Below are 55,985 nucleotides of genomic sequence, written 5' to 3' on the forward strand. Positions count from 1 at the left end.
GCGCTGGCGCAGAAAAACCTTGCCCTCGGGATGGCGGATAACGAAAGCATGGCCGTGCCGATGGGGCTTTTCGACTTTTGCCGGCGGCACCGGGAAAGCCAGAGGATCTCCGGTTTTTGTCCCAAGGCAGGCTGGTTCAAGTGGACACAAAAGGCAATTTGCGCGGCGCGGGGCGCAGATGGTGGCGCCCAGATCCATCATGGCCTGGGCAAAATCGCCCGCCCGCTTGGGCACCGCCTGCTGCACCGTGGCGCGCACCAGAGGTTTTTCCTCACGCACGGGGCTGGGAAGGGCGACATAGCGGGCGACCACGCGATCGACATTGCCATCCACCACCGCGACGACTTCGTCATGGCAGATGGCGGCGATGGCGGCGCTGGTGTAATCGCCGATGCCGGGCAGATCGCGCAGGGCGGCGGCGGTCGAGGGAAACACGCCGCCATGCTGGTCGACGACGGCAACGGCGCAGGCATGAAGATTGCGTGCGCGGGCATAATAGCCCAGCCCGGCCCATTGCACGAGCACATCATCGAGCGGAGCGGCGGCGAGGTTCTCGACTGTGGGCCAGAGGCTCGTGAAAGCCGCGAAATATTTGCGCACAGCGGCGATGGTTGTTTGCTGGAGCATGATTTCGCTCAGCCAGACGAAGTAAGGGTTGGGCCTTATTCCCCTAGCCCGATCGGCGGGCGAGACACGCCAGGGAAGATCGCGCGCATGCCGATCGTACCAGTCAAGTACGGCGCCTGCATCGATGGCGGCAATTTCGGAGTGTTGCGTGGAAGCGGTCTGGGCCATAATGGAACACCTACAGAGCCAAAGGACATTGGCGCAAGCATGGCCAGCAAATCTCCACCGCCAAAGCGCAGCAACCGCACGGTGCAACTGGGCGACATGATCGGCAAGACACTCGATCCGGCGCTGAAAAAGCGCGGATTTGCGGGGCGCGATCTGATCGCCCATTGGCAAACCATTGCGCCACCGCCCTGGGACAAGATTTCCATGCCCGACAAGCTGGTGTGGCCGCGCCGCGACCGTCCCGATCCCGAAGGGGCGATATTGCATTTGCGGTGTCTTGAAGGCCACGGATTGGCGCTGACCCATGAAGGGCAGGCCATCGCCGCTGCCATAAACCGCTATTTCGGCTATCTGATCGTTGGCTCGGTTCGCCTCTCGCCCATGCCGTTGGTGGCCGAAACCAAACGCTCCGAGCCTCCAAAGACGTTGCCCCGCGCTGCCATTGACAGCATAAAGGCGCAAACGGGCACCATCGAGGACGATGGACTGCGCGAAGCGCTGGAGAAACTGGGGCGCGGCGTTTTGGGGAAACGAAGCTGATAAAGCGGCTGGCCGGGCGATTTTAGGCCGATTTCACCGGCATGTGAACGTCTTGCCCCCTTGCCGCCGGATTCGCCCCGTGTAGTGTGCGCCGTAATTTGTTGAGACATTAAGGAGCAAACCATTGTCGCTCAATCGCAGAAGTCTGCTGATCGCCGGGTCCAGTGTCGGACTTGCCACCCTCATCTACGGATGCAGCGACTCCAGTGCCGAGGCTGAAGTCACGGCCAATGTCGTCAACGACGCCGAGCCCGAGGCCAGTGGCGATGTCGCACTTTACGACGGATCGGCAATCGAACCGATCAATGGCGACGCGATCAACAATCCCCCCCTGGCCGACCGCCCGATGGGCGGCGTCGATGCGAGCGTGACTGTGGTCGAATATATTTCTCCCACCTGCCCGCACTGCGCCGCCTTCCACGCCGGTGCTCTCCCCCAACTGGAAGAAGAATACATCGAGACCGGCAAGATCCGCTTCATCCAGCGCCCCTTCCGCCGCAACGTGCTCGATCTCGCCGTGTTCATGGTCGCCGAAGCGTCAGGTGAGCAGTACAACGAGGTCATCGCGGCCTATTTCGACACCCAGACGGTGTGGGCTGCGAGTGAAAACCCACGTCAGGCGATCTTCGAAGTCGCCGAACAATTCGGGTTTACACAGGAAAGGTTCGAGGAAGTCTTGACCGACCAGGAAATGTTGGCTGCTATCGAAGCGACCCGCGAGCAGGCGCTCAACGACTTCGGGCTGCAGGGCACGCCGACTTTCTACATCAATGGGGACAGGTTCGAGGGCACACCCGATTATGCAGGGCTTTCCGCCGAAATCGAGAATCGCCTCTAGCTCCGCCCTTTTTCGAGGCGCGGAATGAAATTTTCGCGCCTCAAGCTCCTAGGCTTCAAATCCTTCACCGACCCTGTCGAACTGGTTCTCGAACCCGGAATCACCGGGGTCGTGGGACCGAATGGATGCGGCAAATCCAACCTCGTCGAGGCCCTGCGCTGGGTGATGGGCGAAAGCTCATACAAGGCCATGCGTGCCTCGGGGATGGATGACGTCATTTTTTCGGGCTCGGGCAACCGTCCGGCCCGCAACTCGGCGGAAGTCACCGTCGTTCTCGACAATTCCGACCGCACGGCGCCGCAGGCCTTCAACACGGCCGACACCATAGAGATTTCCCGGCGCATCGAGCGCGAGCAGGGTTCGGTCTATCGCATAAACGGGCGCGACGTGCGGGCGCGCGATGTGCAGTTGATGTTTGCCGACGCTTCGACCGGGGCACATTCCCCTGCCCTTGTGCGGCAGGGCCAGATCGGCGAGCTTATTGCCGCCAAGCCAACCCAGCGCAGGGCGCTGCTGGAAGAGGCTGCGGGGATTTCGGGCCTGCATTCGCGCCGGCACGAAGCCGAGTTGCGTTTGCGGGCTGCCGAACAGAACCTTGAGCGGGTCGACGACATCATTGCCCAGGTCGAGGTGCAGCTTGAAACGCTCAAGCGTCAGGCACGGCAAGCGACACGCTACAGGGCTCTTTCAGGCGACATACGGCGGGCCGAGGCCACGCTCTATCATATTCGCTGGGTCAAGACCCGCTATGCCGAGAAAGAGAGCGAAGCCCAGCAGGGCCGGCTTGTCAGCCAGCTGGCCGACGCGTCGCACCTCGAACATCAGGCAAAAAAGCTTGTCGAGGCAATGGATGCCGAACTCCAGCCGTTGCGCGATGCCGATGCGGCGGCGGGGGCGGCGTTGCAGCGGCTGACCATCCTGCGCAGCCAGCTCGAGGACGAATTGCGACGCGCCAATTCGCGGCGGGCCGAACTCGATGACCGGCTCAAACAGATCGATACCGACATTGCACGCGAGACGGCGCTGATCGGGGACAGCGAGGGGTTGATCGAGACGCTCGAAGGCGAACGGCTCGAGTTGGCCGAAGCGGCGGAAGCGGAAAGTGAAGCGAGTGAAATGGCTCGTGCGCAGGCTGACGAGGCCCGCGCAGCGCTCGATGAGGCCGAAGCCGCGGCCCGCTCGGCGGCAGACGCGGTTGCCGCGATACGCGCTCAACGCGCGCAGGCCACCAGAGCCGCCGAAGAGGCCAGCCAGCGCGTTGGCAGGCTGCAAGCCCAGCAGTCCGACATTGCCCGCGATGTAGCGGCCCTCCAAGAGAGTCTTGCGGCAGATCACACGGTTGGCGAGCGCCAGGCGAGGCTCGACGAGATTCTGGAAGCATCCGCCATCGCAGAGGCGGAGGTGGAAACGGCCGAGATCGAAACCACCGAGGCGGTCGCGGCGTTTGAAGGGGCCCAGCCGCAACTGGCCGATATCGAAGGCAGACTCAACCGGCTCGAAAGCGAGGCGGAAACGCTGGCCCGCGTGCTCAACGTCGATGGCGGTTCGCTGTGGCCGGCCATTGTCGATGCGCTGCGGGTGGCGCCGGGGATGGAAACGGCGCTCGGGGCGGCGCTGGGCGACGATCTGGAGGCTTCCGACGACAATGCAGCCCCGCTCTACTGGACCGAAAGTGCGGGACCAGATGATCCGGCGCTGCCCGACGGCGTGGTCGCGTTGTCGAGCCAGGTTTCGGGCACGCCTTTGCTCAAGCGCCGTCTCGACCAGATCGGAATTGTCGATAGCGCAGAGGACGGCGAACGGCTGATGGCCCTGCTCAAGCCCGGGCAGCGGCTGGTCAGCGCCGATGGCGGGTTGTGGCGCTGGGATGGATTCGTCGCCAAGCCCGACGCCCCCAGCGCGGCGGCGCAAAGGCTCGCCCAACGCAACCGGCTTGCCGAACTCGACAGCGAAATCACCGGGCTGCGCGGTGCGCGGAACGAGGCGCAGAGCAAAATCTCCAATCTGCGGACACGGGTCGAGACCGCCCGCGAGGCTGAAACGGCACGGCGCAGCGCCTGGCGGGAGGCGCAGCGCGGCATTGCAACGGCACAGGCCGGCGTCGATTCGGCCCAGAAAAATCTGGCAGAATTGGCCGCACGGCGCAGCGCACTATCTGAATCGCAGGCGCGGATCGAGGACAATCTCGCCGAGGCGGTGGCCATCGCCGAGGAGGCCCAGGCGGCGCTGGAAGAACTGGGGGCCGAGGGCGATGCAGTGCGTGAGGCCGAGACGCGCCAACGGGCACTGGCCAATCTGCGCGAAGCCGCCGAGCAGGCGCGGGTGCGGCTGGCCGGGTTCGAAAGCGCCTCGCAGATGCGCACTTCGCGGCTATCGCGAATCGGGCAGGAGCTGGAAAGCTGGCAACGGCGACGGGCCGGCGCGCAAAGCCAGATCGAAACGCTCGAGCGCCGCAAGGGCGAAATCGAAGCACAGATCTCGGAGCTTAACGCGACACCTGACGCGTTCGATCTCAAGCGTGCCGAACTCGAAGACCAGATTGAAGACGCAGAATATGCCCGCAAGCGGGCTTCGGACAAGTTGAACGAAGCCCAAAGCGCATTTCGCGAGGCAGACAAGGCCGCGCGGCTGGCTGCCGAGGGGCTGGCCGACACCCGCGCTGAAATGGCGCGCGTGGAAGAGCGGCTCAAGGGCAACATCGCAACCCGCCAGCAGATCGAGCGCCAGATCGCAGAAACACTGGGAATTTCCGCAGACCGGACAGCAGAGGCCGCCGGGATCAGGCCCGAAGCTGCCCTGCCCGAAGAGGCAGCCACCGAGGCCCGGGTCGATCGGCTCAAGGCCGAGCGCGAACGGCTGGGTGGGGTTAACCTTATGGCCGAGCAGGAGGCCGAGGAGGTTCAGGACAAGCTCGACAAGATGGTGGCCGACCGCGAGGATCTGATCGCAGCGATCGCCAAGCTGCGCACCGGCATTTCCAACCTCAACCGCGAGGGTCGTGCCCGGCTCAACGAAGCATTCGAAAAGGTCAACACCCATTTCCGCGACCTGTTCACCACATTGTTCGGTGGTGGCACGGCGGAACTGACATTCGTTGAAAGCGACGATCCGCTGCAGGCGGGACTCGAGATCATCGCCAAGCCGCCGGGCAAGAAACCTCAGACCATGACGCTGCTTTCGGGCGGTGAGCAGGCGCTGACCGCAATGAGCCTGATCTTTGCGGTGTTCCTGACCAACCCAGCGCCCATCTGCGTGCTCGACGAGGTGGACGCGCCGCTCGACGATGCCAATGTGGAGCGGTTCTGTAACCTTCTGGAATCGATGCGCCAGCGCACCGATACACGTTTCGTAGTCATTACCCACAACCCCATCACAATGGCGCGCATGGATCGGCTGTTCGGGGTCACCATGCCCGAACGCGGGGTCAGCCAGCTCGTGTCCGTCGATCTGCGCACCGCCGAAACCTTTCTCGAGGCGAGTTGATGACCGACATCGCAATCGTTGGCGGCCTGTTGGGGTTCGCCGCCGCAGCCTGACCCATAGGAAGAATCCCCCGCCTCGTCATTGTCTTACCACAATGGAAGAGTTGACGGGATGCCGCACCCCCTCGCATATCGGTTAAGCATTTGATTTTCTGTGTTTTTTTGACAACTACCGCAGCTTGACACCTCGGGGAGCCGCAACTATGGTGCGCGCGACTTTGAAGGCACCCTCTTGCCGGGTGTCCGGCTGGGCTGGAGCGGTGGTTTTGAAGTGACCAATCCCGACGACAAACCGGCTGGAAACGGGACCTCCCCGCGTCAATCGGAGACATCCGAACTGGCGGCGCGGATCAGGAAGGCTCAGGAAGCGCGCGCGGCTGCCAATGGCAGTCAGCAAGCATCCCGGCAGGGCGACATGTCGACGCTGGCGCGTGGTTTGCGCATTGGCGCCGAGTTTGTTGCGGCTATCCTTGTGGGGTCGGGTATTGGATACCTGATCGATTTTTTCGCAGGGACCAGCCCTTGGGCGCTGCTCATCATGTTCATGGTGGGCTTTGCCGCTGGAATTGTGAATGTCACTCGTGTAGTGGCAGAGCTGAATGCAGATAAAACCGCATCTGATGATGCGGATAGTGTGGACTGAAGGGCGAGATAGGGGCTTTAGAACCTTGGCGAACGATCCGATTCACCAATTTGTCATCTATGACATCTTCACCTTCGGGACCATCGGCGGCGACGGCACCGAGGGGAGCGGCATCACGCTCTCGTTTACGAATTCCTCGCTGTTTATGGTGCTGACCACCATCACGATCTGCGCCTATCTGATCCTGTCGACGCGCGGACGTGGGCTTGTTCCCAACCGCTGGCAGCTGACCAGTGAGATGGCGTACGAATTCGTGGCTAATATGGTGCGAAGTGGCGCGGGTTCGGAAGGGATGAAATTCTTCCCCTTCGTGTTCTCGCTGTTCACGTTTATCTTTATCGGGAACATGTTCGGCATGATCCCATATTTCTATACATTCACGAGCCAGATCATCGTGACCTTCGCACTGGCGATGCTGGTAATGACCGTTGTGGTGGCCTACGGGTTCATCAAGAACGGTCCTAAATTCCTCAAACTTTTCGTGCCTTCGGGCGTGCCGGGCTATATCATTCCCATCGTGACGCCGATCGAGGTCATCTCGTTCCTCTCGCGTCCGATTTCGCTCTCGGTTCGTCTGTTCGGCAACATGCTGGCCGGCCACATCACGCTCAAGGTGTTCACCGGCTTTGTCGTTTCGCTTGCGTCCCTGGGGGCCGTAGGCATCGCAGGTGCCGTGCTGCCGCTCATCATGGGCGTGGCGCTCACAGCTCTCGAATTCATGGTGTCGGCGGTTCAGGCTTATGTCTTTGCCGTGCTGACCTCCATGTATCTCAACGATGCGATCCACCCTTCGCATTGATCTCCACTAGACTCTGTTAAGTTTCAAGGCTTTGAAAGGATCACAAAATGGAAGCTGAAGCCGCAAAGTACATCGGTGCAGGCATTGCATGTTTCGGTATGGCCGGCGCCGCCATTGGCGTGGCCAACATCTTCGGGAACTTCCTGTCGGGTGCACTGCGCAACCCGTCGGCTGCTCCCAGCCAGTCGGGTAACCTCATCTTCGGTTTCGCTGTGACCGAAGCTCTGGGCATCTTCTCGTTCCTGGTTGCCCTTCTGCTCCTGTTCGCGGTCTAATTTCCGCAACAGAATATTTGAAGGCGGCCGGAGCACGCTTCGGCTGCCTTGCCATGTGCCGGCATTGGCCGGCACACCAGACTTTTCAATTGGCGGATAGCGCATGATTAGCCAGGTCCAGGCACAGGAAACCGCACTCGAGGAGGCCGTCGAGCCGCTCGAAGACCACATCATTTCGCTCGAAGAATCTCCGGACGGCGAAACCCATGAAGTGGTCGGTGCGGATGGCGGAGAGCACGTCTCGGGCGTGTTTCCCCCGTTCGACGCGACGACATTCCCTTCCCAGCTATTGTGGCTGGCCATTACTTTTGCCGCGCTTTATTTCGTCATGAAAAAGCTGGCGCTGCCGCGGATCGGCGAAATCCTCGAGGAACGCCGCGACCGGATCGAAGGCGATCTGGCCGAAGCCGAGCGCCTACGCCAGAAAACCGATCAGGCGATCGCTTCCTATGAGGCAGCACTCGCCGAGGCGCGCTCGAATGCTCACGGCATTGCCGAAGCCGCCCGCGCCGAGAACAAGACCAAGCTCGACACGGCCCGGTCCAAGGTCGAAGCCAATCTCGCCAAGAAGGTCGCATCGGCCGAAGAGCGGATTGCTGCGACCAAGGCCGAAACGATGGGGCATGTCGACGAAATCGCCGCGGATACCGCACAGGCGGTCGTCGCTCAGCTCATCGGCAAAGTGCCCGTCAAGGCTGCCCGCGATGCGGTTGCCAAGGCCAGCAAGGAGTAGCCCGACATGGAACTCGATGCCACATTCTGGGCCTTTATCGCTCTCCTCATCTTTTTCGGGATCGTGATCTATTTCAAGGTCCCGGCCTTCGTTACCAAGGCGCTCGACAGCCGCATCGCCAAGATCGAATCCGATCTGGACGAAGCCAAGCGTCTGCGTGAGGAAGCACAGGCGTTGCTGGCCGAATATGAGCGCAAGCGCAAGGCCGCCGAAAGCGAAGCCGAAGAGATCGTTGCGGCCGCGCAGGACGAAGCAGAACGCATGACGGCCGAGGCCGAAACCGCGCTTGAAGACATGGTCGCCCGCCGCACCAAGGCTGTGGAAGACAAGATTGCCCAGGCAGAGGCGCAGGCGCTTGCCGATGTTCGCGCCCGCTCCGCCGATGTGGCCATCGAGGCCGCCCGCCTCATCCTTGCCGATCAGGTCAAGGACAACGGCGGCGCGCTTGTCGATCAGTCGATCAAGGACGTGGCCAGCCGGCTCAATTGAGCCAATGCATCAGACCGATTTTGCGGGCCCCACGGGGCCCGTTTTTGTATCAGGACCACAAGGAGAAACCCGATGACCATTGAACGCCTTCATTCCGGCCCGCGCATGAGCCAGGCCGTCAAACACGGCAATACGCTCTATCTCGCCGGTCAGGTGGCCAAGGATGAATTCGCCACCATCGAAACCCAGACCGCCCAGGTGCTCGAGAAGATGGATGCCCTGCTGGCCGAGGCAGGAACGAGCAAATCCAAGGTGCTGTCAGTACAGGTGCTGCTGACCAACATCGCCGATTTTGCAGCCATGAATTCGGTTTATGACAAATGGATCGATCCGGCCAATCCGCCGGCCCGTGCCTGCTATGAGGCCCGCCTGGCTTCGCCCAATCTGCGGGTGGAAATCATCGCTGTTGCCGCGCTCGATTAAGCCTGGTCCTGCCAATTGAAAGCGGTCGCGGAAATGCTCCGGGGCCGTTTTTTATGTCCAGTCGACCCAGCGACCGTGATAGTCGGACAGTCCGACGGTTTCTTTTTCCCCGCCCGGCCAGACCGTCTGCTTGAGCACCGCACCGGCGGCATGGCCCTCGGCTTCCATATACATCCAGACAAGCGGAGTGTCGGCGGTCGCGTTCGCGCCGGCCAATTCAAACGTCTCGGTGATCCGATCCTTGACGGGCTTGGGTAGATATTGCCAGACGATGGTGTGGAAAAATACCCGCGCCACTCCCGACTGGGGTGTTTCGGCCAGTTTTGAGGCGACCCAGTCGGCTGCGTCGGCCCGCTCGACGTCATAGGGCCGGGACGCGGCGGCCGACAAGGCGGCCGAAACACGACCGATGCGATTGTGCTGGTCGGCCCAGATATAGGCAAGCTGGCGCTCGACGCTTTCGGGCGAATGCGGGTCGAGCGGGTTGCGGTCGCAGCCCTGGCGGCTTGCGATCTCAAGCTCGGTTTCGAGCGAGGGAATATGGCCGCGCCATTCACTCTCGATATTGACGAGCGCATTGCTGTCGCCCCATTCGCGATCGTTGCCGAGGGCATAATGATAGGTATCGAAAGCAAGGTTCAGCCCGGCGCTGGCGCCGATCTCGTAGAGCGCCAAAGGCATTTTCAGCCTTTCTGCAAGCCGCAGGGCCATGCCGAGCAGAGCGGACGAACGCATGACCTCGTTGGTCTGGGGCGGGCTGTCGAGAAAATCGTGCAGGAAATCGTCGTGCTTTTCGATCGCCTTCTCAACGGCTTCCCAAAGCTGATCGGGCCTGGCTTCCAATGGCGGATAGAGCGAAGCGAGTTCGCGGGCATTGCCTGACCGGACCAGGGCGTGGAGCGCCCCAGTGGCGCGCAGGGCGATGGCATCGGCCCGGGCCGAATCGGGCCAGTTCAATATCCGCGCACCAAAACGCGACGAATCGGTCAGCCGTTCGGCAAGCAGGTCACACACAGTAGCGGTGAATGGGGAGCCCAGACTTCGGCAGGCCTCGGCCTGAAACCGGAAGGTTTCAAGCACGTGGGGGTTCATATTCGACATTGACGCCCTCCGACTAGTACCGTCGAAGTTTAAGGGGTTTGGCGTGCCGATCAAAGGTGTTTTTGCCTCCCCGCCAGCAGCGGAGAGGCGCGATTGCTATTGCGCAGCCTGGAGACTGTCGTCCGGCGGGCTCCATTTCAGGCGTGGCTGGCGGGCTGCGCGGGTCTCGTCCAGCCGGCGCAGCGGGGCCCGCATCGGTGCCGATGTGAACCGTTCCGCATTGCCGGCACGAGCGTCTTCCGCCAGTTCCCGCATTGTGGCAACGAACGCATCAAGGGTCTGAAGCGACTCGCTTTCGGTGGGCTCGATCAGCATGGCGCCATGCACGACAAGGGGGAAATACATGGTCATGGGGTGGAACCCCTCGTCGATCATCGCCTTGGCGAAATCGAGCGTGGAGACACCCGTTCCCTTGAGAAAGGAATCATCAAACAGCGCTTCGTGCATGACCGGCTGTCCGTTGAAGGGTGCTGAGAACAGATCTTCGAGACGCGCCTTGAGATAGTTGGCGTTGAGCACCGCGTCACGCGCCGCTTGCGCCAGTCCGTCGGCGCCATGGCTGAGCATATAGGTCAAGGCCCGCACATACATGCCCATCTGGCCGTGGAAAGCCGTCAGGCGCCCGAAGGCATCGCCCTCGACGTGCTCGACCAGCCCGATCTTTTCCCCATCCTTGCGCAGGAATGGAACCGGCGCGAATGGTGCAAGAGCTTCTGACAGCACGACGGGGCCGGCGCCCGGTCCGCCGCCGCCGTGAGGCGTCGAAAAGGTCTTGTGCAAATTGATGTGCATGGCGTCGATACCCAGATCGCCCGGCCGCACAACGCCCATGATGGCGTTGAAATTGGCGCCATCACAGTAGAAATAGGCACCAGCGTCATGAACGGCCGCCGCGATCTCAATGATCTGGGATTCGAACAGACCGCAAGTGTTGGGATTGGTCAGCATGATGGCTGCGACGTCATCGCCGAGCGCCGCCATGACGGCTTCGACATCGACCGTGCCGTGTTCATTGGCATCGATGGATTTAACCGAGTAGCCGAGGAAAGCGGCCGTTGCCGGGTTGGTGCCGTGGGCGCTTTCGGGCACGAGCACGATCTTGCGGTGCCCCTGCCCTTTTGCCTCATGGGCGGCCTTGATGGCCATCATGCCGCAGAGTTCGCCATGCGCGCCGGCCTTGGGCGAGAGCGCTACCGCGGCGGTGTTGGTCAACTCCATCAACCAATGGCTGAGTTGCTCCATGACGCCGAGGGCACCCTGCACTGTCGAGACAGGCTGGAGCGGATGGATATCGGCAAATCCCGGCAGCCGCGCCATTTTTTCGTTGAGCCGAGGATTGTGCTTCATGGTGCACGAGCCGAGCGGATACATGCCCGAATCGATGGAGTAATTGCGGCGCGAAAGGCGCACATAGTGGCGCATGGCTTCGGGTTCGGTGAGCCCGGGAAGATCAAGCTCACTCTTGCGGCGCAGGCCGCCGAGGCGGTCGTCGGAGACCTCGATATCGGGCAGGTCGACACCGGAATGGTCGCGGTCGCCGATCTCGAAGAGAAGCGGTTCGGCGGGGAGCAAAGCGGCTGGCCCTGAACCGGCGGAGCCCATTGCGGCAGTGGGAGTGGTTGGTCGGCCCTGGGTGTTCATGCTCATGCAATTTCTCCCTTCAGTGCTTCGACAAGCGCGGAGATATCGGCGTCGGTCGCTAGCTCTGTCGCGGCGAGGATCAGAAGATCCTCCACGTCAGGCTTGTCCGGCTCGAGCCGCGAAACCGGCAGGCCGGCGAGGATGCCCTTGGCCGCCAGAGCTTCGACCACAGGGGCCGCAGGCGATGGCAATCGCACGGTCATTTCGTTGAAAAAGGATGTGTTGAGAACAGAAATCCCCGCCGCTGCCAATGCATCGGCCAGCGCAACGGCGCGCGAATGATTGAGCTTTGCAAGCCGGGTCAGTCCTCTTTCGCCCAAGAGCGAGAGATGAATGGTGAAGGCCAGCGCGCACAGACCGGAATTGGTGCAGATGTTGGACGTCGCCTTTTCGCGGCGGATGTGCTGTTCGCGGGTCGAGAGCGTTAGGACGAACCCGCGCTCGCCATCGGCATCGATCGTTTCGCCGCACAACCGGCCCGGCATCTGGCGCACGAATTTCTCGCGGCAGGCCAGAAGTCCGACATAGGGACCACCAAAGGTCAGCGGGTTGCCCAGCGATTGACCCTCGGCAACCACAATGTCGGCGCCGAGGGCGCCCGGTGCTTCGAGAAGGCCCAGCGAGATGATTTCGGTGACGACGACGATCAGCAGAGCGCCCTTTGCATGGGCGGCTTCGGCCAACGCCGAGACATTGCGAAGGTGGCCGTAGAAATCGGGGGTCTGGATGACGATGGCGGCGGTATCGTCATCGATATGGTCGACAATATCGCCCTGCCCTTCGGGCGACGGCGCCAGGCATTCGAGCCCTTCTTCTCCCGAGAGGTAGGTGACGACGGTGTCGCGGTATTGCGGATGCAGGCCGCCAGAGAGGAAGACCTTGTTCTTTCTGGTGATGCGCCGCGCCATCAGAACGGCCTCGGCCGTGGCCGTCGAGCCGTCATACATCGAGGCGTTGGCCACATCCATGCCGGTCAGGTTTGCGACCTGGGTCTGGAACTCAAAGAGCATCTGGAGCGTGCCCTGAGAAATCTCAGGCTGGTAGGGCGTATAGGCGGTGAGCCATTCCGAACGCTGGATCAGATGATCGACAGTAGCTGGAACGTGATGGCGATAGGCGCCTGCGCCGACAAAAAACGGGCCATCGCCTGCGGCATGGTTGGCGTTCGCCAGCCCGCGCATATGCGCTTCCACGGCAAATTCTGGCTGGTGATCGGGCAGATCCGGGCTGAAGGTGCCAAGGACCGATTCAGGCACGGCGGCGAACAGATCATCGATGGAAGACGCACCGATCGTGGCCAGCATGTGCTGGCGGTCAGCGGCGGAATGGGGGAGATAGCGCATCGCGGCTCCGGTTCAGATCAAAAAGGGTCAGGCCGTGTGATCGGCGTAGGCGGCTTCGTCCATGAGGCCTTCGAGTTCGGCTTCGTCGGACAATTCGAGCTTGAAGATCCAGCCGCCGGCGGCAGGGTCGGTATTGATAAGACCGGGCTCATCGGAGAGGGCGTCGTTGATCTCGGTCACGGTTCCGGAAACCGGCGCATAGATTTCCGAAGCGGCCTTGACCGATTCAACGACGGCGACTTCTTCGCCCTTCTTGAAGCTGGCGCCAACTGCGGGCAATTCGACGAACACGATGTCGCCAAGCTGCTCCTGGGCGAAGCTGGAAATGCCGACCGTGCCGATCTTGCCTTCGGTGCGGACATATTCATGGTCGGTTGTATAGCGGGTGGTCATGGTGAGGTCCCCTCTGGATCAGGTCGGTTTGCGGTAATAGCGCTGTGGAACGAAAGGCATTTTAGCGATTGTGCCGACGATGGGCTTGCTGCGCACCATTGCGGTGACGGGCTCGCCTTCTTTGGCGATGTCGGCGGGCACATAGCCCATGGCTATCGACGCCTGGGCCGTAGGAGCGAAGGTGCCCGAGGTGATCTTGCCGATGACCGTGCCGCTCGCATCGACAAGCTCAGCGCCCTCTCGGACAGGCTGGCGACCCTCGAAGCGGATGCCCACACGTTTGTCATCGGCGCCCTTGGCAAGGCGCTCAAGGACGGCATCGGCCCCGGTAAAGCCGCCTTCGGTCCGGCGGCGCTTGCCGATGGCAAACAGCAGGCTGGCAGAAACCGGATCGATCGTATCGGTCATGTCGTGACCGTAAAGACAAAGCCCGGCTTCGAGCCGCAGGCTGTCGCGTGCGCCAAGTCCGGCCGGTTCAACCAGCGGATCGGCAACCAGCAGGTCGAACAGCGCTGGCGCGTCCTGGTTGGTCACCGAGAGCTCAAAACCGTCTTCGCCGGTGTAGCCCGAACGCGAGACGTTGACGGAAATACCGCCGACCACGGCGGGGCCGGCCTGCATGAAGCCGAGCTTTCCGGTGATGTCTGAATGCTCGGCAAGCACTTCGGCGGCACGGGGGCCCTGCAGCGCGATGAGCGCAATATCATCACGCAGGTCGAACGTTACGTCTGCGGGCGCCTTGGCGCGGATGAATTCGAGGTCGTGGTGCTTGCGGGCCGCATTGACCACCATATACATCACCCCATCTGGCTCCTGACCCTCGGCGGGGCGGGTGATGATAAGGTCGTCCTCAATTCCACCCTCGTCATTGAGCAGCACTGTATAGCGCATCTGACCGGGAGCGAGGGACGCCAGATCGGCGGGCGTGAGGGCTTCGAGGGCGGCGATTGTCGAATTGTGGTCGGGACCGGTTATGACGACCTGGCCCATGTGCGAGACATCAAACAGGCTCGCGGCTTGCCGTGTATGATTGTGCTCGGCAACGATCCCGGCATATTGGACGGGCAGCGCGTAGCCGCCAAATTCGACCATCCTGCCGCCGGCAGCGACATGGCGGTCATAAAGCGCCGTTTTGAGTAGGTCGGTCTGGGCCTCTGCGGCCATATCGGTCTCTCCGGGTTACACGATGGACGGCACCACACAACGACGCATTGGAAATGCATCGTAACGTAGTGCCCCCTCTGTCGGTCAACCTGAGAGATTTCCCGGGCGGCTTGCTTGCCACAAGACCCGGCTACACCCGTCGGTGGGAAGCCTGCGCTTCCGCTTTCCAGAGTTCTGGCCGATCCTCAACCTGCCTGGCGCAGGTTGGGTCCAACCTCTTTCGCCCAATCGCTTTGCCTTGAGGCAAGGTGCTTGGGCTCAGCGGTCCCTTGTACCTGAGAGTTTCCGGGGCGGTTGCTCCTTCGGCGTCCCGGCTCGATGGCCAGGATCTCTCCCGCTGATGGCCGGACCATGGAAGAAAGTCCCGGCCTCGTCAACGCTCTAGTTATCAAAGCCCACGAAAATGGTGATCTGCTCGCCGCCCACATAGGGAATGGCCACATTTTCCACTGTCTGGCTGAATTCGTTGGCGCTCGAGGGGCTGGCCGCGACAGCGACGTCATAGCGCTGGGAAAAGACCGCCAGTCCGTCACGCTGCACCGCAAAGCGCAGGGGCATCGTGATGTTGCCCTCGCCGCCCGACGGCCCGACGATGACACGGCCGACGGCACCCATCTGGACGGTTATGACGCCGTTCGACACAACGCAGTTGCGCGACACGCGATCGATCACACCCTGATAGCGCAGGGCCGTGGAGTCCGAAGTGCGATTACCGGCATAGGTCCGGTAAAATTCGGCACCCTCGCGTATGCGGATCGGTGGACATTCGGTGGCAATGGCCGGCAGGGCACCGCTGGCCGCCTGGGCGACCTGGGTCTGACTGGCGTTGATATTGGCATAGCTCGCATCATCGCTACCGCCGAACATCGAACCCATCGAACATCCGGCCAGAAGCGCGGCCAATGCCGTGCCCGCCGCCATACGCAATACCGAACCCATCATCGTCCCCGTCCTTCCCAATCCGTTAGCTCCTGAGCGCTTCGAGCATTGCCGGTGCACCCGAGCTTGTAACCTCACCGGGTGCGCCCTCGACATTTACAGTCTCGACCATTCCGTTGCGGATCAAGAGCGAGGCGCGATTAAAGCGCATGCCGAGACCACCGCCGGACAGGTCGCGTTCAAGTCCGAGCGCGCTGGCAAGCTTACCCAGACCATCGGCGATAAATTCGATCGTGCCAAGGGCCCCGGTTGATTCCGCCCATGCCTTGACCACGTGATGATCGTTGACCGTACCGCAAACGATCTTGTCCACGCCTGCCGCCTTGAGCTGATCGGCGGCGGCGAGATAGCCGGGCAGATGGTTGAGATGGCAGGTTGGCGTAAAGGCCCCCGGCACGGTGAAAAACACCACGGTGCCAGTGCCCAGAATATCGGCGCTGGTTGCATCTTCAACGCCGCTTTCGGTCACGTGTTTTACTGGCACCGAAGCAATGGGCTGGCCGGGCTGGATCGTCATGGAAGTCCTCAAGCTATAACTAAGACAGACACAAGACGAATACGGCCAGACTAAGGTTGGCCGGCCGCGCCTGCGTGCACTCGATTCATTTCTGTCATAGGAGAATTATCGACCCGCGTCGAGGCCGGCAAAGGCGCATTGCCCGCTATCGGGCGACTATCGTCAATTCCCGGCGAGCGGACGGATGATCTCGAAGGGACCGTCCTGGCTGTCGAAGGTGAAATGGGCAGAAGCATCGCGCAGAGTTTCCGGTCCGGCGCGTCCAAGAAGGGCGAAGGACAAACGGCCAGGCTCCACGATCTCAGGCTCGCCGAAAACAAGGTTCGAATCGGCGACATGGGCGATCATGGAGGTGTAGTCGAAGCCGGGATCGAGCAGGTCGACGATCATCGCCTCAGCCTTCATGTCAAACCGGGCGGCTCCCAGTATACCCTCGCCGTCGAGAGGTAGCGGGACGGCAGCCAGGGCCTGTCTGATGCGGAAGTCGTTAGGGCCGTCCGGTGCATCGAGCGGGGGCGCGATCTCAAGGCTTAAATTGGCCGGCACGCAGATATCGGAACAGACACCCATTGTGATATCGGCCACGAGAATGGGGGCATCACCGTCAACCGCGACAGCGAGCGGGAAAAGGACGTGGCCGTAAAATGCGTGGTCAAGATAGCCTTCGGCGACCTCGCGTTTGGGATAGGGCCATGCAATTTCGACACCCTGAATGTGGCGCGACCCTGCGGTTTCGATAACCAGGGGTAGCCCGGTTTCGCCCGGCACACGCCAATACGTCTTCGTATCGGCGGGCATATCGATTTCGAGGCCCATCCAGACGATGCCGTCGTCACCGAGCGTGTCGGATGAAACAAGCCGCACCGAAACGTCCTGGGCGACCTCGACCCATTCGGTTTCCGAGGCCAGGCACGGCACGGCGATGGACAAGGCAGCAAATATGGCAATCACACTCTTCATGGAAAAACCATTAGTGGAGCAATGGGGCATGGGAAAGGGATGTTCGATCATCGCTTCGTGATCATTGGGGATTTGAAACCCGGCCGGAAAGCTTTACGTTTATAAACGGGCGGCGGACAGAAAGTGAGTTGGTATGGACACGCTCAAAGGACAGTTCCTCGTCGCAACGCCCGATATTGGCGACGAGCGTTTTGCCGAGGCGGTAATCTATCTTGTCGCGCATGGCGAAGACGGCGCAATGGGGCTGGTCGTCAACCAGCCAATGGATGACATGCACCTTTCCGACGTTCTTGCCGAGATCGATCTCGAAGACGACGGCGACGATGCCATTCGCATCCCGGAACGGCTTCTGCATCAGAGCGTCTTCAAGGGCGGCCCTGTCGATTCAAGCCGCGGATTTGTACTGCACACTTCGGACTATTTCCGCGACGGCAATTCCTTTGCCGTGGATGGCGATGTGTGCCTGACGGCAACGCTCGATGTGCTTCGCGCCATGATGTCGGGCAAGGGACCCGATGCGAGCCTTCTGGCTCTGGGCTATTGCGAATGGAGCGCGGGCCAGCTCGAGAACGAATTGCGGACCAATGGCTGGCTGACCGCGGCTCCCTCCAAGGAATTGCTGTTTTCCCTGCCGGCGAGCAAGAAATACGAAGCGGCGCTGGCGGCACTGGGCGTCACCCGCGCCACACTCAGCCCCGTTGCCGGCAACGCATAGCGGATTTCCAAGTGTCGCCGTGCTATTTGGCGGCCAGTTGCGCCTGTAGCCGGCGCTGCAGTTCGGCGCCGGGCATGGCCGCGCCGAAGGCAAAGCCCTGTGCGTAGCGGCAATTGAGGCTTTTGAGCCGGGCAATCTCGTCCTCAGTCTCCACCCCTTCAGCGATCAGCGCCAGATCGAGTTCGCGCGCCAGGCCAACCACTGAATTGATAATCGGAATCTGGGTATGGGAAATACCGCTGTCATCGCGGATCTGCACGAAAGGTGCGGGCAGCTTGATCGTGTCGAACGGGAAGCGATGCAGGTAAGAGAGCGAGGAATACCCGGTCCCGAAATCATCGAGTGCCAACCCGAGCCCGAGTTCCTTGAAGGCTTCGAGCATATAAACGGCATGTTCGGGATTGCCCATCACCTGGCTTTCGGTGATTTCGAGCTTCATGTGCCCGGCCACCGATTTGTGCTGCGCGACAAGCGTCTTCATGTCGTTGAGCAGGGTTTCGCTGGTCAACTGTGCGGCCGAAAGATTGACCGAGACGAAGAAACTTTCCGGCAGCTTGATGGCGGATATCCATTGGCGGGTCTGTTCGGCAGCTTCTTCAAACGCCAGCCGCCCCAACTTTTCGATCTGACCGGTCCTTTCGGCCAGCGGGATGAATGCAGACGGGCTGACCTGGCCGCGCTCGGGGTGGTTCCAGCGCATGAGCGCTTCGGCGCCCACTATGCGATTGTCGTTCTGGATGTCGACGATGGGCTGATAAAGAAGTTGGAGATCGCGGCGCTCCAGCGCCTCCTTGAGATCGTCTTCCAAAGCCTGTGCATAGACGGCGATCGAGCGTGTTGCGGCGCGGAAGGCTTCGATCCGGTCGCCGCCGTGACGCTTGGCGTAGTGCATGGCCAATTCGGCGTCGCGCAGCACATCCTCGGCTTTGACGGGCTTGTTGTCATATATCGTGATGCCGATCGAAGCGGTCAGGGTCATGTCCCTATCACCGAAATTGAACGGGTTGCGCAGGGCCTTGCGCATCTGTTCGGCGATGTCGGCGATCTTGGAGGCCGATTGCTCGGAGAGCAGAACGACGGCAAACTGGTCGCCGGAGATGCGCGCCAGAGTATCAAGGGGCCGCAGCAGGCGAGACAGGCGCCTTGAAACGGCAAGAAGCAGGGAGTCGGCCGCCATGTGGCCGATGCGCTCGTCGATATCGGTGAATTTGTCGAGATCGACAAGAAAGACCGCCGGTTTGACTTCGCTGAATTCGCGCGACCGCAACAGCGCCCGCTCGAGCCGGTCGAGAAAAAGCTGGCGGTTGGGAAGGCCGGTCAGGCTGTCGTGGATGGCGTCGTGCAACAGCCGGTCGCGCCCGGCGCGCTCGTCGGTCACGTCCTGAAGCGTTCCCACGATGCGGTTAACCTGGCCGTCGCCGCCCAGCACCGGTTTGACCCGCATACGGAATGCGCGGAAGCTGCCGTCAAAGCCCGATATGCGGATATCGGAATTGACCTTGCCGCGTTTGAGCTCGATCAGGGTATCGAGCGCGGTGCGGAACCGGTCACGGTCTTCGGGGTGGACGCGATCGAGCCATCGCTTGATCGCGCCGCGCAGGGCACCCTTGCGCTCGCCGAGCCGGATGGCGAGTTCATCGGATACGTTCACGCGGTCACGGTCGATATTCCAGTCAAAGACGAAATCACCCGAGCCCGTCATGGCCAGCGCACGGCGTTCGACCTCGGACAACGCGCCGATGGAGACCTGCCCATCGGAAAACGCGTGCTGGACGGCGGTAAAGCCAAGCAGCATGACGATCAGCACCAGACCACCGGCGACGGCGGATTGAGCGATGTCATTGGAGACCTGTCCCGAAACGACCATCCAGGCGTAGGTCAGCCAGGCGAGATAGATCACCCACGTTGGCACCAGCAGAACAGCCCGGTCATAGCCGCGGATAGAGAGCAGCAGCACCAGAAACAGACCCCCTAGCCCGATCAGGGCCAGCGATGTCCGAGCGATGCCCGCAGCCAGGGCGGGGTTAAAGAATGCATAGACAAAGAGCGCCAGGAAAACCGCCGAAAGCCCCATGGCGACATGGGTGAACCTGAAATGCCATCGGTGCAGGTTGAGGTAGATGAACAGGAACGCAAACAGGGTCGTGGCAAGTGCGGCCTCCGCCGCCGCCCGGAAGGGCTGGATGAGTGCGTTGGAAACACCGATGAGCGGGCCGAATATGCCGAAATCGATGAGGAGATAGGCAAGCACAGCCCAGGCCAGCAGTGCAGTGGCCGGAAAGACGCCCCTGCCCTTGACCACGAACATGATCGTCAAAAAGACCGCTGCAAGGCTCGAAATCCCCAGAACGGTACCCCGGAACAGCGTGAAGGAATTCTTGTAGTCGCGATAGGCATCGGGCTCCCAGAGATATAGCTCGGGCAGCGTTGCCGACTGCAGTTCAGCGACCAGTGTGACGGTGGCGCCCGGATCGATCACAACATCAAAAACATCAGCTTCCGAATCGGGAACGCGCTCAGGCCGCAGACCATGACTGGGCGTCAGTGCGGTTATGCGGGCCGACCCGAGATCGGGATGAAAGACGCCAGAACCCGGAAGCCGGAAATACGGTGCAACAAGCAATCGCTCGATCTGGACGTCGCTCTCGTTGCGCAGCGCAAAGACAGCCCAATTGGGATTGGCGCCTTCGGTAATCGAAACGATCTCGATGCGGCGGATAATTCCGTCTTCGCCCGGGGCAGTGCTGATCTGGACGCGCCCATCCTCGCCGGGAAGAACATCGAGCGCCGCGCCGAGATTGACCGCGTTGATCCCATCAGGAATCGTGACGACTTCAAACGCGATCGCTCGCCCCGCCAGCCCGGCCAGTGCCGCACACAGCACGGTCAGAAAGACGAGAGAACGAACGGGCTTAAACGTCATTAATCAACGATCCTAATTCAACATTCAGTGGTAGCGGGATTTGTCGCCGTTTGGCAATCAAGCGAAGGCGGGTTTCAACCGGCAAGATCGTCGTAGTGCTCACGGGTGAGTGCAAACAGCATGTGATCCCTCCACTCGCCGTTGATCTGAAGGTAGTTTTCGGCAATTCCGATTTCGCGAAAGCCGTTGGCCGAAAGGACCCGGCGCGACGCCATGTTATCGGGCAGGCAGGCCGCCTCGATGCGATGGAGGTTCAAACTGTCGAACACAAACGGCAAGATCAGGGCAACCGAGCGCGTCATAATGCCCTTGCCCGCGAATTGTTCGCCCATCCAGTAACCAAGGGTCACATTCTGGAAGGCACGGCGCCGGACATTGGACAGAGTCATGCCCCCGACTAGCGTGGAAAGCCGACCATGCTGGGTGAAAATGAACAGGGAAAACTCGGTGCCATAGAGAGCATCACGGCGGTTGCGGCGCACGCGAGCGGCAAAGCTGCGGTTTGAAAGCTCGGCCTCGGACCATCGCGGCTCGAATGGAACCAGAAACGCCCGGCTGTCAAGCCGCAGCTTGCGCCAAGCCTCATAGTCATTCTGACGCGGCGAGCGCAAGACCAGACCATCCCCGCGGATTTCCGGAGTCGTCTGGCGGATGGCCCCGAAGGTGAACATGGAGCGGTGGCCCCTATTTGAAGCTGTCCGCGACGCGCGAATAGTCAGGGATACCCTTTACCGGCCCGATGCCCGCGATAGAAGGCTTGGCCTGGGAAAACATCTGGCCCGCGACATGGCGCACGCGTTCGGCATCGATGCGGTTGATGCGATCGACCGTTTCCTGGAGCGGAATGGGTCGGCCCCACAAAATCTGTTGCCGCGCCAATTGACCGGCCCGCGACGAAGGGCTTTCGAGCGACATCAAAAGACCCGCCCTGATCTGCGCGCGGACGCGGCTGACCTCGGCATCGGTGATGTCGCGAGTCGATTTCTGCAACTCTTCGAGCATGACGGGCAAGAGTTCCTCGACATCCTCGGCCCCCGTTGCCGCTGCGACGCCGAATACACCGCTGTCGGCAAAGGCCCAGTGGAACGCGTAAACCGAATAGCACAGGCCCCGCCGCTCGCGCACTTCCTGGAACAAGCGCGAACTCATGCCGCCGCCAAGGATGGTGGACAGGATCTGCGCAGCGTAAAATCCGTCGGAATTGTAAGGGCGTCCTTCCAGTCCAAGCACGATATGGGCCTGCTCGTGGTCGGAGATTTCCTTGAACTCTCCTCCCACATAGTTGGCCTTTTCCGGTGTAGGAGCGCCCGTACGTTTGAGCTGGTGGAAGCGGTCATTGGCGAGGTCGACCAGTTCATCGTGGTTGACGTGACCGGCCGCCGAAATGACCATCTGATCACCCACATAGTGCTGGTCCATATAGGCGCGGATGGTGTCGGCGCTGAAGCCGCGCACAGACCCTTCGGTGCCCAGGATCGTGCGCCCGATGGGCTGATCGGGAAAGGCTGCTTCCTGAAACAGATCGAAGACGTGATCGTCGGGATTGTCGTGGGTGGCACCGATTTCCTGGCAGATGACGCGCTGTTCGCGGGCCAGCTCGTTTTCGTCGAAAACGGAATTCTGCAAGATGTCGGCAAGGATATCGGCCGCAAGGGCCACGTCGTCCTTGAGGACGCGGGCGAAATAGCCTGTATGTTCGATCGAGGTCGCCGCGTTGATATCACCGCCCACCGATTCGATGGTCTCGGCAATCTCTCGGGCCGACCGCCGGGTGGTCCCTTTGAAGGCCATGTGTTCGAGAAGATGCGAAACACCGTGTTGCTGCTCGGTCTCGCTGCGCGAACCGGACTTGACCCAGACGCCCATAGCCGCACTTTCAAGATGGGGCATGGAGTCGGTGATAACGGTCATGCCATTATCGAGGGTCGTCGTGCGTACCGTCAAAATCAGTCCTCCCAGGCGCGTGTCTTGGCGCGGATATAGTCTTTCACGATGACTTCGTCATTGGCCAGAACCGTGAACCGCTCCTGGCGGGTTCCCAGATCGGCCATGTGCGCGGGCAGTTCGGCATGGCGCCCGGTTGCGGCCTCGACCGTTTCAGGGAACTTGGCCGGATGAGCGGTCGAAAGTGTGACGAGCGGCGTGTGGCCGAAATTGAACCCCCTCGCCACGGCAACGCCGACGGCGGTGTGCGGGTCGATAAGATAATTGGAGTGGGCCAGAACGTCAGAAATGATCGTCCTGGTGGCGGTCTCGTCGGCCATACCGGTCCCGAACTCCTCGCGGATCGTATCGAGCGCCGGTTCGGGGATGGTAAATCCGCCGGACTGGGCCAGCGAGGCAAACAGCGCTGCCGTCTTGTCGCCATCGCGGTCGAGAGCCTCGAACAGCAAGCGCTCGAAGTTCGATGACACTTCGATATCCATCGAGGGGCTGACGGTCTGCGTAACGCCGCGCTTGTCATAGCGACCGACCTTTACGGCCCGACGCAGGATATCGTTGGAATTGGTGGCGATCACCAGTTTTTCGATGGGCAGACCCATGCGCTTTGCGACATAGCCGGCAAAGATATCGCCGAAATTGCCGGTGGGAACCACGAAGGTGATCTTGCGGTGCGGTGCACCGAGCGCCACCGCGGAGGTGAAATAATAGACGATTTGCGCGGCGATGCGGCCCCAATTGATCGAATTGACGCCACTCAATTTTGCGCCGTCGCGGAAGGCGAAATCGTTGAACATGGCTTTAACGACGGCCTGACAGTCGTCGAACGTGCCTTCGAGCGCGATGTTGAAGACGTTGTCGTCAAGCACCGTGGTCATCTGGCGGCGCTGGATTTCCGAGGTACGCCCCTTGGGGTGGAGGATAAAGATATCGGTGTTCTGGCGACCGCGGAAGGCTTCTATGGCAGCCGAGCCGGTATCGCCTGAGGTTGCCCCAACAATGGTCGCCCGCTCGCCGCGCTGGCCGAGGATGTGATCGATCACCCGCGCCAGAAATTGCATCGCGACGTCCTTGAAGGCCAACGTCGGGCCATGCCAGAGCTCGAGAACGAAGTGCCCCGGTTCGAGTTCGACCAGCGGCGTGACCGAAGGATGATTGAACCCGGCATAGGCTGACTTGATCATGGTCTTGAGATCGGCCTGATCGATTTCGTCGCCCACGAATTTGGAGATCACGGCGAGGGCGACATCCTGATAGGGGCGATTGCCGAAATTGTGGATTTCCTCGGCGGTAAATCGGGGCCATTCGGCGGGAACATAAAGCCCCCCATCCCGCGCCAGTCCGGCCAGCACAACGTCACAAAATCCGAGTGTGGGCGCCTGACCGCGCGTGCTGACATACTGCATTAAAGAAGCACCCTCCTGGACATCGGGACGCACCCTAATTGTCCTTTTCCTCATGAGCAAGATTTCTGGGCCGGCGCTGACGCCACAGCCAGAAGCCGAGCATGATCGGCGTAATGACGGCAAACAGATACCAGGTGCCAGCATATTCAAGATGCCGGTTGGGAAAGGTAATCTGAGTTTCGCCGCCCTGCGGCAACTCGCCGGGTTCACCGGCGACCCTGTCGAGCGTGACCGGCGCTATCGGCCCGGCCGCATCATCGAGAAAAGCCGAGAGCCGTTCCGGGTTGCGGACCCATTCACGTCCCTCGGCAAGATCGGGCTCAGGGGTAAAGCTATTGGCCTGTTCGGGCCGGCGCGTGACCGCTTCGATCGTTACCCGCCCCTGGGGCGCGGCCCCGCCATCGGCAAAATCGGCGGCAGCAGCTTGGGGAACGAAGCCCCGATTGATCCAGACGATCCCACCATCATCGAGGAAAAAGGGGGCCATTACCCAGTAGCCCACGCCCCCATAGCGGCCTGCCGGATCGGGAACATTGGTAAAGACCAAAACCGTATAGGAGTTGTCGAAGGTGCCGGTCAGCTCAAACCGTGCATAATCCAGCTCTTGCGGATCGAGCGCGTCCCAGTCCTCTGACGCTGGGAATGGCTGTGGTGCAAGATCGAAGCGCGTTTCGACGGCCGCGATCAAGGCTTCCTTTTCCGCAAGGCGCTCGACCTGCCATGTTCCGAGCGCGATGAACAGCCCCATCAGGCCGACCATGAACACCACGAAGCTGATCTGGGTGAAACCCCAACGCGGCCGGGTCTGGCTGGCATCGGCCATCTGAGCATTCTCGCTTCTCTCTGAATCGCTCAAACCGTTTCCACTTTTGCTGGACACGCTCTAGAGCCGTTCAGGATTTGATTGAATCAAATCCTTGGCTCTAAACCCTTGCTTTGTCGCGTGTCCGAACCGCAAAACCGTTTCCACTTTTGCTGGACACGCTCTAGTCGTCGTCCCGTTCGCCCAGTTCACCGCCGGGCCGAGCGCCGGTCTTGTATTGCAAGTTTATCATCACGCCCTTGAAGGGCCGCAGCATCAGCAGCGACAGGATCAGGGTCATGGGCAACCAGATGGCCAATTGCGCGACTGCCGGCCATCCGAAAAGCGCATCGGTGATCAGCCAGCCTGCAATAACGATGGTGCCGACCGGAAACATGATGAGCACAGCGGGACCATCCCCGCTATCGGCGAAGGAAAAATCGAGCCTGCAGGCATCGCAGCTCTCGGCAACTGTGAGGAAGCCGGAAAAAAGATGGCCTTCGCCACAACGCGGACAGCGGCCCCTAAGTCCGGTCGCGAGTGGGGAAAGCCCCTCAGAATGTTCAGCCATGTGATATGCCGGGACCGCTTCAAGCGCTCCCGGCCTTTCCTTAGAGGTTAGTGGCCGCCGACGGTCGCGCCCCATGAGCCCCAGACGTAGATCGAGGCAAAGAGGAACAGCCAGACCACGTCAACGAAATGCCAGTACCAGGCAGCGAATTCGAAACCGAGATGCTGCTTGGGCGTGAACTGGCCGGCATAGGCCCGGATCAGGCAGACGAGCAGGAAGATGGTTCCGATGAACACGTGAAAGCCATGGAAACCGGTGGCCATGAAGAAGGTGGCGCCATAAATGTTTCCCGAGAACGAGAAATGGGCCTGCGTGTATTCAAGAACCTGGACAGTGGAGAACAGGGCACCGAGCAGTACGGTCAGGATCAGGCCCCATTTGAGACCCTCACGATCATTTTCCAGCAGCGCGTGGTGCGCCCAGGTGACTGTGGTGCCCGAAAGCAGCAGAACCAGCGTATTGAAAAGCGGCAAATGCCAGGGATCGAACACTTCGACGCCCTGCGGCGGCCAGACGCCGCCGGTAAAGGCGACGCGGCCGACCTGAGCGATTTCATCGGGGTAGAAGGCAGCTTCGAAATAAGCCCAGAACCAGGCAACAAAGAACATCACCTCCGAGGCGATGAACAGGATCATGCCGTAGCGATGGTGAAGCTGGACCACCGGGGTGTGGTAGCCGGTATTGGCTTCCTTGATGACGTCAGCCCACCAGGAGGCCATTGTGCCCAACACGCCAATGAGGCCTGCGGCAAAGAGCCAGGGCACGCCACCGTGCATCCACATGATGCCACCGACGGCCATGAAAAAGGCCGAAAACGAGCCGATAAACGGCCATGGGCTCAAATCTACCAGATGGTAGTCATGGTTCTTTGCATGGGCTGCCATGTTGGGTCTATCCCCCGTTAGGAATCGTGAAATGTATAAGACAGCGTAATCTGGCGGATTGTACGCAATTCAGAATTTTCGTCGAGGTCGGGATCGATAAAATAGGTCACCGGCATCTCGACGGTTTCATTGGGCGCAAGAACCTGCTCGGTAAAGCAGAAACACTCGATCTTGTTAAAATATATGCCCGTGTTTTCCGGCGTCACGTTGAAGCTTGCTGTCGTGCGCAGCGGTTCGTCGGACAGGTTGGTCGCGCGATAGGTAACCGTGGAGATGGTGCCGATCGCATTGGTCTCGACACTGGCCGGCACCACACGCAACGGAATGCCGCGATCGATCGTCGAATCGAACCGAACGGCCATTTCGCGGGCGATTACGCCCTTGGCGTTTTCCTCGGCCACCTGGGTGGTTCCGCCATAACCCGTTACACTGCAGAAAATGTTGTAAAGCGGCACGGAGGCAAACGAGAGCGCGAGCATGACGGTAGGGATGCCGACGAGCCAGCGTAGCATCTTCTTGTTGCCGCCCAGATCCGCATTGTGATGGATCGATGCCATGGTCTAGAGCTCCCGAACCATGACTTCGGGACCGATATTGACAATGGTGATCGCGTAAAAGATCGCGACCAGAACAGCCAGCACGATGCCGATGGCGATTGAACGCTTGCGGCGGCGCTTGAGGAAGGCTTCCCTCTGTTGTTCGGTCAAATTCTGCTCGACGGTCATCAGAGCACTCCAAACCATCTGATCAGGCCCACATCGGCCAGCAGCGCAACGAACAACACAAACAGGTACAGCAGGGAATAGGTGAAAAGGACGCGGGCCCGCCGCTTCATCTCGACGCCTTCGGCAAAGCGCAGACGAATGGCCAGAACAGAGAACGCGACGCCTAAAATTGTGGCTGGAATGGCATAGAACCAGCCCACAAGGCCGGTCAGGACCGGACCGAACCCTATCGCCGTGAGCAGGATGGTGTAGATGACGATCTGGTTCTGGGTGGCGCGCTCACCCGCGACATTGGGCAGCATCGGGATGCCGGCGGCCTCGTAGTCGCCCTTCTTGTAGAGTGCGAGCGCCCAGAAATGCGGCGGCGTCCACAAAAAGATGATCATGAAAAGAATCAGTGAGTCCCAGGAAACGCTGCCCGTGACCGCCGCCCAACCGATCATCGGCGGAAATGCGCCGGCCGCCCCGCCGATCACAATGTTCTGCGGCGTCGAGCGCTTGAGCCACATCGTGTAGATCACGGCATAAAAGAAGATCGTGAACGCCAAAAGCCCGGCTGCCAGCCAGTTTGTGGCAAGACCAAGCGTTGCCACGGAAAATCCGGCAAGCGTGACACCAAAGACCAGCGCGTTTTCGCCCGTGACACGACCCGAAGGGATCGGGCGGTTGAGCGTGCGGCTCATGATGGCGTCGATATCGGCATCGTACCACATGTTGAGCGCACCCGAGGCACCGGCCCCCACTGCGATACACAATATGGCGATGAACCCGATCACCGGATTGATACCACCAGGCGCCACCAGCATGCCCACAAAGCCGGTAAAGACGACAAGCTGCATCACCCGGGGCTTTAAGAGCTCCAGATAGTCTTCCACCTGCCCGCCCAGATCGACGGTTGTGGTCGGGTTGCTGTCGTCTGCGTAAGCCAATGTGAGGTTCCGGCTCGGGGTTCAATTCAAAGCGCAACCCGGTCTCCCGGGTTGCCAATGTTCGGTTCGGTCTTTCGCCGGGCTTACTTGAAGCGCGGCAGGGTCTCGAACTGGTGGAATGGCGGAGGCGAGCTCAAGGTCCATTCCAGGGTGGTTGCGCCTTCGCCCCAGGGATTGTCGGCGGCCTTGCGCTTTCTGGCAAAGGCCTCGAATACCGAGAAGAAGAACACGCCCATTGCCACCAGCGTCACGAGATACCCCCAGGACGAGACGCTGTTCCACAGCGCATAGCTGTCAGGGTAGTCGATATAGCGGCGCGGCATACCCGCCAGACCCAGGAAGTGCTGCGGGAAGAAGATCAGGTTCACACCAACGAACATGATCCAGAAGTGCAGCTTGCCCAGCAGCTCGTTGTACATCACGCCGAACATCTTGGGGAACCAGTAGTACCAGCCCGCAAAGATGGTAAAGACGGCGCCCAGCGAGAGCACGTAGTGGAAGTGAGCGACCACATAATAGGTATCGTGCAGAGCGCGGTCGGCGCCGGCGTTGGCCAAAACGACGCCCGTCACACCACCAACGGTAAAGAGGAAGATGAAGCCCACGGCCCAGAGCATGGGCGTGGTGAACCGCATCGAGCCACCCCACATCGTGGCGATCCACGAGAAGATCTTCACGCCGGTGGGAACCGCAATGATCATCGTTGCAGCGACGAAATAGCGCTGGGTGTTGAGCGAGATACCAGTCGTGTACATGTGGTGCGCCCACACGATAAAGCCGACCGCACCGATCGCGACCATGGCCATCACCATGCCCAGATATCCGAAGATGGGCTTGCGCGAGAAGGTCGAGATGATGTGGCTGATGATGCCGAAGCCCGGCAGGATCATGATATACACTTCAGGGTGACCGAAGAACCAGAACAGGTGCTGGAACAGGATCGGATCGCCACCGCCCGCCGGATCGAAGAATGCCGTGCCGAAATTGCGGTCCGTCAACAGCATGGTGATGGCGCCGGCAAGAACCGGAAGGGCCAACAGCAGCAGGAACGCGGTGACCAGCACCGACCAGGCAAAAAGCGGCATCTTGAACATGGTCATGCCCGGAGCACGCATGTTCAGGATCGTGGTGATGAAGTTGATGGCACCAAGGATCGAGGACGCGCCGGCCAGATGGAGCGAAAGAATCGCGTAGTCCATGGCCGGGCCGGGCTGACCCGAGGTCGAAAAGGGCGGATAGATCGTCCAGCCACCGCCGACACCCATGGCGCCCGGGGGGCCTTCCATGAACAGGCTCATCAGGAGCAGCAGGAAGGCGGGTGGCAGGAGCCAGAACGAAATGTTGTTCATGCGCGGAAACGCCATGTCCGGCGCGCCGATCATGAGCGGCACGAAATAGTTGGCAAAACCACCGATCATGGCCGGCATTACCATGAAGAACACCATGGTGAGACCGTGCGCGGTCGTGAAAACGTTGAACATGTGCTTGCCGGCATCGATCGAGGCGTCGCCGCCAACGCCATAGACCATCTGGGCCAGGCCGGGGAAAATCTGGATGCCCGGCTCGGCCAACTCCCAGCGCATGAAGCCCGAAAGCCCGCCGCCGATGATGCCGGCGACGATCGCGAAGATCAGGTAGAGGACGCCGATGTCTTTATGGTTGGTCGAATAGACCCACCGCTTCCAACCGGCGGGAGCTCCGTGTGCGGCATCGGAATGAGCTGCTTCAGCGTGTGCCATGTTCTTACCTTCTAATTCTCTTGCCGCTTACTGGATCGACGCCATCAGCGCAGTGTTGGCGTCGGCCAGGCTGCCTTCTTCCGCGGCCGCCAGCCATGTATCGAACTGGTCCTGCTCGACGACGCGTACCGCGATGGGCATGAACGAGTGATCCTTGCCGCAAAGTTCAGAGCACTGGCCATAGTAAATACCGGTTTCACGGGCATAGAACCAGGTTTCGTTGTTGCGGCTGGTGACCGCGTCGACCTTGATGCCGAAGGAGGGGACGGCAAAGGCGTGCAGCACGTCGGCGGCGGTGACGAGCACGCGGACCGTGGTGTTGACGGGAACAACCAGTTCGTTGTCGACGGCCAGAAGGCGTGGCTGGTCGGGCTTGCTGGCTTCGCGCTGCTCTTCATCGAGCATGATCGAAACGAAGTCGACGCCCTCGTCCATATACTCATATCCCCAGTACCACTGGTAGCCGGTCGCCTTGATGGTGAGGGACGGCTCGGGGACCTCGACGTCGCCGCCGAAAATCTGCGACCCGAGATAGGTACGCTCGCCATCCGGAATGGTCTGCTGATCGGCCAGAACGCCAAATGAGGGAATGGCGATCACAAAGAGAACCAGAACCGGAACCACGGTCCAGACGATCTCGATGAGCGTATTGTGCGTCACCTTCGATGGGGTTGGATTGGTGCGCTGGTTGAAGCGCACGATCACAACGATCAGCAGCACCAGAACGAGCAGCACGATCGCGGTGATGATCCACATCAAGAGGTTGTCATGGAACGCGATAATCGAATCCATGATCGGGGTAACCGCGGGCTGAAAGCCGATCTGACCTGGAACGGCATGACCGACCTGCTGAGCCGAGGCTATTGCCGGGATCAGCGCAAAAAACAGCGCGGCGAGTGAGGCTCTGACCAGACGGAAAGAAAATCCTGTCACCTGGACTTCTCCTGAACGTAATTTTTGTTATTGCGCTCCCTAGCATGTCCGCTCCGCGTGGCAAACGCCGCACGCTCCCGACTCATACTGGGGTGCCCGATTTTTCTCGTGGCAGCTAAACCACATGTTTTTGACCAAGGCAATTGGACTGGAGGTCACATTTCGTGCGTCAAATTGCGCCAATGGCGCCTTATGGGTGCCCCAGTTGTGGGATTTGTGCCCGGTTTGGCCCGCTCGTGTTGACAAGAACCGCCCTGCTGCCCGACACATCACAACAACCGCCCGCTTGCCGGGAACTGCCAGGAGACAATAGCTTTCATGCGCCATCTCGCACCACTTGCCGCCATTGTGGCCTCCCTTTGCCTCGCCGGCCCGGCAGCCGCGCAGGGCGCTGTCCGCTCCCAGCATGGAGATTGGCAGATGACCTGCGACCTGGTGCCCGGGGCGACCGAGGAGCAATGCGCGCTGATCCAGAACGTTACAGCCGAAGATCAGCCCAATGTTGCGCTTTCGGTGATCGTGCTCAAGACGGCCGATCAGGAAGCACGGCTGTTGCGCGTCCTGGCACCGCTGGGCGTACTTTTGCCGAACGGGCTCGGGCTCAACATAGACGGCGAGGATCTGGGCCGCGTCGCGTTCGTTCGCTGCCTGCCCAATGGCTGCGTTGCCGAAGTGGTCATGGATGACGAGTTGATGAGCCAGCTCTCAGACGGCGAGAATGCCATTTTCATTGTGTTCCGCACACCCGAAGAGGGAATCGGCATCCCCGTTTCGCTCAATGGATTCGACGAGGGCTTTGCCGCCCTGCCCTGACGTCCGGACACAAAAAAGCCGGACCGCAAGCGGCCCGGCTGGGGCTAGGAAACAAGGTCATAGGCAAAATCGACCCTGTTTCGGTCGGGCTCTCTTTGGACGGTCAGACGTACCGGCAAAATACGCCAAACCAAGAGCCCGATCAGGACTTCAGCAAGGGGTCACTGAAGCCATTGGGCTGCGCGCGCGTTGCGGCGCGCATCGAGAAGCTGGCCGGCGGCAGCACCGCCATGGCGCATTGCTTCTGCGATATCGTAACGGGTCAAACCCATATCGCTGAGCAGCGATGCATCCATCTGCATCATCGAGCGCAGCGTAGAACGGCGCATACCGGCACCGGAGCGGGATTTAAAATTGAACAGGGCCATGATCTTACTCCATCACCCCATCCACTCTATCGTTTTGATAGAGTTTAATGGGAGGCTTGTGTCTGACCGGTAGATAGGGGCTTGCCCTCCATTATTCAAACAAATAGATTTCATTCTCACGATCAATTTTTGTGATGGATTTGGCGATGGTCAGCCCCCTCGATCTGGATCAGTTGCAGACCTTCTGCGCCATTGCCGATTGCGGCAGCTTCACCGAGGCTGCGCGGCGGGTATACAAGACGCAATCGGCGGTTTCGATGCAGATCAAGCGGCTCGAAGAGCGGCTGGGACAGCCCTTGTTTCTGCGCGACGGACGCAAGGTTTCGCTGACCACGGAGGGCGAGGCGCTTTATGCCCGCGCCCGTCGCATGCTCAAGATCAACGCCGAGATCGTCGACATGTTCTCCAAGGACGATCTGGTGGGTAATATCCGCTTTGGCGTGCCTGACGATTATGCGGTCAAGCTCTTGCCGGTGATCCTGTCGAGCTTTCAGCGCACCCATCCGCGCATTACCGTCGACGTGCGCTGCCAGCCCTCCGAGGAGCTTTTGGCCGGTATGCGGTCGGGCCGGTACGACATCATCGTTTTCACGCAAGGGACCATGCATGAATTCGGCGAATTGTTCCGGACTGAAAAGATGTACTGGGTGGCAAGCCATGGCGGTCGCGCGCTGGCGTCCGATCCCCTGCCTCTGGCTTGCGGTCCGTCCTACTGCACATGGCGGGCCGATGCCGTCGAGGCGCTCAACCGCATCAACCGCGATTTCCGCATTGCCTATACCTCCTCTAACGCCACGGCGATTTCGTCGGCGGTCCTCTCGGATCTCGCTGTCGGATTTCTGCCCGAAAGTGCATTGCAGCCGGGGATGCGAGTGATTTCACAGGAACAGGGCCTGCCGCGCCTCAACGAGGCGCAAATCGCTCTGTTGCGTGCATCCCATGCCTATGGCGGAATTTACGACGCCCTGGCGACCCATATCGTGGAAAGCATGGGAAACCTTCCCGGCTCTTTTTACGCACGCGACGAAGCGACAGCCGAACCATCGGCCGCCGAGTAGCCGATCAGTCCTCGAACAGGTCCGGGGATACATCGATTCCCTTGTGCCGCGCAGCGCGAATAGTGGCCGTCATTGCCCTTGTGTCACGCTCAAAGGCGCGGGCTTCCACCAGTCGATCCTCCGGAGCGGCATTGGCGGCCGGCAGGTGGAGTTCGAGCAGGCGGGCGCGCTCGTTGTTTACCGCGGTGCTTATGGCCAGGTAGCGCAAAACCGCCTCAAGCTCGGCCTCGGAAAATCCCGAGGTCATCAGGGCGCCAATCTCTGCGAACTGCCCGAATATCCGCGCGACAATCGTTCTGGTGAACGGAGTCAGCTCGACCCAGATCTTGCGCCGGTCGGCTTCGTCGCGCTTTCGCACAATATATCCGGCCGTTTCCAGACGGTCGATGAGGGCCGTCACGGCCCCCGTGGTCAGGCCCGCCTGCTCGGCCAGTTGACCGGCCGTCATTCGCTGGTTCTGGTCGATCAAATCGAGGCAGCGTCCGTCGGTCCGGTTGATGCCGAGGAACCGGTTCATGACTTCATCGAAGCGCGCATTGGCCACCTGGTCCAATCGCACGGCCTGAGAGAGACGCCCTCCAATCGACATCCGGCTTGACACTCCATTATCTTGATCGCTAAGATAATTATATATCAAGTTATCTCCATGGGCCAGCTAAAAATGATGACAGAGTTTCCGGAGACGATGATTTCAGCATACGGGCTGAAGCGGGTTTACAAGACAGGGAAATCGGAAATCAACGCAGTTCGCGGCGTCGATCTTACGGTCAAGCGGGGCGAGATTGTCGGTTTTCTCGGGCCAAATGGCGCCGGCAAGACAACAACGCTCAAGATGTTGTGCACGCTACTCGAACCCACGGACGGATCGGGCACCGTTGCCGGTTGCGATCTGCGCGCCGATTCCGAAGGCGTGCGGCGGCGTATCGGTTATGTTTCGCAGTCAGGCAGCACACTGGGCGATGCATTGGCGGGCAACGAGATCGTCGACCATGCGCGGCTCTACGGCATCGACAGGAAAACGGCGATTGAACGGGGCAAGGCGCTGCTCAAGGCCCTCGACCTCGAGGGTATCTGGGATCGCAAATGCAACGCGCTTTCAGGCGGGCAGCGGCGGCGACTCGATATCGTCATGGGCCTGATCAACGAGCCGATGCTGGTGTTTCTCGACGAACCCTCTACCGGACTGGACCCGCAGAGTCGCGCCAATTTATGGGGCCACATCAGCAAATTGCGCGATGAGATGGGCACCACCGTGTTTATCACCACCCATTATATGGACGAGGCCGACCAGCTCTGTGACCGCATCCTCGTCATGGATCACGGCGAAATCGTCGCCGAAGGCACGCAGGCCGAGCTCAAGAAGAAGTTTTCCGGCGACATGGTGAGCATAACAGTGGCCGAAGAGACCCATGTTGCCGTCGCGGCCGAACTGGCCGCACAGCTTGAAGGGGCCGACACTCCGACCATCGAAGGGTGCACGGTCAGCCTGCATGTGCCCGAGGGCGGTTCGGTATTGCCGCGCCTCTTGCGTGAACTCGACCACAAGGGCGTCGAGATCATCGGCGTGGAGCTCAAGCGCCCTACCCTCGACGATGTATTTCTGACCCTCACCGGGCGCTCGCTGCGCGAAGCGGCGTAAGGGAGACCGCGGCAATGCGCTACTTAAACGAGACCCTTGTCGTCTTCCAACGCCAGCTTCGCCTGTCGCTGGCCAACCCGACATGGATGGCCATTTCCATTCTTCAGCCGATTCTCTATCTCACCCTGTTCGGGCCTTTGCTCGAGCAGGTTGCGGCGACGCCGGGCTTTCCGCCAGGTGACGCCTGGGCTGTTTTCGTACCGGGACTGCTGGTCCAACTCGGCATTTTCGGTGCTTCGTTCGTGGGCTTCGGAATCATTGCCGAATGGCGGTCCGGGGTCATCGACCGGATGCTCGTCACTCCGGCCAGCCGGTGGTCATTGATCGGCGGGCGCGTACTGCACGATACGCTGATGGTCATGGTGCAGGGCGCCATTCTGGTGGCTGCCGCGACGCTGATGGGCTTGCGCGCGCCGCTTGAGGTCATCATCCTGGGGCTTATGCTGGTGGGGCTTCTGGGCGCCGCGTTTTCAGCCATCTCTTATGGAGCGGCGCTCTCGCTCAAAAGCGAGAATGCCTTTGCCCCACTCATCAACATGTTTGCGCTGCCCATCCTGCTGCTCTCGGGCATCTTGCTGCCCATGACGCTGGCTCCGGGCTGGTTGCAGATCGCCTCCGATTTCAACCCGATCAAACATGTCGTTGATGGACTGCGCACCGTCTATCGCGGCGAAATCCTTGCCCCGGAAACGTTGCTCGGTTTTGCCATCGCGCTGATTTTCGTTCTGATCGGCGCCTGGTTTGGCGCACGGGTGTTCAAAGCGCAGACAAAGTAGTTCAGGCGGCGTGGCGGGCCATGCCGTAGTCGGAAAAGGCACGGCTGATATCGCCGTTCCACTCGCCGCGATAGAGGTCCAAGAGGCGCTCTGCAGGCGTCTTGCCGGTCTCGATCGTGTAATCGAGGGGCTTGAGGAACACGGTTTCGTCGGCCCCTTCCCAATTGAGTTTGTTGCGGGCCTTGAGCCCGGATCGCGCAATCGCCAACGCCTGTTTGGCGATATCGAACAGGGTACCATTTCGGAACGGCGTCTTGAGCCCCAGACGCGGGACCTCGTCGCGCAGCCTCTGGCGCTCCTCGTCGGTCCAGTCCCTGACCAGATCCCAGGCCGCATCGAGTGCAGTCTGATCGTAGAGCAGCCCGACCCAAAAGGCGGGAAGCGCACATATGCCCTGCCAGGGTGCCCCATCGGCGCCGCGCATTTCGAGGAACTGTTTCATGCGCACTTCGGGAAAAAGGGTGGACAGATGGTCTTCCCAATCCTTGATGGTTGGAAGTTCACCCGGCAATTGCGGGAGCTTGCCATCAAGGAAGGCGCGGAAACTTTCGCCGGCGCAATTGACGTATTCCCCCTTACGGATGACGAAATACATCGGCACATCGAGCGCATAATCGACATAGCGCTCAAAGCTCATGCCGTCCTCGAACGCAAACGGCATCATGCCGGTACGATCCTTGTCGGTGTTGAGCCAGATATGGGAGCGGAATGAGAGAAGGCCGTTCGGTTTGCCCTCAAGGAATGGCGAATTGGCAAACAACGCCGTCGCCAAAGGCTGCAGCGCCAGGCTAACCCGCATCTTCCTCACCATATCCGCCTCGGACGCGAAATCGAGGTTGACCTGCACGGTGGCCGAGCGGAACATCATGGAGGTGCCGAGCGTGCCGACCTTTTCCATATAGGGTTTCATGATGCCATACCGGCTCTTGGGCATGACGGGTATTTCATCGAGCGTCCATGTGGGCGTTACGCCAAGACCGAGGAAGTCGATACCCATCGGATCGGTGAATTTGCGCAAGAGTTTCAGGTGCTCATTGGCCTCGGTGCAAGTCTGGTGGATGGTTTCCAACGGCGCACCGGAAAGCTCGAATTGCCCGCCAGGTTCGAGCGAAATCGCGCCGCCGCCCAAGGGGTTGTTGAGGCCGATTACCTTGTCGCGATCATAATAGGGAAGCCATGCGGTTTCAGCCTGCACCTTGTCGAGCAGCGCTCCGATGCCACGCTCGCCCTCATAGGGGACGGGCCGATGGTCGTCGCGATAGAAAGTGAATTTCTCGTGCTCGGTTCCGATCCGCCAATCGGACTTTGGCTTGTTGCCGCGCGAAATCGCCTCGATCAACTGGCTTTTGGATTCGATCGTGGGCGAAGGCGTGTCGGCCATAGAATACCTCAAGAAATAAGGGCATGGTCCCATGCCAGTGCGGCGACAATAGCGGGCGCTGATTTCAGATCAATACCCTTTATCGTCATCTTACGATAAATCTACCAGTCACCGGCTACGGCCTGAATCAGGGCCAGCGCGGCCACTGCCGCCGTGTCGGCGCGCAGGATTCTCGGTCCCAGGCTGATCGGCACCACAAAATCGCGTTCAAGCAATGTTTCGCGCTCCTTCTCGGAAAATCCGCCCTCCGGGCCGATCAATAGCCCCAATCGCCTTCCTTTTAGCCGGTTGAGCGTTTCGACCGGGGAAGCCGAAGCGGCCGCCTCATCGCAAAAGATCAGAATGCGGTCGGCATGGATATCGCGCCAACTGGCCAGAAGTTTGTCGAAACTGATCTCGGGCGAAATCTCGGGTACGCTGAGCACCTCGCATTGCTGAGCCGCCTCAATGGCATGGGCTTTGAGCTTATCGGGGTTCAGGCGGGCATTTTGCACATAGCGGGTGATGACCGGCTGGAGCTTGCCGGCGCCCATCTCGGTTGCCTTCTGGATCTCGTAGTCTAGACGCTTGATCGGTGCAAAACCGAACCAGAGATCGTTGGCCGGAGTTTGTTGGGCGCTTCGCTCGATCAGACGCAGCGACACCAGTTTCTTGGCGACCTGCACGATCTCGGCAAGAAAGGCGCCGTCCTGACCATTGAAGACAATGCAATTGTCTCCCGGGGCCCTGCGCAAGACGTTCACCAGATGGTTGGTCTGGTCTTTGTCGAGGTCAATTTCGGCGCCGTTCGACAGCGGGGTTTCGACATAGAGGCGCGGCAGGGTCTTATGGGTACGCGGCATGGGGCGGTTGACTTGAGCTTGTGAGCGGTTAGAGCCTTTTTGCCAGACAATGATGCGGCACAAAAGGCTATCCATGCACGAGAACACTCCGGGCTCTGTCGCCGATGCTCCGAAAGGCAATTGGGTCGACCGTTATGCACCAGCCTACGCCAAGCCCTATCTGCGCATGTCGCGGCTCGACCGACCGATAGGCTACCAGCTTCTGTTCTGGCCATGCGCCTACGCCTTGGGACTGGTCAGTGTCGCCAAAGACAGCGCTTTCAACTGGTGGCATCTGGTCCTGTTTTTCATCGGCGCCATTGCCATGCGGGGTGCCGGTTGCACGTTCAACGACATTGTCGATCGGGACATCGACGACAAGGTGGCCCGAACGCGGTCACGGCCCATTCCGTCCGGGCAGGTTAGCGTGAAGCAGGCGGCAATCTGGCTGGTCGCGCAATCGCTGGTCGGGCTTGCGGTGCTGGTCCAGTTCAATGGATTTGCCATTCTCCTCGGTATCGCCTCGCTGGTGCTGGTGGCGATCTATCCGTTCATGAAGCGTGTCACGTACTGGCCACAGCTTTTTCTCGGGCTGGCCTTTTCGTGGGGCGCCCTGCTGGGCTGGGCCACGGAAACGGGGGCTCTGGCCTGGCCCGCGCTGGTCCTCTATCTGGGATGCATCGCCTGGACCATCGGATACGACACCATCTATGCGCTGCAGGATGTCGAAGACGATGCGCTAATCGGGGTGAAATCGACTGCACGGCTGGTCGGTTCTGACGTCAAGCCGTTCGTTGCGGCATTTTATGCATTGGCAGCGGTCCTATGGAGCGTTGCGGCACTGATGGTGGGCGCTGGACTTGTGTTCTTCGTCCTGTTCCTTTTGACAGTGGCTATGCTGGCCTGGCAGGTGGCGACCATCCAGCGCACCAATGGCGCGCGCAGCCTGATGCTGTTTAAATCCAACCATTGGCTGGGCGCTGCTCTGACAGCGGCATTCGTTATTGAGGGGCTATTCTAGGCACCAAATGCAAACGCCCCGCCAGTGGCGGGGCGGTATCTGCTTTCAGAGGTCGCAGGGAGTACGATCAGGCCTGCTTTTCACCGGGCTTGCGACGGCGGGCGAAACGAGTGCGACGTTCGGCTTCTGCCGAGAGCATGCGTCGGCCGTTTGAATTGCCAACCATGACGCCGTCGATCTGCTGGGAGTAGGCAACAAGCGCACCATCGCCAGAGCGGATGTAGAGGGGCAGCCGCAGTTTGCGGCCCCAGTTCTGCCATTCGGCCACGACGTTGGAATTGCCTTCTTCCTCAAAGACCCGGTAATTGAGGTCGTCATTTGAATGGATCAGTTCAATTGCGCTCGAGAGATTGCCCTCGTCGGTGATCCGGGTGGAGACGGCAACGCCGACATATTCGGCAACGGGAACCTTGATCTTGACCGTGACGCCACTCTTGTCGAGTTTGCGCCGCACGGTCACGGTCATCATGTCGTCGCGCCGGCCATTATCATTGGCTGCGCTATGAACCCGATGCCGCGGATAGACCGCGCCTTGCAACAGAGTCGATGGAAACCCATCGACGATCATGCCGAAAACCATTGTGAGCCTTCCTGTCAACTTCCGAGAGCTTTTTGTTTTGGTGCTCTCTTTTCGTTGGAGCCAATCTAGCGCGGCGCTCTCATCATCGGCTTAAAAAACGGGGTTAAGTTTCTCTTGTGTGAAAATGGGTTAGCGGAATCTCACCCTGTGTAAGAAGCGATTAACCGCACCGCTTGCGCGCACCCGATTATCAGCCTAACAAGGGCGCAAAGTGCCGCCCGCGCCAGCGGAGGGCGCGTGACACTGATCGGTTTGGGAGTGGGCATGCCCACCACTGTCCCCCAGGGCATTAAAGACGACATCAAGCTGCTTAAATCGGCAGCGGTCCATGCGGGGATCATCGCGCTCGGTTTTTTCAGAACCGACATGCGAACCTGGACAAAAAATATCACATCTCCCGTTTCGGAAGCCGATATCGCGGTCGACAATTTTCTGTCCGGCGCCCTGCGGGCCGCGCGCCCCGATTACGGGTGGCTTAGCGAGGAAACCGCAGACTCCCCTGCTCGCCTTGAACATCGACGCATTTTCATCGTCGATCCCATCGACGGGACGCGCGGATATATACGCGGGGAAGACAGCTGGACGATTTCGCTGGCCGTTGTCGAAGACGGAGTCGCGGTCGCCGGTGTCGTCTATGCGCCGGCGCGCGATGAGATGTATGTGGGCGGGCTGGGCCTGGGGGCGACGTGCAACGACGTGCCATTGCAAGCCGAGCACGCGCGTTCGGAATCTCCCCTCATTCCGGCACCGGCCGCTGTGCATCACGAACTCGCCACCCTCGGGCTGAGCTATACAAAAGGCCCGGCCTATCCTTCTCTTGCCTACCGGCTGGTGCAAGTGGCCGCCGGCAAACTCGATGCGGCGGTTGCACGGCGCGGTGCCCAGGATTGGGATATCGCGGGCGCCGACATCATCCTTTCGGAAGCAGGCGCGCGGTTTGAGGACGTCTGTCTGGGCACCCCGCGCTACAACGGCGCCGATACGCGCCACGCGGCGCTTGCCGCGACGGCCGACATTTCACTATTATCGCCCTTGTGCGATGCCTTGCGCGTCGTTTATGGCTGCCCGCAACCCGATTCCGACAATCCAGAACCACAGGCTTAAGGCATGAGCGAAGCACCGGCCAAACAATTGCTCCACCTCGTCATCGGCGGAGAGATGTCCGCTCTGGAGGGCGTCGAGTTCAAAAATCTCGATGAAGTCGATATCGTGGGTGTCTATCCCAATTATGCTTCGGCCTATGCGGTCTGGAAACAGAAGGCGCAGATGACCGTGGATAATGCCGAGATGCGCTATTTCATCGTGCACATGCACAAGCTGCTGGATCCGGCCCAACCCAGCTGAAAGCGCGCTATTTCTCGCCGATGGACCGTTGGTAGGCCGTAAAGGCCGCCTGTGCGTCGACGTAAGCCTCCTGCCTGTCCACACTCCAATAGGCCAGATCCTCGATAGGGATGGGCGCGTTGGTGATCGCGCAGCGCACGAAGGTGCCCGGCTTGACGACGACATAGTCGGCATCGAGATAGCGTATCTTGGCTTCGGACGGCGCAAAACCGGAATCGAGAATGTTCATGAGCGGCTTTCCTCTGCGCCTTGTTTAGCGGGCTTTGGGATGGCGGTCAAAACAGACTTTCCTGTTCGCCACCGCCGTCTTCCGAGCGCGGCTTCCTGCGCGGAATCGGGGGCGCACCGGAAACGGTTGCAGCAATCGAGCCCTGCGCCACGTCAATTGTCAGTGCATCACCGGGTTTGACGTCATCGGACGCACGCACGAGATTGCCGCCGGCATCGGTGACGAGAGCGAACCCCCGGGCCAGCACCTGATGATAGCTGACCGACGACAGCAACTTAGACAGCCCGTCGAGCCTGGCCCTTCGGGTCTCCGCGATGCGGATGAAGGCCGGATCCATGCGGTTGGAGATTGCATCGAGATGGCGGCGTCCCTGAGCGATCGGTGTCGTCAAAAGACCCGGGCGCAAACGGCTGGCGATGGGCGAAAACGCCACCCGCGCACGCCCTGCCCTTGTCTGCAAGCCATGGCGCCCGCGCGTGCTCGCGGTTTGCAGCCGATTGGCGGCGGCATCGAGCCTCTGGCGCAGCAGACCGATGGCAAGCCGCCCAGCAACGCGCTGGTGATCCATGGCCTTGGTGTGCTGAGCGGCACGCAAGCCAGAGCTCAATCTTGCCGTTGCCATATCGAGGCGCTGGCGCTGGGTGGACACCAGGTCAGCGGCCCGCGGCAGTCCAGCCGACGCGGCCCGGAGACGGTCTTTGAGATTGGCCGCGATGCGGCGTGCGGCCATACGCTGGCGCGAACCGAGATCTTCGACATAGGCGATCAATTCGCCACGCACCGGCACGGCCATTTCGGCCGCGCCCGTGGGCGTGGGCGCACGCCTGTCGGCAACATAATCAATAAGCGTGATATCTGTTTCATGCCCGACGGCCGATATGACCGGGATTTCCGAGCGCGCGACGGCACGGACCACACTCTCCTCGTTGAAACCCCAAAGATCCTCGATCGAGCCACCACCGCGCGCGACGATCAGAAGATCAGGCCGAGGGACCGGGCCATCGGGCGAGAACGCATTGAAGCCATCGATAGCGGCGGTCACTTCGGGTGCACAGGTGTCGCCTTGCACCCGAACCGGCCAGACGATGACGTGGGAAGGAAAGCGATCATCGAGGCGGTGCAGAATGTCGCGGATCACGGCACCGGTCGGAGAGGTCACAACCCCGATCACCCGCGGCAGATAGGGAAGTTCCTTCTTGCGTTCGGGCGCAAACAGACCCTCGGCAATGAACTTTTTCCGCCGCTCCTCGAGCAGTGCCATGAGCGCGCCAGCGCCGGCGGGCTCAATGTTTTCAATGACAATCTGATATTTTGACGAGCGCGGATATGTGGTCAGCCGCCCGGTTGCAATGACCTCCAGCCCTTCCTGTGGCTTGAAGGCAAGGCGCGAATAGCTGCCCTTCCAGACCACCGCATCCATGGCGGCGGCATCGTCTTTCAGGGTAAAATAGCAATGGCCCGAACTGTGCTGACCGCGAAAGCCGGAGATTTCCCCGCGCACCCGCACATAGCCGAACTGGTCCTCGACGGTGCGTTTGACCGCCTGGGAGATTTCGGAAACGGTAAATTCGAAGGCGTTGGACTGATTATCGCTCATGGGTCTCGTTGGTGACCGAGCCTTGCGGCGCCGTCAAGGGTGGCGGGTTGTCATCGCTCATGATAGAGGGGCGCCAAACTCAAGGCAAAGAGGGTGAGCCATGCGGGTGTTGCTGATCGGATCGGGTGGACGCGAGCATGCGCTGGCCTGGAAGATGACGCAATCGGAGCGGCTCGAAAAGCTGTTTGTCGCGCCGGGCAATGGCGGCACCCAGACCATTGCTGAAAATGTCGCTCTCGATGTGGCCAATCACGCGGCTGTTGTCGATTTTTCGTTGCGCGAGCAAATCGACCTTGTGGTGGTGGGCCCCGAAGTACCGCTGGTCGCGGGAATTTCGGACGATCTGCGCGCAGCCGGAATTGCCGTTTTCGGCCCGTCCAAGATCGCCGCCCAACTCGAAGGCTCCAAGGCCTTTACCAAGGCGTTGTGCGATGAAATGGGCATTCCCACGGCGGCGTATGGGAAATTCGACACGCTCGAACCCGCGCTTGCCTATCTGGATCAGCACGGCGCTCCAATCGTTATCAAGGCCGATGGGCTGGCTGCCGGAAAGGGCGTTACGGTGGCCGAGACGTCGGAACAGGCGCGAGAGGCAGTGCGCGACTGCTTTTCCGGCGCATTCGGTACGGCAGGCGCTGAAGTGGTGATCGAAGAGTATCTCGTAGGCGAAGAAGCGAGCCTTTTTGCCATTTGCGATGGCGAACATACTATCCTCTTGCCCGCCGCGCAGGATCACAAGCGCGCATTCGATGAAGACAAGGGCCCCAATACGGGCGGCATGGGCGCCTACGCCCCGGCTCCGGTGATGACCGATGCGTTGATCGAACGCGCCTATCGCGAGATTATTGCTCCGGCCATCAAGGGCATGGCGGCGCGGGGAACGCCGTTTTCCGGGGTTCTGTTCACCGGGTTAATGATCACCAAGGATGGCCCCAAGCTCATTGAATTCAACACGCGGTTCGGCGATCCCGAAACGCAGGTGTTGATGATGCTGCTCGAGAGTGATCTGCTCGATATTCTCCAGGCCACCGCAAATGGCACGCTCGACAACGTCTCGCCGCGCTGGAAGCGGCACGTCGCATTGACGGTGGTCCTCGCGGCCAACGGATATCCGGGCGCCTACGAGAAAAATACCGTCATAAAGAATGCCGACGGGTTGGATAGCGACACCGTTCAGGTCTTTCATGCAGGAACGGTACGAGACGGAGATGCCCTGCTTGCCAATGGCGGACGAGTGCTCAATGTCACGGCGATTGGCGAGAGTGTGAACGAAGCGCGTAAGCGCGCCTATGCAGCACTCGGAGCCATTGACTGGCCGGACGGGTTTTGTCGCCGCGACATCGGATGGCGCGCGCTTTAGAAGCAATCTCTTCTCAATACGATATGGCTAGACTAGGCTGAGGGAAGAACCGGAGGGCCCGTACCATGGGGACGATAAGGGATCCCAGAATCGGGATTGCGCTGGGGGGCGGAGCGGCCCGTGGACTGGCCCATATTCCCTTTATCGAAGCGATGGACGAACTTGGGCTCGTTCCGCACCGTATCGCCGGCACATCGATCGGCGCGCTGATCGGCTCGGGCTGGGCGGCCGGGCTCAAGGGCCACGAAATCCGCGAGCTATCGTATGAAATGCTGGGCACGATGAACGGGCTGTTCGGGCGCCTTCTCTCGACCCAGGTCCGTTCCATGGCCAAGATTTTTCGTGAAGGCATCTCGATTCAACTCGATCCGGTACAGGTGGTCGACACATTCACGCCTGACGACATGCCGGAAACATTTCAGGGGCTCAAGATTCCGTTTACCTGCGTTGCGACCGATTTCCGGTCCTGGCACCAGGTTGCCTTTCATGAGGGCGCGCTGAGGCCGGCGGTAGCGGCATCGCTTGCCGTTCCGAGCCTTTATCGGCCCGTCAGCTATCACAAAACGGTTCTTGTCGACGGCGGCGTGGTCAATCCGCTGCCCCTCGATCATGCGGCGGCAGGCACCGACATTCTGGTCGGAATCGACGTCAATGGCGATCCGCACGTATGGCCGGACGGTTATATTCCGACAATGATCGATATCGGGTTCGGGTCAGCCCAGATCATGATGCATCAATTGATTGCAAACATGATCGCGGCCTATCCGCCGGACCTTTATTTTCGGCCGCACCACGTCAATATCGGCGCACACGAATATTGGCGCGTACGGGAAATCATTGAGGCCGGCGAGGCCGAGAAGGATCGCTTCAAGCGGGCGATCACAGCAAAGATCGAGGGGTTCATCGCCGCTCAGCGAAGAATTTCCTGAGCATCTCGGCAGCCCGGCTGGCGGCGACGCCACCGATAACCTCTGGTGAATGGTGACAGGTGGGCTGGTCGAAAAACCGGACGCCATTGTCGACCGCGCCGCCCTTGGGATCTTCCGCAGCGTAGTAAATCCGCCGCAATTTAACATGGGCGATAGCGCCGGCGCACATGGTGCACGGTTCCAATGTTACATAGAGGTCGCAATCGGCTAGACGCCCCGTGCCGTCGGCGCCGAGCGCCGCACGGATGGCGTTGAACTCGGCATGGGCTGTCGGATCTGCACGCTCCCGCATTGTGTTGCGGCCCGTGGCCAAGACTTGACCACCGCGCATGATGACAGCGCCGACCGGCACTTCGCCGGCAGCGGCGGCCTCGGCGGCAAGCGCGAATGCAATTTCCATGGGATTGTCGGGCTTGGTCATGGTCTGGCGCTCATATCAGCTTTGGCGCTTGTTGTCCGCCCCGTTAGACTGGCCACGAAGGAGAATCAGCACATATGGCCATCCGCCAGCTTCCAGACGATCTGGTCAACAAGATTGCCGCCGGCGAAGTCGTCGAGCGGCCGGCCAGTGTGGTCAAGGAACTGGTCGAAAATGCACTCGATGCGGGAGCAAAACGCATCGCCATTACCACTGCGGCGGGCGGAAAGAGCCTGATCCGCATTGAAGATGACGGGCACGGCATGGACGAAGCCGACCTCGTGCTGTCGGTCGAGCGGCATGCGACATCGAAACTCAAGGGTGACGGGCTCGACGATATCCGAACGCTGGGGTTCCGGGGCGAGGCTTTGGCTTCTATCGGGTCGGTATCCGATCTTTCGATAGCTTCGCGGACAGAGGACGCCGAAACGGGGCTCAAGATCTCGCTCAAGCGCGGCGTCAAGTCCGGTCCGGTGCCGCATCCGATCAATCGCGGCACCATAGTCGAGGTCAAGAACCTCTTTGCCGACATTCCTGCGCGGCTGAAATTCCTCAAGACCGACAGGGCAGAGACCGGCGCGATAACCGACGTCATCAAGCGCCTCGCCATGGCACATCGTGGGGTGCATTTCGTCTTATCGGGCACCGACCGACAGCCGATCAACTGGCCCGCGCAGACCGGAGAAAACGCCGTCCACGCCAGGCTGGCGCAGATCATCGGGGCGGATTTTCCCGAGAACGCGCAGCAGATCGGATTTTCGCGCGGCGGGATTGTGGTCGGTGGGTTGGCAGGATTGCCGACCTATTCGCGCGCAAACACACTCAATCAGTTCTACTTTGTCAACGGACGCTCGGTGCGCGACAAGGTACTGCTCGGGGCGGTGCGGGCGGCCTATGCCGATTTTCTGCACCGCGACCGGTTTCCGGTCATTGCACTGTTCGTTGCCATCGATCCTGGTGAGGTCGATGTCAATGTCCACCCGACCAAAGCCGAGTTGCGGTTTCGCGATCCGGGCGCGGTACGGGGCTCTGTTATCCGGGCCATTGGCGAAGCGCTGACGGCAGCGGGCTTTCGTGCGTCGTCAAGCGTGTCGGATTCGGCTCTGGCCAGTTTTCGAGCTCCGGCACCGCAAGACAGGACCGAACCGGCGAGCAGTTTTGCCGAGCCGGCCGGCCCTTCAGCGGGCTACAGGGCGCCCTCGCCCCTGCTGGGACAGCAGAGCAACTTTTCACCAGGCCTGGCCGCGGAGATCCGCAAATTCGATGCCCCCAGCGCCCGGCACGAGACAATTGAAGGACCGACGGCGGAGCAGCAGGACTTCCCTCTCGGTGTCGCACGGGCACAGGTCTTTGAGAATTACATCGTTGCCCAGAATGGCGACGCTCTGGTGCTGATCGATCAACACGCAGCCCATGAGCGGCTGGTCTATGAACGGTTTCGCACCCAATTGCGCAACGGGCCCGTCGCCAGCCAGCGGCAGTTGATCCCGGTGGTAATCGACCTTCCGGAAGAAGATTGCGGGCGGCTCGAGGATGCCGCGCCAGTGCTCGAAAAGCTCGGACTTTATCTTGAACGGTTCGGAGCGGGAGCCGTAGCGATCAACGAAACCCCTGCCCTTTTGGGCCAAAGCGACATTGAGGGCCTCGTGCGCGATCTTGCCGATGGACTGGCTGAGTGGGACAATGTGGCCGTACTCGAAGAACGTATGGACGCGATCATCGCTCGGATGGCCTGCCACGGATCAGTCCGCTCGGGACGACGTTTACGGGCGGACGAAATGAATGCGTTGCTGCGCGAAATGGAAGCTACGCCCCATTCGGGCCAGTGCATCCACGGGCGCCCGACCTATATCGAACTCAAGAAGGGCGATCTGGAGCGCCTGTTCGGGCGGCGATAGTCCCCTCCGACCTCAACGCCACTCAGACCGAGCGGCTATTGGTGCTTTGGGACCGGGCGTCGACCTCGGCCTGCGCGGAGATCAGCAGTCCAGCAGTGGCCGCGGCCACCGTGACCAAAGCGCCAATAATGGTTAGGATGACGAGTGCCATTTTGTTTGCCTCCAGATTGCGTGATGCAGACCCAACCCGCGTCGCGTGTCAGCGGTTCCTGAAAAAAGGCCGGGGGCGGCAAATTTGTGGCTGGTGTGTGGCAATGAACACTTCCCCCGCCCTCTTCCCCATCTGCCGGCGTCAGGCGACATCAAGAAAGGTGACGGCCGTCTCGGCATATTCTCGGCGGTCGATGATTTGCGTACCGGAGGGAGCCTCAATGGCGATGTCCTTGCGCTCCTCGAGTACGACAAGGGCCTCAGGTGCTATCCAGCCGCCGGAAAGCGCGCTTACGAGCGCTCTTTCGCCAAGTCCCCTGCCGTATGGCGGGTCAAGGAACACAAGGTCGGAAGGCCTGATCCGTTCGGCCGGGCCAAGATCGGTGGCGTCGCGTTTGAGGAGCTTTGTCTGGCCGCCAACGCCAAAATGCTCAATGTGTCCCCGAATCAAGCCGCGGGCCTCAATGCCAGTATCGATGAAGACGCAGTGCGCAGCGCCGCGCGACAGCGCTTCAAAGCCCAGCGCTCCCGTGCCGGCGAAAAGGTCGAGGACATAGAGCCCCTCAAGTTGAGGGCCGATGCGGCTTCCGAGTATCGAGAACACGGCTTCGCGCACGCGGTCCGAAGTGGGACGAATATCGTCCGACTTCGGAGCTTCGAGCTGCTTGCCGCGGAATTTTCCGGCGACGATTCGCATCTAGCTATTTGTCCTCGTCCGGGCGCGGCCGGCGGGGGCGATCAGGCCGGTTGCCTGTCGATGGCCTGGCACCCGGGCGCGGAGGGCGTGGGCCGGACGGCCTGTCGGCTCCAGCTTCGCGGCGCGGACCCTTGGCGAAAGACTTCCCACCGGGCCGGGTCTGACCACCGGGGCCTTTGGAGACCGGACGATCGGAACCTGCGCCTTCGCGCCGGGGTCCTTTGGAAAAGGGCCGGTCTGCGCCAGTGCCCTCCCGACGTGGCCCTTTGGAAAACGGACGGTCGCCGCCTGCGCCTTCGCGGCGTGGCCCTTTGGAAAACGGGCGATCACCACCCGCTCCCTCGCGACGCGGACCGTTTGAGAAGGGGCGCTCTCCGCCACCTTCCTTCCGGGGTCCCTTGTTAAACGGGCGGTCGCCTCCGGCCGATTCCCGGCGCGGCGGGCGATCGGCATCCTTGCGGAAAGGGCGGTCACCGCCACTTCCGGCATCGCGGGGGCCTTTGGCGAACGACTTGCCGCCGGGACGCTGAGGACGATCACCAAAGGATTTTTCTCCCCTGTCGAATCGCTTTGTACCAGCGTCATCGCGTCGGGGCCTGTCGCCGAAGCCACCCTCGTTGCGCTTGCCCTTGCGGTCTCCGCCGGACGGAACAAAGCTCTGGGAGGGACGACCGTCGTCAAAGTGTACGGTGCGGGGCGCTTCCTCGCGCCGCTCTGGGCGCTTGAAATCGGGACGCTTACGCAGGCCGCCGAAGCGGTCGCGCTCGGTGGGCTGGCTTTCGCGCTGGGGGGAGCGGCGGCGCGGCTGATTGGGCTCCTCGGCTATGGGCGAGTCAAAATCGGCTCCCGCACTTTCGGCCAGCCGCTTGCCCAGCTGATCCTGGAGAATGCGCGTCTTGACCTTTTCGACCGAGCCGGTCGGCAGATCACCAAGCTGGAACGGGCCATAGGAGAGGCGGATCAGCCGGTTGACCTCAAGCCCGAGGGCGCCGAGGACGTTGCGAACCTCACGGTTCTTGCCCTCGCGCAGGCTCATCGTGATCCAGACATTGGATCCACTGGTGCTGTCGAGCGCTGCTTCGATGGGTCCGTAGTCGACGCCTTCGACTGTCGTGCCGTTTGCAAGGGTGTCGAGCTGTTCCTGAGTCACGGAGCCGAAGGCACGAACGCGGTAACGTCGCACCCAGCCGGTTGCTGGCAATTCGAGCGTGCGCTTGAGGCCGCCGTCATTGGTCAGTAGCAATAGGCCCTCGGTGTTATAATCGAGCCGTCCGACGGTCAGCACGCGCGGCAGGCCGAGCTTTTCGAACTCGGAAAAGACCGTCGCGCGGCCCTCGGGATCCTTTTCGGTGACCATGAGGCCGGCGGGCTTGTGGTACAGCCAAAGCTGAGTTGCCTGCTTGCGAGCCAAAGGCTTTCCATCGACGGCGATCGTATCGCTTTCGACGACATTGAAGGCGGGGGTCTTGACCGGGCTGCCGTTGACCGCGATGCGGCCGGCGGTGATCCAGGCTTCGGCATCGCGGCGCGAACAGACTCCTGCGCGGGCGATGACCTTGGCGAGGCGCTCGCCGGAGGGGGGTGGGGCTTTATCGCTCATTGGAGCGTCTTCTTTCGATCTGGAGCTATAAAGACAAAGCGAGGCCAATGGCCCCGCCTTGAGCATTTTTTGGTACTGCGCGCGAAATCAGCGTGAGGCTGCGGCGCGCACATCGGGCGGACAGCGGGGATCGGACAGGGTGACAAGGTCACCATTGGCCGCCTCGCATATAAGTTGCTGGCCCGCCACTGTCTGGAAATACTGTTCGGGCGGCAGATAGATGTTGCGCTCGGTCAAGCCCTGGGCATTGCGATAGGCCGCCATGCGCGCAGCGAGCTGGCGGGCTTCGGGTTCGGTCAGCGGTCGGCCCGAGGTGGCGCCCGATGACAGCACGCGTCCAGTCCGCAGCGCCTCAAGATCGGCGGTGGTCAGGCCGGTGGTGTCGATGGTCACGGCGCCCGAATCCTCGGGAATGACTGCTGTCGACTGGCTGGGGGGCGGTGGCGTTGCGCCCGAGGCCGGGAGCACAAGCGGGCTGCGCTCACCCGAAACCATCGGTTTTTCCTCACGCGGCACGATACCCACGCCCTGCAGCGTCGAGCGCATCACTTCGCGCTCAAACGTCAGCGGATCGGTGAGCGCATTGGTGCCCTCGACGGTGGTGCAGGCCGCGAGCGCCGAGGCTGCTGCAACAGCGAGAAATGTCAGACGCAACAGGCGCTTAGTCCTGTTCCTACTCGTTACAACCGTACCCATAGACGCCTCGACCACCCTGATGATCCCTTATTTTCGTGGGGTTATAGCCCATTGGCGGGCGTAAGGCCAGAATTTGGCCGATTTACGATTTCGATTCCGGTTCGGGCCGGGGGCGGAGGACGTCGATGATGAGAGCGATGACGCCTGTGGTAATGGCCATGTCCGCGATGTTGAAAACATAGGGGAAAAAGCTCAGCGAGAAAAAATCGGCGACCGCGCCGTAAACCACGCGGTCAATGGCGTTGGAGAGGGCGCCGCCGATGGCGAGGGCGATGCCGATGCGGGTGAGAAGAGAGTCTTCCTTTACCCACCACCAGGCCAGCGCGACCATGGCCAACCCCATGATAAGCAACAACATTTCCGGGGTCATGCCGCCCATGAGACCGTAGGAAATGCCGGTGTTCCAGACGAGCGTGTAGTCGAAAAATGGCGCCACTTCAATGACTTCGCCGCCTGTCCAGCCGGCCATATCGACCTGAAAATACTTGTGCAAGCGGTCGAAAATCAGGACGTCCAGGCCGAGGAAAAAGCTCCACAGGACCGATGGTTTCATCAAGAAATTCATACGCTTAACCCTGCGGCCGCCCGCTCGCGCATGGCCTGGGCGTCGCGGGGGGTCAGATCGGGGTATTCGGGGTCCGAACCGACCTCCGGCGAGACCTTCCATGAGCGGGCGCAACGGGTTCCCTCTGCTCTCGCGAAGGCCACCTGGACCCCCGGCACCTCGTCCAAACTAAAGAATTGTTGGCTCGAAAATGCATGGAGTTGAGTGGAAATTGCCGACACAATGCACAATTCGGCGAGATCGTGAGTTTCAACCGCTTTGGCAAGTTCGGGATCGGTGATGGCAACGATGGGCGCGGCCTCGAGCGAGGAGCCGATCACCTTGTTCTTGCGCTCGATTTCGAGCGCTCCAGTCACCACCCGACGCACGGCACGGATCTTTGCCCATTTTGCCGCCAGCGCGTCGTCGCGCCATTCGGAGGGCACTTCGGGGAAGGTGCGGGCGTGGACCGAGGAGGCGTCGCCCGGGTTCCGCTCGAGCCAGACTTCTTCCATGGTAAAGACCAGCACCGGGGCCAGCCATGCGGTGAGGCATGAATAGAGCTGGTCGAGGACGGTCAGGGCTGCCTTGCGCTTTTCCGATGAGATCGGATCGCAATAGAGCGCGTCCTTGCGGATGTCGAAATAGAACGCCGAGAGTTCGAGGTTCATGAAATTGGCGATGGTGTTGACCACGCGCTTGTAGTCATAGGCCTTGTAGCCGGCGCGGACCTCGCCATCGAGCACAGCGAGGCGGTGCAGGATGAGTTTTTCGAGCTCGGGCATGTCGGCATAGGCCACCGCTTCCTCGGGCTTGTAATGGGCAAGGTTGCCCAGAAGCCAGCGGAAGGAATTGCGCATCTTGCGATACATCTCGACGGTGTTGGCGAGGATCTCATCGCCAATGCGGTGATCTTCGGCGTAATCGATGGTCGCGGCCCAAAGGCGCAGGATGTCGGCGCCGAACTTCTTGATGATGTCCTGGGGAGCAATGGTGTTGCCCACGGACTTGCTCATCTTGAAGCCCTTGCTGTCCATGGTGAAGCCATGGGTCAGGACAGATTCATAGGGGGCAAAGCCGTTGGTGGCGCAGCTTTCGAGCAGCGAGGAATGGAACCAGCCGCGATGCTGGTCGGAGCCTTCGAGATACATGGAGGCGGGGAATTTCAGGTCCGGCCATTTTTCCCTGTTGCGCAGAACGAAGGCATGGGTCGAGCCCGAGTCAAACCAGACGTCGAGAATGTCGGTGACCTTGGTCCAGTTTTCCAGGTCTGCGACATCATTGCCGAGGAAGCGCTGTTTGGCGTCTTCGGCAAACCAGGCGTCGGCGCCCTCGGCGTTGAAGGCGGCAATGATGCGGGCGTTGACGGCATCGTTTTTGAGGATTTCGCCGGTGTCAGAATTGACGAAAACGGTGATCGGCACACCCCAGGCGCGCTGGCGCGAAAGCACCCAATCGGGGCGATCGGCGATCATCGAGCGCAGGCGGTTCTGGCCGGCGGCGGGAACGAACTTTGTGGCGTCGATGGCAGAAAGGGCGCGGGTGCGTAGGGTGTCGTCCGCTCCCTTGCCAAGGTCCTTGTCCATATAGACGAACCATTGGGGGGTGTTGCGGAAGATGATGGGTTTTTTCGAGCGCCATGAATGGGGGTACTGGTGCTTGAGCCGACCGCGCGCGAAGAGATTGTTTGCGGCGATGAGGGCGGTGATGACGCGCTGATTGGCGTCGCCCTTCTTGCCCTTGTCGTCAATGACGCGTGCGGGACCGCCTTCGGCGTCGGGGCCGAAGCCGGAGGCGTCCTTGGTGTAAAAACCGGCGTCGTCGACGGTGAAGGGGATCGTCGTGTCGATGCCCTTTGCGGCGATGGCGCGGCCCTCGGCCATCCAGATTTCAAAGTCGTCAGCACCGTGGCCGGGGGCGGTGTGGACAAAGCCGGTGCCGGCATCGTCGGTGACGTGGTCGCCGTCGAGCATGGGCACGAGGAAATCGTAGCCGCCACCGAAACCGCGCAACGGATGGTGCAGGGTCGTGGCGCCAAGCTCATCCGCGGTGACGTCGGCCAGGCGTTTGAAGGTGAGTTTTGCCTTTGTCGCGCTTTCTTCGGCGAGGTTGTCGGCAAAGATCAGCTTTTCGCCGGGCTGGGGGCCAAAATCGTTCTCGGCGGACTCCACTTCATAAAGGCCGTAGGCGATGCGCGAGGAATAGGAGACGGCGCGATTGCCGGGGATCGTCCACGGGGTGGTGGTCCAGATGACGACGGATGCACCGACCAAATTAAGGCCTGCATCGTAAGTCATTCCAGTAGCCACCGGAAATTTCACCCAGATCGCGTCGCTCTCATAATCCTGGTATTCGATCTCGGCTTCGGCGAGCGCTGTGCGTTCGACGACCGACCACATCACGGGCTTGGAGCCGCGATAAAGCTGGCCGGAGGCGGCGACTTTCATCAGTTCGGACGCGATGGTGGCTTCGGCGTCGAAGCTCATGGTGAGATAGGGGTTGGCCCAATCGCCATTGATGCCGAGGCGCTTGAATTCTTCGCGCTGGACGTCGACCCAGTGCTCGGCAAAGGTGCGGCATTCGGCGCGGAACTCGTTGACCGGCACTTCGTCCTTGTTGAGGCCCTTGGCGCGGTATTGTTCCTCGATCTTCCATTCGATGGGCAGGCCGTGGCAGTCCCAGCCCGGCACATAGGCGGAATTATAGCCCAGCATCTGCATGGAGCGGGACACAAGATCCTTCAATGTCTTGTTGAGCGCGTGGCCGATATGGATGTTGCCGTTGGCGTAGGGAGGGCCATCGTGGAGCGTGAATTTTTCACGATCACGGCTCTGCTCGCGCAGCATCTTATAGAGGTCCATATCCTCCCAGCGCTTGAGCCATTCGGGCTCACGCTGGGGAAGGCCGGCCCGCATGGGGAAATCGGTCCGGGGCAGGAACAGGGTGTTTGAATAGTCGCGTTCGGTTGTCGCGCCTTGTTGCGTGTCGGTCATAAGAACTCGCGGAAATCTTCAGTCATGAGATCGGGACCGCTTTTAACAGCGGTGGCGGAGGATTGCCAATGGGTTTGGCGGCGCGGCAAGGTGCGGGGCGATCACGGCCTCTGAGTGTACTGGATCCCGGCTCGGGGCCAGGATGACAAGTGAGAGTGCTGCAACCAACGAGATTTAGCCGAAAGACCCATCGACAAAGCCCAGGGCGGCGTCCAGCTCGGAGAGCGGGCGTGCCTGGGCGGTGATAATTCGCGCCGTCGCCGTGTCCTTGTCCATCCGTTCTATAAGCGGGGCGAGACCATCAAACGTCATCTGGCCCCGGATGAAGCCGAGCAAGGCGATGTCGAGGGTCTTGCCATAGATGGTGCGGTCGAAATCGAAAATGAAGGTCTCAAACGGCGGCCGGGCGTTGTCAAACATCGGTTTGCCATAGGCGGCGACGCCATCGAACATTTCGCCATCGAGCCGTATTTTGACGGCATAGACGCCCTGCGCCAGACCGAAGGTCTGGGGCACGGCCATGTTGGCGGTCGGGTAGCCCAGTTCACGGCCGCGCTTGTCGCCTTCGATGACCGTTCCGGAAAAGAAATGGTGATAGCCCAGAAGATTGTTGGCGGTTTCGACATCGCCGCCGGCAAGCGCATCGCGGACGCGCGAGGACGATACGGGCTCGGTGCCATCATCGAGCATGGCGCAGATCTCGACCGAAAAGCCGTGCTCTTCGCCCTGCGCGACAAGGAAATCGGGCGTACCCGCCCTGCCCTTGCCGAAATGGAAATCGGCGCCAACGACAACCCCGGAGACCTCGAGCGCTTCGAGCAGGTAGCGTGCGACGAAATCGCTTGCCTCGACGGATGCCAGATCGCGGGAAAATTCCATGAAGGCAACGGCATCAAAGCCCAGCGCCTCGATGAGCGCGGCTTTTTGATCGGCATGGGTCAGCCGATACAGAAAGGGCTGCGGCGCGAAGACGTCGCGCGGGTGCGGCTCGAAGGTCAGGACCAGCGCCGGCACGCCCTTTTTTTCCGCCATGGCACGGGCGGCGGCGAAGACCTGCTGATGGCCGCGATGGCAACCATCGAAATTGCCAATGGCCACCACACCACCCTTAAGGGCGGATGGGACGGCGGAAAGGCCATCGAGTCGGGCGAAATTTTTGCCTGCGGTCATATTGGTCTGGATCGTTTCGTCGCGCTTTTTTGACGGAAGAGTTGGGTGAGGCCACGCAAAGTCGGGCGGAAACTGCCTCTTTGTGGGTGCGATTGCAAGAGCGCAGGATCAGGTCCTTGCGCCAATATAGCGCCAGACCTGCGCGGGGCGCGGTTCTGCCGTCGCGGGTTCGCCAAAATCGACCAGCGGATAGGAGCCGAGGGCCTGCATGCGATCGCGCGGCAGATGCTCGCGGCCGATGTCTCCGACATAGATCCGGCAATGTGCGGCAAGGCAGCGGTCGAGAAAGGCCACGACGCGTCCGGCCAGCGTGCTTTCGTAGAAAAGATCGCCGACCAGGACGATTTCGGCCTCGGGTACGGGGCCATCGAGGAGATCGGCGTGTTGGGTCTGGACCGTTACCGAATTGAGGGCGGCGTTGAGCGCAACGGCGGCGATGGCATTTGCATCGGTATCGCAGGCCACGATCCTGTCGGCCCCGCTCAGGGCTGCCGCGATGGCGACAAGGCCCGAGCCTGTGCCCAGATCGAGGACGGTACGGCCCGCGACGATATCGGGATTGGCCATGATGTGGCGGGCCAAAACCAGCCCACCGGGCCAAAACCACGCCCAATAGGGCGGCACGCCGTCGCGCGCCAGCGTCCAGACCCCGCTCTGGGGGACGGCAAGGTGAAGCCGGATATCGGGAAGCCCCGGCACCGGAGCGACGGGCAGTCTATCCTTGATAAAGCCGCACGCGTCTATATCCAGGGCCTGCCGCTCTTCTTGGAATCGCGCCATGCTCTAGACCTTATGTTGTCGCGCTTCCGAACCGGAAAAGTGGAACCCATCCCCGATCGAGTCGAGGACAGGCTTCTTCCTGGAAGCCCTCCGGGCGCTACCAGACCAGCCGGGGCATGAAGCCGACCATGTTGGCGCGGGAGACCGAGACGAAATCGGCGACCCTTCGGGCCGGAGGATCGTTGAAGGCATCGAGTTCGGCGGCGTGGATCGAGCCGGTGATGAACAGAAGGTCGATGCCGAACTGGGCGGCGCCCATCGCGTCGGTGCGCACGGAATCGCCGATGGCCAGAATCTGGCTTTTCTCGAAGCGCTGACCGGCGGCCTCGTCGGCCAAAGCCTTGGTCTGCTCATAGATGGGGTTATAGGGCTTGCCGGCCATCATCACCCGGCCGCCGATGTCCTCATAGGCATCGGCCAGCGCGCCGCCGCAGTAAACTATACGATCCCCCTCCTCGACCACCTTGTCGGGGTTGGCGC

The 55,985-nt window shown here is 60.8% G+C and carries 58 protein-coding genes and 2 riboswitches (2 of these 60 running past the window's edge); of the genes, 20 read left to right on the forward strand and 38 right to left on the reverse strand.

The genetic code is table 11. From position 1 onward, the window contains the following. Nucleotides 1-795 carry the 5' portion of an A/G-specific adenine glycosylase gene (locus tag V6617_RS13860; protein ID WP_338607550.1) on the reverse strand. It extends 273 nt beyond the left edge of the window, so 795 of the gene's 1,068 nt are visible here — the first part of the coding sequence; it begins with the start codon at nt 793-795; its stop codon lies off the left edge, out of view. 39 nt (nt 796-834) lie between these two features. On the opposite strand from V6617_RS13860, the gene V6617_RS13865 reads away from it, so the two are divergent. From V6617_RS13865 to V6617_RS13905, 9 genes are all read left to right on the forward strand, one after another. Then, nucleotides 835-1,335, forward strand: coding sequence for a hypothetical protein (locus V6617_RS13865; protein ID WP_338607551.1), 501 nt, complete (start codon nt 835-837; stop codon nt 1,333-1,335). Between the two features lie 124 nt (nt 1,336-1,459). Beyond that, nucleotides 1,460-2,173 carry a DsbA family protein gene (locus V6617_RS13870; RefSeq protein ID WP_338607552.1) on the forward strand — a complete coding sequence of 238 codons (714 nt, stop codon included), beginning with the start codon at nt 1,460-1,462 and terminating at the stop codon, nt 2,171-2,173. A 24-nt stretch (nt 2,174-2,197) separates the two neighbouring features. Next, nucleotides 2,198-5,656 (forward strand): chromosome segregation SMC family protein, encoded by a 3,459-nt coding sequence (locus V6617_RS13875; RefSeq protein WP_338607553.1) that lies wholly within the window; start codon nt 2,198-2,200, stop codon nt 5,654-5,656. Nucleotides 5,657-5,926: 270 nt separating this feature from the next. Then, the gene (locus V6617_RS13880) at nt 5,927-6,298 is read left to right on the forward strand and encodes an AtpZ/AtpI family protein (RefSeq protein WP_338607554.1); all 372 of its coding nucleotides are present in this window, start codon (nt 5,927-5,929) and stop codon (nt 6,296-6,298) included. 25 nt (nt 6,299-6,323) lie between these two features. Further along, nucleotides 6,324-7,097 carry a F0F1 ATP synthase subunit A gene (locus V6617_RS13885; protein ID WP_264225147.1) on the forward strand — a complete coding sequence of 258 codons (774 nt, stop codon included), beginning with the start codon at nt 6,324-6,326 and terminating at the stop codon, nt 7,095-7,097. 47 nt (nt 7,098-7,144) lie between these two features. Then, the gene (locus V6617_RS13890; RefSeq protein ID WP_014129708.1) at nt 7,145-7,372 is read left to right on the forward strand and encodes a F0F1 ATP synthase subunit C; all 228 of its coding nucleotides are present in this window, start codon (nt 7,145-7,147) and stop codon (nt 7,370-7,372) included. Nucleotides 7,373-7,475: 103 nt separating this feature from the next. Then, nucleotides 7,476-8,105: a F0F1 ATP synthase subunit B gene (locus tag V6617_RS13895; protein ID WP_338607555.1), complete on the forward strand. Its 630-nt coding sequence runs from the start codon at nt 7,476-7,478 to the stop codon at nt 8,103-8,105. Nucleotides 8,106-8,111: 6 nt separating this feature from the next. Beyond that, nucleotides 8,112-8,594 (forward strand): ATP F0F1 synthase subunit B, encoded by a 483-nt coding sequence (locus V6617_RS13900; RefSeq protein WP_338607556.1) that lies wholly within the window; start codon nt 8,112-8,114, stop codon nt 8,592-8,594. A 72-nt stretch (nt 8,595-8,666) separates the two neighbouring features. Continuing rightward, nucleotides 8,667-9,017 carry a RidA family protein gene (locus V6617_RS13905; protein WP_338607557.1) on the forward strand — a complete coding sequence of 117 codons (351 nt, stop codon included), beginning with the start codon at nt 8,667-8,669 and terminating at the stop codon, nt 9,015-9,017. 51 nt (nt 9,018-9,068) lie between these two features. On the opposite strand, the gene V6617_RS13910 is transcribed toward V6617_RS13905, so the two are convergent. The 8 genes from V6617_RS13910 to V6617_RS13945 form a co-directional block, all read right to left on the reverse strand. After that, nucleotides 9,069-10,118 carry a DUF2332 domain-containing protein gene (locus tag V6617_RS13910; protein WP_338607558.1) on the reverse strand — a complete coding sequence of 350 codons (1,050 nt, stop codon included), beginning with the start codon at nt 10,116-10,118 and terminating at the stop codon, nt 9,069-9,071. Between the two features lie 96 nt (nt 10,119-10,214). Further along, nucleotides 10,215-11,765 (reverse strand): aminomethyl-transferring glycine dehydrogenase subunit GcvPB, encoded by a 1,551-nt coding sequence (gene gcvPB / locus V6617_RS13915; protein WP_422394786.1) that lies wholly within the window; start codon nt 11,763-11,765, stop codon nt 10,215-10,217. Further along, the gene (gene gcvPA, locus V6617_RS13920; protein ID WP_338607559.1) at nt 11,762-13,102 is read right to left on the reverse strand and encodes an aminomethyl-transferring glycine dehydrogenase subunit GcvPA; all 1,341 of its coding nucleotides are present in this window, start codon (nt 13,100-13,102) and stop codon (nt 11,762-11,764) included. The genes gcvPB and gcvPA overlap by 4 nt, the downstream gene beginning before the upstream one ends. A gap of 27 nt (nt 13,103-13,129) precedes the next feature. Then, nucleotides 13,130-13,495, reverse strand: a complete 366-nt coding sequence (gcvH, locus tag V6617_RS13925; protein ID WP_338607560.1) for a glycine cleavage system protein GcvH — start codon at nt 13,493-13,495, stop codon at nt 13,130-13,132. Nucleotides 13,496-13,513: 18 nt separating this feature from the next. After that, nucleotides 13,514-14,659, reverse strand: a complete 1,146-nt coding sequence (gcvT, locus tag V6617_RS13930; RefSeq protein WP_338607561.1) for a glycine cleavage system aminomethyltransferase GcvT — start codon at nt 14,657-14,659, stop codon at nt 13,514-13,516. Nucleotides 14,660-14,726: 67 nt separating this feature from the next. Beyond that, nucleotides 14,727-14,839, reverse strand: a riboswitch (glycine riboswitch). Between the two features lie 72 nt (nt 14,840-14,911). Next, nucleotides 14,912-15,006, reverse strand: a riboswitch (glycine riboswitch). 34 nt (nt 15,007-15,040) lie between these two features. Then, complete coding sequence (locus tag V6617_RS13935) at nt 15,041-15,601, reverse strand: hypothetical protein (protein ID WP_338607562.1); 561 nt, start codon at nt 15,599-15,601, stop codon at nt 15,041-15,043. A gap of 22 nt (nt 15,602-15,623) precedes the next feature. Next, the gene (locus V6617_RS13940) at nt 15,624-16,115 is read right to left on the reverse strand and encodes a peroxiredoxin (RefSeq protein ID WP_338607563.1); all 492 of its coding nucleotides are present in this window, start codon (nt 16,113-16,115) and stop codon (nt 15,624-15,626) included. 162 nt (nt 16,116-16,277) lie between these two features. Then, on the reverse strand, nt 16,278-17,075 hold the full coding sequence (locus tag V6617_RS13945) for a protein-disulfide reductase DsbD domain-containing protein (protein WP_338607564.1): 798 nt from the start codon (nt 17,073-17,075) through the stop codon (nt 16,278-16,280). Between the two features lie 133 nt (nt 17,076-17,208). On the opposite strand from V6617_RS13945, the gene V6617_RS13950 reads away from it, so the two are divergent. After that, nucleotides 17,209-17,790 carry a YqgE/AlgH family protein gene (locus V6617_RS13950; protein ID WP_338607565.1) on the forward strand — a complete coding sequence of 194 codons (582 nt, stop codon included), beginning with the start codon at nt 17,209-17,211 and terminating at the stop codon, nt 17,788-17,790. A 22-nt stretch (nt 17,791-17,812) separates the two neighbouring features. Here the strand turns inward: V6617_RS13950 and V6617_RS13955 are convergent, their stop codons facing one another. From V6617_RS13955 to coxB, 12 genes are all read right to left on the reverse strand, one after another. After that, nucleotides 17,813-20,713, reverse strand: a complete 2,901-nt coding sequence (locus tag V6617_RS13955; RefSeq protein WP_338607566.1) for an EAL domain-containing protein — start codon at nt 20,711-20,713, stop codon at nt 17,813-17,815. Nucleotides 20,714-20,787: 74 nt separating this feature from the next. After that, nucleotides 20,788-21,384 carry a GNAT family protein gene (locus V6617_RS13960; protein WP_338607567.1) on the reverse strand — a complete coding sequence of 199 codons (597 nt, stop codon included), beginning with the start codon at nt 21,382-21,384 and terminating at the stop codon, nt 20,788-20,790. Nucleotides 21,385-21,397: 13 nt separating this feature from the next. Further along, the gene (locus V6617_RS13965; protein WP_338607568.1) at nt 21,398-22,657 is read right to left on the reverse strand and encodes a pitrilysin family protein; all 1,260 of its coding nucleotides are present in this window, start codon (nt 22,655-22,657) and stop codon (nt 21,398-21,400) included. A 2-nt stretch (nt 22,658-22,659) separates the two neighbouring features. Next, nucleotides 22,660-24,060: a threonine synthase gene (gene thrC / locus V6617_RS13970; protein WP_338607569.1), complete on the reverse strand. Its 1,401-nt coding sequence runs from the start codon at nt 24,058-24,060 to the stop codon at nt 22,660-22,662. A 34-nt stretch (nt 24,061-24,094) separates the two neighbouring features. Next, entirely contained in the window at nt 24,095-24,916 is an 822-nt protein-coding gene (locus tag V6617_RS13975; RefSeq protein ID WP_338607570.1) for an SURF1 family protein, read from the reverse strand. A gap of 130 nt (nt 24,917-25,046) precedes the next feature. Next, nucleotides 25,047-25,433 carry a DUF983 domain-containing protein gene (locus tag V6617_RS13980; protein ID WP_338607571.1) on the reverse strand — a complete coding sequence of 129 codons (387 nt, stop codon included), beginning with the start codon at nt 25,431-25,433 and terminating at the stop codon, nt 25,047-25,049. A 47-nt stretch (nt 25,434-25,480) separates the two neighbouring features. After that, nucleotides 25,481-26,317: a cytochrome c oxidase subunit 3 gene (locus tag V6617_RS13985; RefSeq protein ID WP_338607572.1), complete on the reverse strand. Its 837-nt coding sequence runs from the start codon at nt 26,315-26,317 to the stop codon at nt 25,481-25,483. 17 nt (nt 26,318-26,334) lie between these two features. Further along, nucleotides 26,335-26,874 carry a cytochrome c oxidase assembly protein gene (locus tag V6617_RS13990; RefSeq protein WP_338607573.1) on the reverse strand — a complete coding sequence of 180 codons (540 nt, stop codon included), beginning with the start codon at nt 26,872-26,874 and terminating at the stop codon, nt 26,335-26,337. 3 nt (nt 26,875-26,877) lie between these two features. Next, nucleotides 26,878-27,042, reverse strand: a complete 165-nt coding sequence (locus V6617_RS13995; RefSeq protein WP_338607574.1) for a hypothetical protein — start codon at nt 27,040-27,042, stop codon at nt 26,878-26,880. Next, nucleotides 27,042-27,971 (reverse strand): heme o synthase, encoded by a 930-nt coding sequence (locus V6617_RS14000; protein ID WP_338607575.1) that lies wholly within the window; start codon nt 27,969-27,971, stop codon nt 27,042-27,044. Before V6617_RS14000 ends, V6617_RS13995 begins: the two co-directional genes overlap by 1 nt. An 83-nt stretch (nt 27,972-28,054) precedes the next feature. Further along, complete coding sequence (gene ctaD / locus V6617_RS14005) at nt 28,055-29,710, reverse strand: cytochrome c oxidase subunit I (RefSeq protein ID WP_338607576.1); 1,656 nt, start codon at nt 29,708-29,710, stop codon at nt 28,055-28,057. Between the two features lie 27 nt (nt 29,711-29,737). Continuing rightward, on the reverse strand, nt 29,738-30,643 hold the full coding sequence (gene coxB, locus V6617_RS14010; protein ID WP_338607577.1) for a cytochrome c oxidase subunit II: 906 nt from the start codon (nt 30,641-30,643) through the stop codon (nt 29,738-29,740). Between the two features lie 318 nt (nt 30,644-30,961). Here coxB and V6617_RS14015 point away from each other — a divergent pair, with 318 nt between their 5' ends. Next, nucleotides 30,962-31,456 carry an invasion associated locus B family protein gene (locus tag V6617_RS14015; protein ID WP_338607578.1) on the forward strand — a complete coding sequence of 165 codons (495 nt, stop codon included), beginning with the start codon at nt 30,962-30,964 and terminating at the stop codon, nt 31,454-31,456. 161 nt (nt 31,457-31,617) lie between these two features. On the opposite strand, the gene V6617_RS14020 is transcribed toward V6617_RS14015, so the two are convergent. Continuing rightward, the gene (locus V6617_RS14020) at nt 31,618-31,824 is read right to left on the reverse strand and encodes a DUF1127 domain-containing protein (protein WP_338607579.1); all 207 of its coding nucleotides are present in this window, start codon (nt 31,822-31,824) and stop codon (nt 31,618-31,620) included. Nucleotides 31,825-31,970: 146 nt separating this feature from the next. On the opposite strand from V6617_RS14020, the gene V6617_RS14025 reads away from it, so the two are divergent. Next, entirely contained in the window at nt 31,971-32,882 is a 912-nt protein-coding gene (locus tag V6617_RS14025) for a LysR family transcriptional regulator (protein WP_338607580.1), read from the forward strand. 4 nt (nt 32,883-32,886) lie between these two features. Here the strand turns inward: V6617_RS14025 and V6617_RS14030 are convergent, their stop codons facing one another. Next, complete coding sequence (locus tag V6617_RS14030; RefSeq protein ID WP_338607581.1) at nt 32,887-33,471, reverse strand: MarR family transcriptional regulator; 585 nt, start codon at nt 33,469-33,471, stop codon at nt 32,887-32,889. Between the two features lie 96 nt (nt 33,472-33,567). On the opposite strand from V6617_RS14030, the gene V6617_RS14035 reads away from it, so the two are divergent. Next, a complete protein-coding gene (locus V6617_RS14035; protein ID WP_338607582.1) occupies nt 33,568-34,521 on the forward strand; it encodes an ATP-binding cassette domain-containing protein in 954 nt (317 codons plus the stop codon). A 14-nt stretch (nt 34,522-34,535) separates the two neighbouring features. Further along, nucleotides 34,536-35,297: an ABC transporter permease gene (locus V6617_RS14040; RefSeq protein WP_338607583.1), complete on the forward strand. Its 762-nt coding sequence runs from the start codon at nt 34,536-34,538 to the stop codon at nt 35,295-35,297. A gap of 1 nt (nt 35,298) precedes the next feature. Here V6617_RS14040 and V6617_RS14045 read toward each other — a convergent pair whose 3' ends face one another. Continuing rightward, the gene (locus V6617_RS14045; protein WP_338607584.1) at nt 35,299-36,678 is read right to left on the reverse strand and encodes a glutamate--cysteine ligase; all 1,380 of its coding nucleotides are present in this window, start codon (nt 36,676-36,678) and stop codon (nt 35,299-35,301) included. 101 nt (nt 36,679-36,779) lie between these two features. Further along, the gene (locus V6617_RS14050; protein WP_338607585.1) at nt 36,780-37,520 is read right to left on the reverse strand and encodes a 16S rRNA (uracil(1498)-N(3))-methyltransferase; all 741 of its coding nucleotides are present in this window, start codon (nt 37,518-37,520) and stop codon (nt 36,780-36,782) included. Nucleotides 37,521-37,593: 73 nt separating this feature from the next. On the opposite strand from V6617_RS14050, the gene ubiA reads away from it, so the two are divergent. Beyond that, nucleotides 37,594-38,520, forward strand: coding sequence for a 4-hydroxybenzoate octaprenyltransferase (gene ubiA, locus V6617_RS14055; RefSeq protein ID WP_338607586.1), 927 nt, complete (start codon nt 37,594-37,596; stop codon nt 38,518-38,520). Nucleotides 38,521-38,587: 67 nt separating this feature from the next. On the opposite strand, the gene V6617_RS14060 is transcribed toward ubiA, so the two are convergent. After that, nucleotides 38,588-39,100: a DUF6101 family protein gene (locus V6617_RS14060; RefSeq protein WP_338607587.1), complete on the reverse strand. Its 513-nt coding sequence runs from the start codon at nt 39,098-39,100 to the stop codon at nt 38,588-38,590. Nucleotides 39,101-39,364: 264 nt separating this feature from the next. Here V6617_RS14060 and V6617_RS14065 point away from each other — a divergent pair, with 264 nt between their 5' ends. Both V6617_RS14065 and V6617_RS14070 read left to right on the forward strand, forming a co-directional pair. Further along, a complete protein-coding gene (locus V6617_RS14065) occupies nt 39,365-40,204 on the forward strand; it encodes a 3'(2'),5'-bisphosphate nucleotidase CysQ (protein ID WP_338607588.1) in 840 nt (279 codons plus the stop codon). Between the two features lie 3 nt (nt 40,205-40,207). After that, complete coding sequence (locus tag V6617_RS14070) at nt 40,208-40,444, forward strand: DUF4170 domain-containing protein (RefSeq protein WP_338607589.1); 237 nt, start codon at nt 40,208-40,210, stop codon at nt 40,442-40,444. Between the two features lie 7 nt (nt 40,445-40,451). Here the strand turns inward: V6617_RS14070 and V6617_RS14075 are convergent, their stop codons facing one another. Together V6617_RS14075 and xseA are read right to left on the reverse strand one after the other, a co-directional pair. Beyond that, nucleotides 40,452-40,673, reverse strand: coding sequence for a DUF2093 domain-containing protein (locus V6617_RS14075; RefSeq protein ID WP_338607590.1), 222 nt, complete (start codon nt 40,671-40,673; stop codon nt 40,452-40,454). 46 nt (nt 40,674-40,719) lie between these two features. Beyond that, nucleotides 40,720-42,270, reverse strand: coding sequence for an exodeoxyribonuclease VII large subunit (gene xseA / locus V6617_RS14080; RefSeq protein ID WP_338607591.1), 1,551 nt, complete (start codon nt 42,268-42,270; stop codon nt 40,720-40,722). A gap of 100 nt (nt 42,271-42,370) precedes the next feature. Between xseA and purD the strand changes: the two genes are divergently transcribed. Both purD and V6617_RS14090 read left to right on the forward strand, forming a co-directional pair. Next, nucleotides 42,371-43,630: a phosphoribosylamine--glycine ligase gene (purD, locus tag V6617_RS14085; RefSeq protein ID WP_338607592.1), complete on the forward strand. Its 1,260-nt coding sequence runs from the start codon at nt 42,371-42,373 to the stop codon at nt 43,628-43,630. Between the two features lie 65 nt (nt 43,631-43,695). After that, a complete protein-coding gene (locus V6617_RS14090; RefSeq protein ID WP_338607593.1) occupies nt 43,696-44,559 on the forward strand; it encodes a patatin-like phospholipase family protein in 864 nt (287 codons plus the stop codon). On the opposite strand, the gene V6617_RS14095 is transcribed toward V6617_RS14090, so the two are convergent. After that, on the reverse strand, nt 44,531-44,980 hold the full coding sequence (locus tag V6617_RS14095; RefSeq protein ID WP_338607594.1) for a nucleoside deaminase: 450 nt from the start codon (nt 44,978-44,980) through the stop codon (nt 44,531-44,533). The genes V6617_RS14090 and V6617_RS14095 overlap by 29 nt on opposite strands. A 74-nt stretch (nt 44,981-45,054) precedes the next feature. Between V6617_RS14095 and mutL the strand changes: the two genes are divergently transcribed. Continuing rightward, nucleotides 45,055-46,875 carry a DNA mismatch repair endonuclease MutL gene (gene mutL, locus V6617_RS14100; RefSeq protein ID WP_338607595.1) on the forward strand — a complete coding sequence of 607 codons (1,821 nt, stop codon included), beginning with the start codon at nt 45,055-45,057 and terminating at the stop codon, nt 46,873-46,875. 22 nt (nt 46,876-46,897) lie between these two features. Here the strand turns inward: mutL and V6617_RS14105 are convergent, their stop codons facing one another. The 9 genes from V6617_RS14105 to V6617_RS14145 all read right to left on the reverse strand — a co-directional run. After that, on the reverse strand, nt 46,898-47,026 hold the full coding sequence (locus tag V6617_RS14105) for a hypothetical protein (RefSeq protein ID WP_338607596.1): 129 nt from the start codon (nt 47,024-47,026) through the stop codon (nt 46,898-46,900). A gap of 141 nt (nt 47,027-47,167) precedes the next feature. After that, a complete protein-coding gene (gene rsmD / locus V6617_RS14110; RefSeq protein ID WP_338607597.1) occupies nt 47,168-47,722 on the reverse strand; it encodes a 16S rRNA (guanine(966)-N(2))-methyltransferase RsmD in 555 nt (184 codons plus the stop codon). A gap of 4 nt (nt 47,723-47,726) precedes the next feature. Beyond that, nucleotides 47,727-49,322, reverse strand: coding sequence for a pseudouridine synthase (locus tag V6617_RS14115; protein ID WP_338607598.1), 1,596 nt, complete (start codon nt 49,320-49,322; stop codon nt 47,727-47,729). 87 nt (nt 49,323-49,409) lie between these two features. Further along, a complete protein-coding gene (locus V6617_RS14120) occupies nt 49,410-49,976 on the reverse strand; it encodes a hypothetical protein (protein ID WP_338607599.1) in 567 nt (188 codons plus the stop codon). 124 nt (nt 49,977-50,100) lie between these two features. Beyond that, the gene (gene lspA / locus V6617_RS14125) at nt 50,101-50,571 is read right to left on the reverse strand and encodes a signal peptidase II (protein WP_338607600.1); all 471 of its coding nucleotides are present in this window, start codon (nt 50,569-50,571) and stop codon (nt 50,101-50,103) included. Nucleotides 50,572-50,579: 8 nt separating this feature from the next. Next, entirely contained in the window at nt 50,580-53,555 is a 2,976-nt protein-coding gene (gene ileS / locus V6617_RS14130; protein WP_338607601.1) for an isoleucine--tRNA ligase, read from the reverse strand. Nucleotides 53,556-53,729: 174 nt separating this feature from the next. After that, a complete protein-coding gene (locus V6617_RS14135) occupies nt 53,730-54,725 on the reverse strand; it encodes a bifunctional riboflavin kinase/FAD synthetase (protein WP_338607602.1) in 996 nt (331 codons plus the stop codon). Between the two features lie 108 nt (nt 54,726-54,833). After that, nucleotides 54,834-55,505: a class I SAM-dependent methyltransferase gene (locus tag V6617_RS14140; RefSeq protein ID WP_338607603.1), complete on the reverse strand. Its 672-nt coding sequence runs from the start codon at nt 55,503-55,505 to the stop codon at nt 54,834-54,836. A 97-nt stretch (nt 55,506-55,602) separates the two neighbouring features. Further along, nucleotides 55,603-55,985: the 3' end of a TIGR01459 family HAD-type hydrolase gene (locus V6617_RS14145; RefSeq protein ID WP_338607604.1), read on the reverse strand. The gene runs 481 nt beyond the window's last position; only the last 383 of its 864 coding nucleotides appear in the window; its start codon lies off the right edge, out of view — the gene reads right to left on this strand; the stop codon is at nt 55,603-55,605.

The sequence above is a fragment of the Pelagibacterium nitratireducens genome (assembly GCF_037044555.1).
Classification (GTDB): domain Bacteria; phylum Pseudomonadota; class Alphaproteobacteria; order Rhizobiales; family Devosiaceae; genus Pelagibacterium; species Pelagibacterium nitratireducens.

Coding starts and splice junctions, on each gene's coding strand:
- V6617_RS13955 (WP_338607566.1), bottom strand. CDS start 20,713: ATGACGTTTAAGCCCGTTCGTTCTCTCGTCTTTCTGACCGTGCTGTGT.
- V6617_RS13865 (WP_338607551.1), top strand. CDS start 835: ATGGCCAGCAAATCTCCACCGCCAAAGCGCAGCAACCGCACGGTGCAA.
- V6617_RS13960 (WP_338607567.1), bottom strand. CDS start 21,384: ATGTTCACCTTCGGGGCCATCCGCCAGACGACTCCGGAAATCCGCGGG.
- V6617_RS13900 (WP_338607556.1), top strand. CDS start 8,112: ATGGAACTCGATGCCACATTCTGGGCCTTTATCGCTCTCCTCATCTTT.
- V6617_RS13985 (WP_338607572.1), bottom strand. CDS start 26,317: ATGGCAGCCCATGCAAAGAACCATGACTACCATCTGGTAGATTTGAGC.
- V6617_RS13995 (WP_338607574.1), bottom strand. CDS start 27,042: ATGACCGTCGAGCAGAATTTGACCGAACAACAGAGGGAAGCCTTCCTC.
- V6617_RS13950 (WP_338607565.1), top strand. CDS start 17,209: ATGGACACGCTCAAAGGACAGTTCCTCGTCGCAACGCCCGATATTGGC.
- V6617_RS14015 (WP_338607578.1), top strand. CDS start 30,962: ATGCGCCATCTCGCACCACTTGCCGCCATTGTGGCCTCCCTTTGCCTC.
- V6617_RS14020 (WP_338607579.1), bottom strand. CDS start 31,824: ATGGCCCTGTTCAATTTTAAATCCCGCTCCGGTGCCGGTATGCGCCGT.
- lspA (WP_338607600.1), bottom strand. CDS start 50,571: ATGAAACCATCGGTCCTGTGGAGCTTTTTCCTCGGCCTGGACGTCCTG.
- V6617_RS13890 (WP_014129708.1), top strand. CDS start 7,145: ATGGAAGCTGAAGCCGCAAAGTACATCGGTGCAGGCATTGCATGTTTC.
- V6617_RS13910 (WP_338607558.1), bottom strand. CDS start 10,118: ATGTCGAATATGAACCCCCACGTGCTTGAAACCTTCCGGTTTCAGGCC.
- V6617_RS14025 (WP_338607580.1), top strand. CDS start 31,971: ATGGTCAGCCCCCTCGATCTGGATCAGTTGCAGACCTTCTGCGCCATT.
- V6617_RS13875 (WP_338607553.1), top strand. CDS start 2,198: ATGAAATTTTCGCGCCTCAAGCTCCTAGGCTTCAAATCCTTCACCGAC.
- V6617_RS14065 (WP_338607588.1), top strand. CDS start 39,365: ATGCCCACCACTGTCCCCCAGGGCATTAAAGACGACATCAAGCTGCTT.
- rsmD (WP_338607597.1), bottom strand. CDS start 47,722: ATGCGAATCGTCGCCGGAAAATTCCGCGGCAAGCAGCTCGAAGCTCCG.
- V6617_RS14040 (WP_338607583.1), top strand. CDS start 34,536: ATGCGCTACTTAAACGAGACCCTTGTCGTCTTCCAACGCCAGCTTCGC.
- V6617_RS14045 (WP_338607584.1), bottom strand. CDS start 36,678: ATGGCCGACACGCCTTCGCCCACGATCGAATCCAAAAGCCAGTTGATC.
- ubiA (WP_338607586.1), top strand. CDS start 37,594: ATGCACGAGAACACTCCGGGCTCTGTCGCCGATGCTCCGAAAGGCAAT.
- V6617_RS14105 (WP_338607596.1), bottom strand. CDS start 47,026: ATGGCACTCGTCATCCTAACCATTATTGGCGCTTTGGTCACGGTGGCC.
- V6617_RS14135 (WP_338607602.1), bottom strand. CDS start 54,725: ATGACCGCAGGCAAAAATTTCGCCCGACTCGATGGCCTTTCCGCCGTC.
- mutL (WP_338607595.1), top strand. CDS start 45,055: ATGGCCATCCGCCAGCTTCCAGACGATCTGGTCAACAAGATTGCCGCC.
- V6617_RS14075 (WP_338607590.1), bottom strand. CDS start 40,673: ATGAACATTCTCGATTCCGGTTTTGCGCCGTCCGAAGCCAAGATACGC.
- V6617_RS13945 (WP_338607564.1), bottom strand. CDS start 17,075: ATGAAGAGTGTGATTGCCATATTTGCTGCCTTGTCCATCGCCGTGCCG.
- gcvPB (WP_422394786.1), bottom strand. CDS start 11,765: ATGAGCATGAACACCCAGGGCCGACCAACCACTCCCACTGCCGCAATG.
- purD (WP_338607592.1), top strand. CDS start 42,371: ATGCGGGTGTTGCTGATCGGATCGGGTGGACGCGAGCATGCGCTGGCC.
- V6617_RS14090 (WP_338607593.1), top strand. CDS start 43,696: ATGGGGACGATAAGGGATCCCAGAATCGGGATTGCGCTGGGGGGCGGA.
- V6617_RS13935 (WP_338607562.1), bottom strand. CDS start 15,601: ATGATGGGTTCGGTATTGCGTATGGCGGCGGGCACGGCATTGGCCGCG.
- thrC (WP_338607569.1), bottom strand. CDS start 24,060: ATGCAGTATGTCAGCACGCGCGGTCAGGCGCCCACACTCGGATTTTGT.
- V6617_RS14035 (WP_338607582.1), top strand. CDS start 33,568: ATGATTTCAGCATACGGGCTGAAGCGGGTTTACAAGACAGGGAAATCG.
- V6617_RS14050 (WP_338607585.1), bottom strand. CDS start 37,520: ATGCCGCGTACCCATAAGACCCTGCCGCGCCTCTATGTCGAAACCCCG.
- V6617_RS13990 (WP_338607573.1), bottom strand. CDS start 26,874: ATGGCATCGATCCATCACAATGCGGATCTGGGCGGCAACAAGAAGATG.
- gcvH (WP_338607560.1), bottom strand. CDS start 13,495: ATGACCACCCGCTATACAACCGACCATGAATATGTCCGCACCGAAGGC.
- V6617_RS14060 (WP_338607587.1), bottom strand. CDS start 39,100: ATGGTTTTCGGCATGATCGTCGATGGGTTTCCATCGACTCTGTTGCAA.
- ctaD (WP_338607576.1), bottom strand. CDS start 29,710: ATGGCACACGCTGAAGCAGCTCATTCCGATGCCGCACACGGAGCTCCC.
- gcvT (WP_338607561.1), bottom strand. CDS start 14,659: ATGGCCGCAGAGGCCCAGACCGACCTACTCAAAACGGCGCTTTATGAC.
- V6617_RS13940 (WP_338607563.1), bottom strand. CDS start 16,115: ATGACGATCCAGCCCGGCCAGCCCATTGCTTCGGTGCCAGTAAAACAC.
- V6617_RS13980 (WP_338607571.1), bottom strand. CDS start 25,433: ATGGCTGAACATTCTGAGGGGCTTTCCCCACTCGCGACCGGACTTAGG.
- V6617_RS14140 (WP_338607603.1), bottom strand. CDS start 55,505: ATGGCGCGATTCCAAGAAGAGCGGCAGGCCCTGGATATAGACGCGTGC.
- V6617_RS14030 (WP_338607581.1), bottom strand. CDS start 33,471: ATGTCGATTGGAGGGCGTCTCTCTCAGGCCGTGCGATTGGACCAGGTG.
- V6617_RS13905 (WP_338607557.1), top strand. CDS start 8,667: ATGACCATTGAACGCCTTCATTCCGGCCCGCGCATGAGCCAGGCCGTC.
- V6617_RS13895 (WP_338607555.1), top strand. CDS start 7,476: ATGATTAGCCAGGTCCAGGCACAGGAAACCGCACTCGAGGAGGCCGTC.
- V6617_RS14070 (WP_338607589.1), top strand. CDS start 40,208: ATGAGCGAAGCACCGGCCAAACAATTGCTCCACCTCGTCATCGGCGGA.
- V6617_RS14095 (WP_338607594.1), bottom strand. CDS start 44,980: ATGACCAAGCCCGACAATCCCATGGAAATTGCATTCGCGCTTGCCGCC.
- ileS (WP_338607601.1), bottom strand. CDS start 53,555: ATGACCGACACGCAACAAGGCGCGACAACCGAACGCGACTATTCAAAC.
- V6617_RS14115 (WP_338607598.1), bottom strand. CDS start 49,322: ATGAGCGATAAAGCCCCACCCCCCTCCGGCGAGCGCCTCGCCAAGGTC.
- gcvPA (WP_338607559.1), bottom strand. CDS start 13,102: ATGCGCTATCTCCCCCATTCCGCCGCTGACCGCCAGCACATGCTGGCC.
- xseA (WP_338607591.1), bottom strand. CDS start 42,270: ATGAGCGATAATCAGTCCAACGCCTTCGAATTTACCGTTTCCGAAATC.